Annotated in this window: 57 protein-coding genes and 1 pseudogene; 35 read left to right on the top strand and 23 right to left on the bottom strand. The window is 47.3% G+C overall.

Features of this window, described 5'->3' with window-relative positions:
- The 5 genes from ACO1NT_RS09545 to ACO1NT_RS09525 all read left to right on the top strand — a co-directional run.
- Positions 1–238 (top strand): hypothetical protein (locus ACO1NT_RS09545; protein WP_449048394.1); only part of this gene is annotated, 238 nt, incomplete at its 5' end.
- Positions 239–489: 251 nt separating this feature from the next.
- Complete coding sequence (locus tag ACO1NT_RS09540; protein WP_449048393.1) at positions 490–954, top strand: hypothetical protein; 465 nt, start codon at positions 490–492, stop codon at positions 952–954.
- Positions 951–1,226: a hypothetical protein gene (locus ACO1NT_RS09535; RefSeq protein ID WP_449048392.1), complete on the top strand. Its 276-nt coding sequence runs from the start codon at positions 951–953 to the stop codon at positions 1,224–1,226. The genes ACO1NT_RS09540 and ACO1NT_RS09535 overlap by 4 nt, the downstream gene beginning before the upstream one ends.
- 24 nt (positions 1,227–1,250) lie before the next feature.
- Positions 1,251–1,742: a MauE/DoxX family redox-associated membrane protein gene (locus ACO1NT_RS09530; protein ID WP_449048391.1), complete on the top strand. Its 492-nt coding sequence runs from the start codon at positions 1,251–1,253 to the stop codon at positions 1,740–1,742.
- Positions 1,743–1,871: 129 nt separating this feature from the next.
- On the top strand, positions 1,872–2,135 hold the full coding sequence (locus ACO1NT_RS09525; RefSeq protein ID WP_449048390.1) for a hypothetical protein: 264 nt from the start codon (positions 1,872–1,874) through the stop codon (positions 2,133–2,135).
- A gap of 52 nt (positions 2,136–2,187) precedes the next feature.
- Here the strand turns inward: ACO1NT_RS09525 and ACO1NT_RS09520 are convergent, their stop codons facing one another.
- Genes ACO1NT_RS09520 through ACO1NT_RS09510 form a run of 3 tightly spaced genes read right to left on the bottom strand, consistent with a single transcriptional unit; the run spans position 2,188 to position 8,006 of the window.
- Positions 2,188–3,549: a RagB/SusD family nutrient uptake outer membrane protein gene (locus ACO1NT_RS09520; protein ID WP_449048389.1), complete on the bottom strand. Its 1,362-nt coding sequence runs from the start codon at positions 3,547–3,549 to the stop codon at positions 2,188–2,190.
- A 10-nt stretch (positions 3,550–3,559) separates the two neighbouring features.
- Positions 3,560–6,526, bottom strand: a complete 2,967-nt coding sequence (locus ACO1NT_RS09515) for a SusC/RagA family TonB-linked outer membrane protein (RefSeq protein WP_449048388.1) — start codon at positions 6,524–6,526, stop codon at positions 3,560–3,562.
- Between the two features lie 49 nt (positions 6,527–6,575).
- The gene (locus ACO1NT_RS09510) at positions 6,576–8,006 is read right to left on the bottom strand and encodes a TlpA family protein disulfide reductase (protein WP_449048387.1); all 1,431 of its coding nucleotides are present in this window, start codon (positions 8,004–8,006) and stop codon (positions 6,576–6,578) included.
- 799 nt (positions 8,007–8,805) lie between these two features.
- Here ACO1NT_RS09510 and ACO1NT_RS09505 point away from each other — a divergent pair.
- The 4 genes from ACO1NT_RS09505 to ACO1NT_RS09490 all read left to right on the top strand — a co-directional run bounded on the left by ACO1NT_RS09505 (position 8,806) and on the right by ACO1NT_RS09490 (position 13,197).
- Positions 8,806–9,345, top strand: a complete 540-nt coding sequence (locus ACO1NT_RS09505) for a helix-turn-helix domain-containing protein (RefSeq protein WP_449048386.1) — start codon at positions 8,806–8,808, stop codon at positions 9,343–9,345.
- A 61-nt stretch (positions 9,346–9,406) separates the two neighbouring features.
- Entirely contained in the window at positions 9,407–10,132 is a 726-nt protein-coding gene (locus ACO1NT_RS09500) for an HNH endonuclease (RefSeq protein ID WP_449048385.1), read from the top strand.
- 39 nt (positions 10,133–10,171) lie between these two features.
- On the top strand, positions 10,172–11,341 hold the full coding sequence (locus ACO1NT_RS09495) for a hypothetical protein (RefSeq protein ID WP_449048384.1): 1,170 nt from the start codon (positions 10,172–10,174) through the stop codon (positions 11,339–11,341).
- Positions 11,338–13,197: a DUF262 domain-containing protein gene (locus ACO1NT_RS09490; protein ID WP_449048383.1), complete on the top strand. Its 1,860-nt coding sequence runs from the start codon at positions 11,338–11,340 to the stop codon at positions 13,195–13,197. The genes ACO1NT_RS09495 and ACO1NT_RS09490 overlap by 4 nt, the downstream gene beginning before the upstream one ends.
- A 271-nt stretch (positions 13,198–13,468) precedes the next feature.
- Here ACO1NT_RS09490 and ACO1NT_RS09485 read toward each other — a convergent pair whose 3' ends face one another.
- Positions 13,469–14,320 (bottom strand): IS3 family transposase, encoded by an 852-nt coding sequence (locus ACO1NT_RS09485; RefSeq protein ID WP_449048382.1) that lies wholly within the window; start codon positions 14,318–14,320, stop codon positions 13,469–13,471.
- Positions 14,317–14,598, bottom strand: a complete 282-nt coding sequence (locus tag ACO1NT_RS09480; protein WP_449048381.1) for a transposase — start codon at positions 14,596–14,598, stop codon at positions 14,317–14,319. Before ACO1NT_RS09480 ends, ACO1NT_RS09485 begins: the two co-directional genes overlap by 4 nt.
- A gap of 80 nt (positions 14,599–14,678) precedes the next feature.
- On the opposite strand from ACO1NT_RS09480, the gene ACO1NT_RS09475 reads away from it, so the two are divergent.
- From ACO1NT_RS09475 to ACO1NT_RS09465, 3 genes are read left to right on the top strand one after another with little or no spacing between them, the layout of a single operon-like run.
- On the top strand, positions 14,679–14,948 hold the full coding sequence (locus ACO1NT_RS09475) for a PD-(D/E)XK nuclease family protein (RefSeq protein ID WP_449048380.1): 270 nt from the start codon (positions 14,679–14,681) through the stop codon (positions 14,946–14,948).
- Positions 14,949–14,950: 2 nt separating this feature from the next.
- Positions 14,951–15,286, top strand: coding sequence for a PD-(D/E)XK nuclease family protein (locus ACO1NT_RS09470; RefSeq protein ID WP_449048379.1), 336 nt, complete (start codon positions 14,951–14,953; stop codon positions 15,284–15,286).
- 52 nt (positions 15,287–15,338) lie between these two features.
- Positions 15,339–15,899: a hypothetical protein gene (locus ACO1NT_RS09465; protein WP_449048378.1), complete on the top strand. Its 561-nt coding sequence runs from the start codon at positions 15,339–15,341 to the stop codon at positions 15,897–15,899.
- On the opposite strand, the gene ACO1NT_RS09460 is transcribed toward ACO1NT_RS09465, so the two are convergent.
- Together ACO1NT_RS09460 and ACO1NT_RS09455 are read right to left on the bottom strand one after the other, a co-directional pair.
- Positions 15,896–17,251, bottom strand: coding sequence for a MutH/Sau3AI family endonuclease (locus ACO1NT_RS09460; protein ID WP_449048377.1), 1,356 nt, complete (start codon positions 17,249–17,251; stop codon positions 15,896–15,898). The two genes, ACO1NT_RS09465 and ACO1NT_RS09460, sit on opposite strands and share 4 nt — an antisense overlap.
- A gap of 138 nt (positions 17,252–17,389) precedes the next feature.
- Complete coding sequence (locus tag ACO1NT_RS09455; protein WP_449048376.1) at positions 17,390–18,823, bottom strand: MutH/Sau3AI family endonuclease; 1,434 nt, start codon at positions 18,821–18,823, stop codon at positions 17,390–17,392.
- A 134-nt stretch (positions 18,824–18,957) separates the two neighbouring features.
- Here ACO1NT_RS09455 and ACO1NT_RS09450 point away from each other — a divergent pair, with 134 nt between their 5' ends.
- Positions 18,958–20,136 carry a lipid A-modifier LpxR family protein gene (locus ACO1NT_RS09450; protein ID WP_449048375.1) on the top strand — a complete coding sequence of 393 codons (1,179 nt, stop codon included), beginning with the start codon at positions 18,958–18,960 and terminating at the stop codon, positions 20,134–20,136.
- Here the strand turns inward: ACO1NT_RS09450 and dcm are convergent.
- Positions 20,113–21,345, bottom strand: coding sequence for a DNA (cytosine-5-)-methyltransferase (gene dcm / locus ACO1NT_RS09445; protein ID WP_449048374.1), 1,233 nt, complete (start codon positions 21,343–21,345; stop codon positions 20,113–20,115). The genes ACO1NT_RS09450 and dcm overlap by 24 nt on opposite strands.
- A 142-nt stretch (positions 21,346–21,487) precedes the next feature.
- Between dcm and ACO1NT_RS09440 the strand changes: the two genes are divergently transcribed.
- Entirely contained in the window at positions 21,488–21,748 is a 261-nt protein-coding gene (locus tag ACO1NT_RS09440) for a hypothetical protein (RefSeq protein WP_449048373.1), read from the top strand.
- A gap of 2 nt (positions 21,749–21,750) precedes the next feature.
- On the opposite strand, the gene ACO1NT_RS09435 is transcribed toward ACO1NT_RS09440, so the two are convergent.
- Positions 21,751–22,200 (bottom strand): very short patch repair endonuclease, encoded by a 450-nt coding sequence (locus ACO1NT_RS09435; protein ID WP_449048372.1) that lies wholly within the window; start codon positions 22,198–22,200, stop codon positions 21,751–21,753.
- Positions 22,201–22,249: 49 nt separating this feature from the next.
- Here ACO1NT_RS09435 and ACO1NT_RS09430 point away from each other — a divergent pair, with 49 nt between their 5' ends.
- The 4 genes from ACO1NT_RS09430 (at position 22,250) to ACO1NT_RS09415 (ending at position 24,234) form a co-directional block, all read left to right on the top strand.
- Positions 22,250–22,528: a hypothetical protein gene (locus ACO1NT_RS09430; RefSeq protein WP_449048371.1), complete on the top strand. Its 279-nt coding sequence runs from the start codon at positions 22,250–22,252 to the stop codon at positions 22,526–22,528.
- Between the two features lie 188 nt (positions 22,529–22,716).
- Entirely contained in the window at positions 22,717–23,394 is a 678-nt protein-coding gene (locus tag ACO1NT_RS09425; RefSeq protein ID WP_449048370.1) for a hypothetical protein, read from the top strand.
- Between the two features lie 163 nt (positions 23,395–23,557).
- Positions 23,558–23,788, top strand: a complete 231-nt coding sequence (locus tag ACO1NT_RS09420; protein WP_449048369.1) for a hypothetical protein — start codon at positions 23,558–23,560, stop codon at positions 23,786–23,788.
- Between the two features lie 53 nt (positions 23,789–23,841).
- A complete protein-coding gene (locus tag ACO1NT_RS09415; RefSeq protein WP_449048368.1) occupies positions 23,842–24,234 on the top strand; it encodes a (deoxy)nucleoside triphosphate pyrophosphohydrolase in 393 nt (130 codons plus the stop codon).
- Between the two features lie 14 nt (positions 24,235–24,248).
- On the opposite strand, the gene ACO1NT_RS09410 is transcribed toward ACO1NT_RS09415, so the two are convergent.
- Positions 24,249–24,677: a hypothetical protein gene (locus ACO1NT_RS09410; protein ID WP_449048367.1), complete on the bottom strand. Its 429-nt coding sequence runs from the start codon at positions 24,675–24,677 to the stop codon at positions 24,249–24,251.
- A 344-nt stretch (positions 24,678–25,021) separates the two neighbouring features.
- Here ACO1NT_RS09410 and ACO1NT_RS09405 point away from each other — a divergent pair, with 344 nt between their 5' ends.
- From ACO1NT_RS09405 to ACO1NT_RS09395, 3 genes are all read left to right on the top strand, one after another.
- On the top strand, positions 25,022–26,191 hold the full coding sequence (locus ACO1NT_RS09405) for a PDDEXK nuclease domain-containing protein (RefSeq protein WP_326329610.1): 1,170 nt from the start codon (positions 25,022–25,024) through the stop codon (positions 26,189–26,191).
- 188 nt (positions 26,192–26,379) lie between these two features.
- Complete coding sequence (locus tag ACO1NT_RS09400) at positions 26,380–26,799, top strand: PH domain-containing protein (protein WP_449048366.1); 420 nt, start codon at positions 26,380–26,382, stop codon at positions 26,797–26,799.
- A 205-nt stretch (positions 26,800–27,004) separates the two neighbouring features.
- The gene (locus ACO1NT_RS09395) at positions 27,005–27,481 is read left to right on the top strand and encodes a DUF4943 family protein (RefSeq protein WP_449048365.1); all 477 of its coding nucleotides are present in this window, start codon (positions 27,005–27,007) and stop codon (positions 27,479–27,481) included.
- Positions 27,482–27,555: 74 nt separating this feature from the next.
- Here ACO1NT_RS09395 and ACO1NT_RS09390 read toward each other — a convergent pair whose 3' ends face one another.
- Positions 27,556–27,957 (bottom strand): hypothetical protein, encoded by a 402-nt coding sequence (locus ACO1NT_RS09390; protein ID WP_449048364.1) that lies wholly within the window; start codon positions 27,955–27,957, stop codon positions 27,556–27,558.
- A gap of 84 nt (positions 27,958–28,041) precedes the next feature.
- The gene (locus ACO1NT_RS09385; protein ID WP_449048363.1) at positions 28,042–28,593 is read right to left on the bottom strand and encodes an AAA family ATPase; all 552 of its coding nucleotides are present in this window, start codon (positions 28,591–28,593) and stop codon (positions 28,042–28,044) included.
- A 9-nt stretch (positions 28,594–28,602) separates the two neighbouring features.
- Here ACO1NT_RS09385 and ACO1NT_RS09380 point away from each other — a divergent pair, with 9 nt between their 5' ends.
- The gene (locus ACO1NT_RS09380; protein WP_449048362.1) at positions 28,603–28,947 is read left to right on the top strand and encodes a DUF1016 N-terminal domain-containing protein; all 345 of its coding nucleotides are present in this window, start codon (positions 28,603–28,605) and stop codon (positions 28,945–28,947) included.
- A gap of 156 nt (positions 28,948–29,103) precedes the next feature.
- Here ACO1NT_RS09380 and ACO1NT_RS09375 read toward each other — a convergent pair whose 3' ends face one another.
- The 3 genes from ACO1NT_RS09375 to ACO1NT_RS09365 are packed head-to-tail and all read right to left on the bottom strand — an operon-like array spanning position 29,104 to position 30,136.
- On the bottom strand, positions 29,104–29,301 hold the full coding sequence (locus ACO1NT_RS09375; RefSeq protein ID WP_449048361.1) for a hypothetical protein: 198 nt from the start codon (positions 29,299–29,301) through the stop codon (positions 29,104–29,106).
- A 6-nt stretch (positions 29,302–29,307) separates the two neighbouring features.
- A complete protein-coding gene (locus ACO1NT_RS09370) occupies positions 29,308–29,520 on the bottom strand; it encodes a hypothetical protein (RefSeq protein WP_449048360.1) in 213 nt (70 codons plus the stop codon).
- Positions 29,521–29,557: 37 nt separating this feature from the next.
- Positions 29,558–30,136, bottom strand: a complete 579-nt coding sequence (locus ACO1NT_RS09365; RefSeq protein ID WP_449048395.1) for a PD-(D/E)XK nuclease family transposase — start codon at positions 30,134–30,136, stop codon at positions 29,558–29,560.
- A 199-nt stretch (positions 30,137–30,335) separates the two neighbouring features.
- On the opposite strand from ACO1NT_RS09365, the gene ACO1NT_RS09360 reads away from it, so the two are divergent.
- The 3 genes from ACO1NT_RS09360 (at position 30,336) to ACO1NT_RS09350 (ending at position 32,575) form a co-directional block, all read left to right on the top strand.
- Positions 30,336–30,593 (top strand): hypothetical protein, encoded by a 258-nt coding sequence (locus ACO1NT_RS09360; protein WP_449048359.1) that lies wholly within the window; start codon positions 30,336–30,338, stop codon positions 30,591–30,593.
- A gap of 332 nt (positions 30,594–30,925) precedes the next feature.
- Entirely contained in the window at positions 30,926–31,396 is a 471-nt protein-coding gene (locus tag ACO1NT_RS09355) for a YfiT family bacillithiol transferase (RefSeq protein ID WP_449048358.1), read from the top strand.
- 60 nt (positions 31,397–31,456) lie between these two features.
- On the top strand, positions 31,457–32,575 hold the full coding sequence (locus ACO1NT_RS09350; RefSeq protein ID WP_449048357.1) for a S41 family peptidase: 1,119 nt from the start codon (positions 31,457–31,459) through the stop codon (positions 32,573–32,575).
- 73 nt (positions 32,576–32,648) lie between these two features.
- On the opposite strand, the gene ACO1NT_RS09345 is transcribed toward ACO1NT_RS09350, so the two are convergent.
- On the bottom strand, positions 32,649–33,452 hold the full coding sequence (locus ACO1NT_RS09345; protein WP_449048356.1) for a penicillin-binding transpeptidase domain-containing protein: 804 nt from the start codon (positions 33,450–33,452) through the stop codon (positions 32,649–32,651).
- Between the two features lie 154 nt (positions 33,453–33,606).
- Between ACO1NT_RS09345 and ACO1NT_RS09340 the strand changes: the two are divergent.
- Positions 33,607–33,807 (top strand): annotated as a pseudogene (locus ACO1NT_RS09340) (ExbD/TolR family protein); the annotation flags it as partial.
- Between the two features lie 87 nt (positions 33,808–33,894).
- Here ACO1NT_RS09340 and ACO1NT_RS09335 read toward each other — a convergent pair.
- Both ACO1NT_RS09335 and msrA read right to left on the bottom strand, forming a co-directional pair.
- Complete coding sequence (locus tag ACO1NT_RS09335; protein ID WP_449048355.1) at positions 33,895–34,179, bottom strand: thermonuclease family protein; 285 nt, start codon at positions 34,177–34,179, stop codon at positions 33,895–33,897.
- Positions 34,180–34,214: 35 nt separating this feature from the next.
- Positions 34,215–34,859 (bottom strand): peptide-methionine (S)-S-oxide reductase MsrA, encoded by a 645-nt coding sequence (gene msrA, locus ACO1NT_RS09330; RefSeq protein WP_449048354.1) that lies wholly within the window; start codon positions 34,857–34,859, stop codon positions 34,215–34,217.
- Positions 34,860–35,240: 381 nt separating this feature from the next.
- On the opposite strand from msrA, the gene abc-f reads away from it, so the two are divergent.
- The 3 genes from abc-f to ACO1NT_RS09315 all read left to right on the top strand — a co-directional run bounded on the left by abc-f (position 35,241) and on the right by ACO1NT_RS09315 (position 38,148).
- Entirely contained in the window at positions 35,241–36,839 is a 1,599-nt protein-coding gene (abc-f, locus tag ACO1NT_RS09325) for a ribosomal protection-like ABC-F family protein (RefSeq protein WP_449048353.1), read from the top strand.
- 128 nt (positions 36,840–36,967) lie between these two features.
- A complete protein-coding gene (locus ACO1NT_RS09320; protein ID WP_449048352.1) occupies positions 36,968–37,567 on the top strand; it encodes an O-methyltransferase in 600 nt (199 codons plus the stop codon).
- Positions 37,546–38,148, top strand: coding sequence for a DedA family protein (locus ACO1NT_RS09315; RefSeq protein ID WP_449048351.1), 603 nt, complete (start codon positions 37,546–37,548; stop codon positions 38,146–38,148). The genes ACO1NT_RS09320 and ACO1NT_RS09315 overlap by 22 nt, the downstream gene beginning before the upstream one ends.
- 20 nt (positions 38,149–38,168) lie before the next feature.
- On the opposite strand, the gene ACO1NT_RS09310 is transcribed toward ACO1NT_RS09315, so the two are convergent.
- The 3 genes from ACO1NT_RS09310 to ACO1NT_RS09300 form a co-directional block, all read right to left on the bottom strand.
- Positions 38,169–38,498, bottom strand: coding sequence for a DMT family transporter (locus ACO1NT_RS09310; RefSeq protein ID WP_449048350.1), 330 nt, complete (start codon positions 38,496–38,498; stop codon positions 38,169–38,171).
- A 75-nt stretch (positions 38,499–38,573) separates the two neighbouring features.
- Positions 38,574–39,137 carry a Crp/Fnr family transcriptional regulator gene (locus ACO1NT_RS09305; RefSeq protein WP_449048349.1) on the bottom strand — a complete coding sequence of 188 codons (564 nt, stop codon included), beginning with the start codon at positions 39,135–39,137 and terminating at the stop codon, positions 38,574–38,576.
- Positions 39,138–39,591: 454 nt separating this feature from the next.
- A complete protein-coding gene (locus ACO1NT_RS09300) occupies positions 39,592–39,852 on the bottom strand; it encodes a hypothetical protein (RefSeq protein ID WP_449048348.1) in 261 nt (86 codons plus the stop codon).
- A 179-nt stretch (positions 39,853–40,031) separates the two neighbouring features.
- On the opposite strand from ACO1NT_RS09300, the gene ACO1NT_RS09295 reads away from it, so the two are divergent.
- Entirely contained in the window at positions 40,032–41,237 is a 1,206-nt protein-coding gene (locus ACO1NT_RS09295; protein WP_449048347.1) for an exo-beta-N-acetylmuramidase NamZ family protein, read from the top strand.
- Positions 41,238–41,252: 15 nt separating this feature from the next.
- Here ACO1NT_RS09295 and ACO1NT_RS09290 read toward each other — a convergent pair whose 3' ends face one another.
- Positions 41,253–41,624 carry a YkvA family protein gene (locus tag ACO1NT_RS09290; protein ID WP_449048346.1) on the bottom strand — a complete coding sequence of 124 codons (372 nt, stop codon included), beginning with the start codon at positions 41,622–41,624 and terminating at the stop codon, positions 41,253–41,255.
- Positions 41,625–41,769: 145 nt separating this feature from the next.
- Here ACO1NT_RS09290 and ACO1NT_RS09285 point away from each other — a divergent pair, with 145 nt between their 5' ends.
- The 5 genes from ACO1NT_RS09285 (at position 41,770) to ACO1NT_RS09265 (ending at position 47,574) form a co-directional block, all read left to right on the top strand.
- Positions 41,770–42,495 carry a hypothetical protein gene (locus ACO1NT_RS09285; RefSeq protein WP_449048345.1) on the top strand — a complete coding sequence of 242 codons (726 nt, stop codon included), beginning with the start codon at positions 41,770–41,772 and terminating at the stop codon, positions 42,493–42,495.
- A gap of 13 nt (positions 42,496–42,508) precedes the next feature.
- Entirely contained in the window at positions 42,509–43,243 is a 735-nt protein-coding gene (locus ACO1NT_RS09280) for a hypothetical protein (RefSeq protein WP_449048344.1), read from the top strand.
- A 71-nt stretch (positions 43,244–43,314) separates the two neighbouring features.
- Positions 43,315–44,595 carry a sugar MFS transporter gene (locus tag ACO1NT_RS09275; RefSeq protein ID WP_449048343.1) on the top strand — a complete coding sequence of 427 codons (1,281 nt, stop codon included), beginning with the start codon at positions 43,315–43,317 and terminating at the stop codon, positions 44,593–44,595.
- A 13-nt stretch (positions 44,596–44,608) separates the two neighbouring features.
- The gene (locus ACO1NT_RS09270; protein WP_449048342.1) at positions 44,609–47,023 is read left to right on the top strand and encodes a TonB-dependent receptor plug domain-containing protein; all 2,415 of its coding nucleotides are present in this window, start codon (positions 44,609–44,611) and stop codon (positions 47,021–47,023) included.
- A 140-nt stretch (positions 47,024–47,163) separates the two neighbouring features.
- On the top strand, positions 47,164–47,574 hold the full coding sequence (locus ACO1NT_RS09265; protein WP_449048341.1) for a hypothetical protein: 411 nt from the start codon (positions 47,164–47,166) through the stop codon (positions 47,572–47,574).
- 11 nt (positions 47,575–47,585) lie between these two features.
- On the opposite strand, the gene ACO1NT_RS09260 is transcribed toward ACO1NT_RS09265, so the two are convergent.
- Positions 47,586–48,920: a mechanosensitive ion channel family protein gene (locus ACO1NT_RS09260; RefSeq protein ID WP_449048340.1), complete on the bottom strand. Its 1,335-nt coding sequence runs from the start codon at positions 48,918–48,920 to the stop codon at positions 47,586–47,588.
- Between the last annotated feature and the right edge of the window lie 20 nt (positions 48,921–48,940).

Raw genomic sequence — 48,940 nt, 5'->3', positions numbered from 1 at the left:
CCGCTTCCGCTATTCCTTCCTTGCGGGCGACTTCGACTACCCCACGCAACAGGAAGCCGCAGCGGCTTTTTGCGAGGCATATGAAGGCAAGGGCGGGAAGCGCCTAACGGTACATGGCCTCACCAAGTTTGACAAGGAAGCGCTGTACACGCCGGCACGCAAATTTTACCGCCTGCTGGGCAGGATGCGGAAAATGCTGGAGGAAGATTTCGGTTTCAAACCCACGGATAGCGAATAAAAAAGACAAGAAAATGAAGAAATATTGGGGAAGGGTTGATTCCCCATTTTTTATCGACCGAAAGCACAGCAAAACCCGCCGCAAGCGCTCGACAGCGCCCAATTAGCCAAGAAGCACACTTGGAAACGAAAGCCCGTATTCCCCATAACGTTCCCCACGAATCGCGCGTTAGCGCTATCCTAGGCTAGTTTGCCCTTCCCATCTAAAATTTCATATCCGCCGTATCCTTGTATGTGAAAGGAAAGAATACGATGAAAACAAAGACACATACCCCTACCCCGGCCACCACGCCAGCGATGATCCAGGCCTATTGGCTCAAGCTCTTCCACGGGCAGGCCTGTCACGATGAGATCACTGCATGGCAGGGCTTCGGCGACCGGGTCTATGCCGATACGTATGCCTCGCCCTTCGTCATCCGGCTATACCATAGCGACCCCTGCGACCCGCGGGTGGCCTACCTCAGCGCCGTGCACGGCATTGTAGAGTGGCGCTTTGGAATCAAGACCCTGGTATACGCCAACTGCTCATTGGTTACCGATGCCGAGCAGATCATCTGGCTGGACACCATCTTCTGGCAATATATCCTTACCGAGGATCAAGGAAAGACCATCGGGCGCCCGTCGACTATCCGAAGGGCCGTGGAAAAACATATGCGCACAGGCGTGAAACCGATTGCAAATCGTACCCGTGTGTTCAATGAACCGTTTAGGGGATGAATACACCGAAAAAATATTGGGTATGGATACTATCGACAAGCCTTTTTTCGGCAGTTGTGGCATTGGCCATAGGTGCTCACATCGGCTACCAGGCAGAGCTCCATGCTTACGATGATCTATTCTTTGATGAGGCGCTGACAGACATTTACTACACGGACAATCCGGTAGACTGCCCACCATGCGAATTAGAAGAAACATACGAGTGGTACGATGTAGAACCGCCATTACATAGTCATGAATTGGATGAGCTGGTATCCCCTCCATCAAATTAAAAAGATGTGGTCAAAAAATAAACTATGAAAACATATAACATATTATCTGCTAAAGGAATCATCACTCATTCCCTCGCCATATTGATAGCAACAGTATATTGTTACACTGCGTTAATCAAGTTGCTTGATTTCGGCAAAGCGCTTGAAGAGATGTATAACCAGGTATTTCCGACTATAATTGCCGATGAGTTAGCCTGGATCATTCCTGCATACAAACTGCTGTTAATCCCGTTATTATTTCATGCTCGAACCAGGGAATTTGCATTGTGGGCATCGCTCACCTTTGTCGTTGTACTTAGTATTTATCTTGTTTTGGGTCAGCATGGCGTTTTTAGCAAACACCCCTGTTCTTGCATTGGGTTTCTCACCAAGAAAACCTATGGAGACAACATGCTCTTCAACCTGATTTTCGGCGCTATAATGTTGATTGCCATCTTGGTAGAAAAAGAATGGCTTCCCCCTAAAATTGTTCACTTTTTTGCTAGAAAGGAGGTCGCCGGAGACAATACGCAATAACACGCATTCAGGCGAAGGTCCCGCCTGTTCAGCAGACAATCGGATATACGGACCAACGTTGTATCAACCGGTGGGTCATTTTGCCGTACCCGAAATCGGCCATACGTTAACCACTTTAATGCAATTCAGATGAAAAGTTTATTTGCAAAACTCAATCTGTTCGCAATTGGAGCATTATTGGTCGCCGGAGCTTCCGCATTTAAACATGCCGAGGAAAGCCGGGAATTGACTACCTTCTACATGGTCAACGGCCAATGGCATGAAGGTCCACTCGAAAACTACGAGTGCAAGCCTATCGGAGAAGTTTGCTCGGCGGAATTTGAAGCCGGGTCTAATCCCGCTCCTGACGCGGAGGGCGAAAACCAAACAGAAGGTTCATACTTGCCCATTTAACATAAACGGACGAAGCCATATAAGGGCCGCCGGGTGGCCGGCAGCCCTTATTTCAATCCCTCACATTTTGGCTGATATCGCTGTAATCAACTTCACTGGGTGGAATTGGAAACGTATACCGATTGCTCCCTGGCAGTAAAGTATATCCTCGCCCCTGCACCGTCCGATGGAGGGTAGTTTGCAATTCAGGCTCCATGTTCAACCTCCTCAGGTCACCCCATCTTCTACCCCGCGCCACCAGTTCCCTTCTCCGCTCTTCGAGAATACTTAATAATAGTGTCTGCGCATCACCAATAGCTTCGGCCTCGTAGGTACCACGCACCCACCGGTTTGCCTGTAGCATACCGATGAGCGTATTCGCCTTTTCGACATTGCCGGCTCGCGCATGGCTCTCTGCGGAGATCAGATATAGCTCAGCTGTGGTCAGCCCATTGAACCAATTGGAAGCCCCGGAGTAGGTTCCTTTGAACGACCCGTCATTACGGAAGAAAATATCCTTTCGCAAATCATTTTCGTCATATAGGCCGAAAAGACCTTCGTTAACCGTCAATTGCGAACTCAGCATATAGTAATAATACAGCAAGTCGTCGTAAAAAATAACTTCCGGATTATCGCCAGTGCGCAACGGCCGTATAAAAGGTCTTGCTGCCCCGGTGTCGATCGTGTTGTAATCAAGCAGCACGTTATTGAACGCCAGCGCGCTATCGGCATGGAGGCCAGCGTTTGGATAATCGCCCATTGACAAGTATATGCGTGCGAGCAGGCCATATGCCGCACACTTTGTGGGTCTACTGGTGAAATCACTTCGTTCGGGCAGCAGCCCCGCCGCTATTTTCAAATCCCCTATCATGCGTGCATAAGTCTCTTCTAGGGAACTTCGATCCGCTATCACATTGACGTCCGCATGTTCTCGTAAGGGAAGCCCCAATTCCGTTTCCGCCGTTTCCCGGCGGTAAGGCGGGCAGAACAGTTGGGACAGGTGGAAGTATGCCCAAGTACGGAAGAACAATGCACTGCCTTTCAACTGTGCCCATTCCTCGTCACCTTGAATGTCCGGTGCCAATTTCGCCAAGCCATCCAGCACGACATTGCTATAGAAAATCTGTTGGTAAGGCCGGGTCCAATCATGGTTGGCAGCATTGCTTTCAAAGATTGTTTCGTTCCATATGTATGCATTCCGCTCGTGGGCGGCTCCCAAACCTACAAACCCCGCATCGGTTAATTCAAATTCATCAGACGCGATTTGCCCCAATGTAGGTGAACTATAAAACACCGTATTATTATCCAACAGTGCCCGGAAATCTGCCAGTGACTGCGGCACAACGATTGATTTTACCGGTTTCTCGTCTAGAAATTCTTCGTCGCATGCCGCCAAAATACCGGCTGCAAAAATTAAGATGATTATCTTTTTCATAGTTGTATCATTATAAAGTTAATCTGAAGCCAATCGCATAGGTGGTAGGTGGCGGGCCGGTCTCATAATCCGGATCTATGCCCCACCGGTTCGATACCCAAAGTGTCCCGAGGTTGTTAGCATACCCATAGATCTGCATCGACTGGATTTTCCATAAATTTCGCCCTATGCTACCGAAATTATAGCCCAGCTGTACGTCTTGCAAGCGAATGTGGTCACCCCTACCCACCAATTTATCCGAATACATGTAAAAGTTATTTCTATTGGTGTTATTGACCTCCGGCATAGACGGCACCTGTGTGGCCCGTTCATCGCCCGGCTGTTGCCATCGTTGGGCAAAATCACCGTGAGACACTTTGCCTGCGAGCACCAGGGCATAATCCACCGTGTTTTTCCGGAAGACATAGCCCATTCGGTACGTTATCCCTACCGAGAGAAAGGCATTACGGTAGGAGAAATCGTTGCGCAATACGCCTGAAACAGTCGGCCTGGCTGCGCCATGCCCGACCAGATCACTTAAATCCGGATTTACCAGCCGTGCGTAGTCGTTGCTCAACTCCCCATCGAGATATCCCAAAGGGTCGCCTGTTTGCGGGTCGAGCCCAGCTGAGCGATAACTATAGATTGAATACAAGGGATGCCCGATATACGGGCTCCCTACGAACCTCGCATAGTTAGCGGCCGTTCCCGTTTTTTCGTATGCGGTAACTTCTTCCTTAATCCAGTTTAACAGCACTACACTTTCCCACTGAAAATGAGCGCCTTCAACATTATTCGTGTACAAACTGACATCCATCCCTTTCGTGCGCGTAGCCGCCACATTTCCTTTGAATGCACTTATACCGGTTTGCGCGGCCAGGGTCGATTCACCGATCAGATCCGAGCCCCATTTGGTGAAGTATTCGATACTGCCACTTATTCGGTTTCCCTTTGTACCGAAGTCGACCGCAGCATTGAACGTACGGATTCGTTCCCAACGCAGTTCGGGGTTGGGCGGATTCCGCACTCCGGCATACGAGAGGCCCGTTAGTGTGTTGAGCCCCGATTCGTAACCAGCCGTAATGAAAGCCGACGTGGATTTATCAACATTGCCCGCCACACCATAGGTCATCCGCAAGTTCAGGAAAGGAAGTCCGGAAGATGTATAGAACGCTTCATCGCTCAACTTCCACACTGCTCCCACCGAATAGAGCGGTACCGCTTTCTGGTTGGTATTGACCCCAAAAAGATTACTCTGGTCTATCCGGGCACTGGCCGACATCAGGTATCTGTTTTGGTACGAATAACTCGCGTTCGCATAGAACGACCGGTTACGATCCAGCGAACCTGTCTCGTTTTCCGACCGTGGTATCTTGTTGGCGGTTGAAGCCGGGTTGACAAACGAGGTATAACTTCCGACATAGTCGACCGGCATGTTCGTCCCCGTCAATGGGTCATAGCCATAATAACGGAATGCCCGGTTATCGCTTTTCCATTCCCTTACCTCTGCGCCTGCAATGGCGTCCAGACGATGGTCCGCCGCCAGTTGGCGGCCGAAGGTCAATTGTCCACGCAATGTATATCCGGTGTAAACGCCATGCTCCATATTCAAGATCCCACCCAGCGGAACGGGTCGCTCCAGCGCGCCATCACCCCGCACTACGGTAAATCGATTGATCTGGTCGCGGGTATAATAACTGTCCACTCCATGAAGGTTGCGGGCCTCCAAGAAGCCCTGGCTAAACTGGTATTGCATACTGGCGTTCAATCCAGGCAACAATGTGTACCGCAGGCCCGCATTCAGGCGGTAATCGGTGCGGTTCAATCTCTTGTCGGCCAGCGCCAACTCATCCAATGGCTTGTATTCCCAATTCAACAGCCCTTGCGTACCAGCCCATTGAACGAAATTCCATCGGTAGTCCTGCACAAGAGCCAAGGGGTTTCCGGCTTCATCTGCCAGCCGGGCGTACGGATAAATCGGCAATGAAGGTGACATCCTCAGGCTACCATAACCCGGATTATTATTTCTGCGCCGGTTTCCTGTATAATCGAACCCCGTAGTCAGTTCCAACCGGCCGTTAAACAACTTATAGCTGTGATTACCATGCAGTGTAAGTCGTCGCATACCGTTTCCCACGTCCACACTCCGGTTCTGATCGAGCCCTGCCGAAAGCGCATACCGCTGTCGCTCGGTGCCTCCCTGTAAACCCAATGCATATTGTTGGTTGATGCTTTGGCGCATCATATAACGGGCGACGTCGTTACGTACGTCATATCCAGCCAATTCATTAATCGCCCGTTCGGCCGCAAGGGAATCCATCAATCCATCGCGTTGTGCTATCAGCAACTCTACTACCGGTGTCAGCGGCGTCCGGCTAATGCTCGTTTCGCTGCTACGGTAGTATCCGCGGTTAAAGAGCATCCGCTCCACGCCAATAAAATCCGCAGACGTCATGCGGGGCATGTAAAACAGATCAGGCTTGTTTCCCACAGTGATATTGGAATTAACCTCTATTTTGGTTGCGTTGCCGTAACCACCTTTCTTGGTGGTGATAACGATGACACCATTTCCAGCACGCGCACCCCATATTGAGGCCGCGGCGGCATCTTTCAATACCGAAACCGAAAGCACATCATTGGGATTTATCGATGAGAGATCCCCATCGAACGGAAAGTTGTCTACAACGATCAATGGGTCGGCATTTGCCCGGATGGTACTTTGCCCCCGGATGCTTATTCCTGTTTTCGTCTGGCTGGTACCGACCCGGTTCACCACAAGCCCCGGAACCATATCTTCCAAACGCGAAAGCAAATCCGTGCTGACCCGACGGTTCAGTGCCTGCTGATCAACCTGCACAAATGAGCCGGTCATCCGTTCTCGGGGAATCTGCTGGTATCCTGTTGATACGACCACTTCATCAAGCACATGTAACGTATCGACATCCTGTCGGTTCCCGCTGGTATCAGTCTGTCCGTGCCCAATTGTTGGTATGAACATTACCACAATCCATAAGAGTATGTTACTTTTTAAAATCTTTTTCATTGTTTTATTTGGTTTGGGATTGATCTTCTATCTCTAGCACTTTCAACCGGCGTGTCGTTTTGACGAACTTTAGTCCGTACTTAGCCAGTTCCTTATTCATTTGTTCGATATCGCTTAGGCTGGCATTGATATCAAGGTCTACCGGATATGTAATGCCAGTATCGTCAATTATTGGCCAGGGCGATTTTTGCAGGTAAAACACATTCAATTGATGAATCCATGACGAAAGGTAGGCGTTCCGAATACGACAAGCGAAGCGGTCTGCTTTTATCTCCGGCTTTCCGCCGTTGCTTTCAAAGCTTTCTGTTGGTACGCCCTGCCGCACCAATGCATAACAGGTCACTTCTTTCTCCGGTAAGCTGAATCGGTATTGGGGAAACAACCGCCGCATATCTTCCCGCATATACGAATAGATATTTGCAGCAGCGGCAGGTGGAACGATAAGTTCATAACAATAGCCGTTCCCCTCTCTTTTCCAATCGAGGTAGTCTGTGCACGACTGTTCATCCCAAACGAATTTAGACGTATCACTTACCAGCAGCCTCGTTCGATTTCTACCAAAATGGCCATCCTCTCTACACGCTATGCTGAAAAGAGATAGTAGATCCTTATTTCGCATGAATATCTTTCTGGACTTGGCGGTATCGAGTTTATCTATCGTTAATCCGGCCGATAACCCTTCGGTGTATCCCGTCAATACTGAATGGTAAATCAGGTTGTGCCCATCCCCACCGTTTCCATCCAGTAAAAATGGCTGGTCATCGTCATAAGCAAGGACGTAGTCCTTTTTCTTTTTATTAGGAAAGTCTTCTTTCAGTGCTGCCCTGATGTTGGAAGCATTAACGGCGTCGTTGTCTGTAATAGCACGTACGGTCCCCTCGGGGTCTATCCATACATAATGCGGTAATGTTTTGTGTGGAAAAAAGCGCCGCAACGTGGTGTCATTTCCAACCCACGGCGTTTCGGGCCGAAACCCTTTTCGGTCCTCGTATTTATTTAGGAAATCTTTTATTTCCTTTTCCGATTGGTAGGACACTGACAAAAATTGTATCTGCCCGCCGAATTGCGTTTGAAGGCTATCCATGACGGGCATCATCGCCAAGCAAGGGCCGCACCAAGTCGCCCAGAAATCAAGGATGAGCAATTTACCGTTGAAATCATCTAGTTTGGCTTTGCTTGAATGGAAATTATGGATACGATCGATGGTATAATCTGGCAACTTGCTACCGATGGGCAACCCGGTAGACACCAGATCCGTTGCTGCCTGTGCTTTTGCCGTAGCCGCAGGCTCCGCCACCTGGGCGGAGACCTGCTTCACGGCATACAAACACATGCTCGTTAATACAGCCAACAGGCTGATGTATCGTATTTTGAATTGTTTAAGTTTATGGTTGGAAAGGGCATACCCCTCCCCTGTGTGTAATTTTCGTTTCATTTACCCATTGGTTGTTAGTGGTTTAAGAATTATTTATTCACAAACCGACCACAACACCAATGAAAAATTTCAGCTTAAACTTGCAAAAGTGGGATTGTCCATCTACCTTTAGCGTGACTAATTTTTTGACCAAAGGCAGACAACCGCTCCACACCTAAGCAAACATGACCGTTTTCTTATGGCGCAGGGTCGGTTCTACCGGGCAATAACCAGCGGCTTTTTTTATGCCACTGGCCGACGAGAGTTTTCACTCTGGTTTTTTTAAGCCCGGTATTTCTTTCGGTTATACTTAGTCTGGCGGGCAGGATATGTTTTTAGTGATTGATTTAAATGAGGTACTACGCAGCCGTGAGGCAGTGTAAAATCGTGAACCTTCGACAACAGAGTTGCCGAGATACATGACTAGTGGATTTTTGGTTCTCGTTCTCATAATTTAATGATTTATGAAAACGATGTGCGACTCTAGAAGTTTAAGGTTTCTTTATTATAAACCAAAAGGTGAACCTTAATGCTTCCGACCTGGTATCGCCAAACACCAAACCTAACCGAAGTTAGGGTTCCCCGAAAGACTCACATAAGGTTCACCGTCTGGTAATATGCACAAAGATACAGATTACACAGTTATACGGCGAACCCATGGTCATCTCGTGGGAATTTGGCGATTTCGGTACGAGAGTGACATCGTTATGATAGAGGTCCCCCCCTATCCTAGTTGTCGCTTATGTAACTGAAACAAAGATAAACATCAATATCGAATTATACAAATTTTATAATTCGATATTTTAAAATATTCAAATAAATGGATGAAAATATGGGGATAGAGAGGATATTCAAAGAATATCGATTGCATTTCGGATTGACTCAGAGAGCAGTTGAGCAGCTGGCTAATCTAAAGGAAAATCAATATTCAAGATTTGAGTCCGGCAGGCAAAAGCCCAAGCCACATCATATCAAAGCCATAGCTGGCGTTTATGGTCGTGAAGACTACCAGTTAATGAACCCGAAGCATCGGAAACCATCTCTAAAAAGTTTACCGTTAAAGACCCAACAAGCTATATCGGACATTAAGGATTCCGGAACGCTACCAAAAGAAAAACACGATAAGGTAGATTTGGGAAAAGAGATAGACAAGCTTATTGAGGATGGAAACTTAAATAAACCTATTACTGCTAAGAAGCTATTAGAATTTCTACCTATTGCCGTAAGAAAGGAAATCAATAATGAGTCTAGGCGTATAACTGATTTGTTGAGACGGCCGCCACGCTGCAATAAAGTTAAAATAGTAGAAAAACCTGAGGGTGAGACGGGAGCAGGTAATTGGTATCAGATAACTGAATGAAAATCATTTCAATAATTATAATAATAATCTAAGGTCTATAGTAACCTAGACTACGAACTTAATGAGAAATCCTAAATGGCACCGAGATGAGCTGGTACTGGCGCTTGACTTGTATTTCGAGTTGGAGCCCGGACAGATTCATGCTCGAAATCCCGCCATCATAGAACTTTCTCAAACACTAAATGCTTTGCCCTTTTCCGAAGCAAAAACAGATGCCGAAAGATACCGTAACCCCAATGGTGTGGGGCTTAAGCTCAGCAATTTTCTAGCCCTTGACCCTGACTATAAAGGGAAAGGCATGCAGTCTTATAGTAAGCTGGACGAGCAGGTATTTAATGAGTTTCAAAATAGCCGAGCGTTGCTCCGGAAACTCGCAAATAACATCAAGGCTACCCTTTCACAAGAAAAGCTCGTCGAGGAGTTGAAGCTGCCGATAGTGGAGGACGAAGAAGACGGCTATTGTGCGCCTGAGGGAATGCTGCTCTACAGGCTTCACCGTTATAGGGAGCGCAATCGAAAACTCGTCCATAAAAAGAAAAAAGAACATTTAAAGAAGCATGGTTCACTTGCTTGCGAATTATGCTCTTTTGATTTTGAAAAGACCTATGGCGATGTGGGCAAGGGCTTCATCGAATGCCATCACCGCATACCGCTGTCTGAATTAACACCCGATACCAAAACAACATTAAATGACCTTATGCTTATCTGTTCCAATTGTCATCGGATGGTGCATAGAGGGTGGAATTCTATAACATCGTACCCGACTCAACGATCGCTTACACGTTAAACTTCAGAATCAATCAAAATCTCTTAATAATTGAAAGCAATGGCAGGTTACCTTTTTAGTCTAGATAATGATGAATCTTTAAAAAAATGCATATTGGCAGGTGTATATTCCACGCGACTGTCATCACCAAAGAACGGGGCATGGTCCATATCTCATGAAGGGACTTTTGCAGATTATAGTACGATGGAAGCAGGAGACAATATCTATTTTTTCATAAAGAGGAAGATATATGGAATAGGTACCCTGGTTGACGTTGGCGGCGATTGTAAATTCCTAAATTATCCGCATGCCGATATGCCTATCAATTATGATTATGCCGATATTCAAGAACACATGTTAATTGAGAGTGATAATGACAGTGATAGACAACGATTCATTTGTACCTTCTCGCCATCTCCCCATTTTTTCACTGCAGGGATTGACATGGATGACGTATTGTCATCAGCTCCGGAAAAATTCAAAATCCTGCGTGCTTTTTGGAAACTCAGCTTCATAAAATTCTCTGACGACGAAAACGAAGCATTTAAAAGTATTATTCTCCGAAGAAATATCAATGCAATCTTTGCTCCTTCCGACCAAAACACTTTCTTGACCGGACACGAACAATCACATAACAATATAGCACAAATAGTAGCCGGGAATTCACATTACCGAATGAGAATTGCCCCATTCCTTGAACCGATTACTAATGAGGACGGTTCGTTGAGACACGAAATGGCAATCGAAGCTGCGCTATTGCACCAGCTATCTATTGGGGATGAATCAACTACCCATATGTTTGGCGAATGGGATTACCTTTCTCATCAGGTGATTGCTTCTCCGTTTAAGCCAGTTGATTATATGGACAAAATGGATGTATTTGGATATAAATATATACCAAACGAAAGGCCACTTATTGCTCGTTTTCTTGTCGTGGAAATCAAAAAAGATGTCTTCAAAAGTCAAGACCTATTACAGTTGATGAAATATGTTGACTGGATAAAAGAAGAGTACGCATTTGGAGACTACGGTATCATAGATGCTTTCGCTGTTGCTCATAGCTTCGAGGATGATGTAATTGAAAAACTTAATGAGTTAACCGAGCGGAAATACGTATACGGGGTACGGCCATCGATATCAGCTGAGTGGCGGAATACAAAACTTGTTCGATATTCGTACGACCACGGCGAACTACTGTCCTTCCACAATTTTAAAAATGCAAATTCATGAGAAAAGCTTACTTCGAAGTAGTCAGGACCACAATTGGCGAAGTTTATTATAAACCGCAAAATCGTTTCCGGATTCCGCGCTTCCAAAGGCAGTACACATGGGATGAAAAACAGGTAGAAGAGTTTTGGGAGACAATCACGCTTGGTATCCCAACATTTTTAGGAACGGTAATCTTCAATATTAAAGATAAACATACCGACAATATTATTGAAATTATAGATGGTCAGCAAAGATGCTTCACCATCCAAATATTTGGTGCCGTTGCTAGGGATATAATTCTAGAGGAAGGACTACATAGCGGCGATAAAAAGTATAGGCAGAAGGCAGACGGTGTCCATAAGAGGATATTAGGAAGTCAAGACGATGATGACGATGAGACATTTTATAGCTACTTGATTCCTGGAGATAGTATAAAGGAATTTTTCGAAAAATACATACAGAATAACTCGGCGGACAATTTGGCAAATATTGAGCAGGCTAAAGTTACACGAAACTCGGAGCAGTATAAGGTAAAAAACGCATATTTTAAGTTCAGGCAACTTATACGGGAGTATCTTCAAGAGGAAATCACATTTTCGGCTCGGTATAGCAAATTAATAGATTTAATAGATAAAAAGCTATCCCACCATTTTTTTGTTAAGATTCAAATTGACGATGAAGATTTAGCTTACGAAATTTTTGAAACAGTCAATGCTAAAGGTGTTGATTTGAGTGTCGCAGATTTAATTAAAAATCAAATATTTAGAAATGTAACAGGAGGTGATGGCCATGTCATCGATGTAGCAAAGGAAAAATGGAATGGTTTGCTTGAAACATTAGAAGGACTAGAGTTCTCCCTAAAAGACTTTTTAAGCTACTATTGGACGTCCAAATATAGTTACGTATCAGATAAGAATCTGTACACCGAAATAAGATGGAAATTTCAATCAAATTCTGAAGAATGGGTTTTATTTTTGGATGATTTAGTAAAAAATGCAAATTATCTGGAACTAATCCTTTCTGGATCTGAAGATGACTTTGTCGACTTTTTCAATAATGACCGAGGAGAAGCCGAAAAAGCATATAAGAGTTTAAGAATATTGAGGAGCCTAAAGGCAAAAACTTGGATAATTTTATATCTATGTTTATTTCGTAACCTATCATCCGATAGTCGTAATAAAATGCCCTTACAGATAAAGAAAAGATGGGAGATTTTTGATAAATTCACATTTTTATATTTCCATGTACTTAATTTACCCGGCAACTGGTATTTCAAACTGATTAGTGATACCACTAGACGAATTGAAATTGGCATTGAGCAAGGGAAAGACCAAAAATATTTTGCAGAGGTTTTGCGAAGTCTATTTTCAGGGTTTAAAGAAAAAATGCCGAATTCTGTAGTGGATTTCAAAGAGGGGTTTAGTGCTATTCAGTATAGAGATGACCCAAAATCAAGAGTAGTAATTAGATACGTATTAAATGAACTAGAGGAGCACTCTGCCGGCAGTTTCAGTGAGGGGTATGATGAATCAAAAGTAAGTATTGAGCATATATTGCCGAGGAATCCTAAGCAGTGGAGAGTAACAAAAACTGCTTGTAAGCCCTACGTAAATAGTATAGGAAACCTTGTTTTAATCTCAAAGTACGCCAATGGCACAATGGGAGATAGTCCTCTAAATGAAAAGTTAGAGTATTTGAAAGAGTCTAAACTACATCTCGTAAAGGATTTATTAGAAAAAATAGGGACAAATGAATGGGCCTTCCACGCAATTTCAGAATTCAAAGATTTTGGAGGGATAGAGAGGAGATTGGAAGATTTATCTGATAGTGGTTATGATATTTGGGTGAATAATTTGAGGTCAAAAATGGGTTTTTGAGTCAAGAACATTCAGCCGAGAATATATCAGCGAGAAAAGTAGGCTCTCCCCAGAGTCTGCAAAATGAAGTGTGTCAGTAAGGAATAACTCTTAAATTTATATAGTGATTATGGACAGTATTCTTCACCATTTTTAACTGGCTCGGATGCTTTAAAGTAAATAGTGTCCGAATTTTCGAACAGACTAGGACGGCAGACCAGTTTTTAACTAATATTTGCCTATATGATACTCCCTATTTGCTGGACAACTATTGCACTAAGTTAAGATATAATTACGACACATTTTTGATTGCCTGATAGAACCTCTCATCGGGTGTTATCCGACCGATGGATTTGTGTCTTCTCTCGGTGTTGTAGAAGTGCACATAATCCTTCACCTGTTTGTACAAGTCAACCCCACCATTGGGTGGATTCAAATAGATTTTCTCTCTTTTGAGCGAGCCCCAGAACCTTTCGATATAAATATTGTCCAAAGCCCTGCCTTTGCCATCCATGGATATTTTCACCTCATGACCTTTGAGTGCTTCGATGAATACCGAGGATGTAAACTGCGATCCCTGATCAGTATTGAAGATTTCCGGTTTGCCATGCTTGGCTATGGCGTCCTGCATAACGTCCCGGCACCATTCCGCACTCATCGTATTGGATATTCCCCAGCCCATGATCTTGCGGCTGTAAACATCGATGATGGCAAACATGTACATGAACCCACGGAACATGGGTATGTAGGTAATATCCGCCTGCCAGACCTGGTTTGCGCGGTCGACTTTCAGGTTCCTGAGCAAATAGGGGAATTTATAATCAGCCTTATTGGCTTGGCTGAGATTCTTTTTGGGGTGGATGGCCTTCAGGTTCATGACCTTATATAATCTCCTGATACGCTTCTCCCCAACAAAATACCCCAGGTCCATTTTCAGGTACCAGGTCATCCGCTCCACACCATAGAACGGACAATCCAGAAACTTCCTATCAATGGCCTTCATCACCCGCTGGTTGAATAACGACTCACCTTTGGGTTTGAAATAGTAGCTGCTGCGCGGCAGCTCGATGACCTTACATTGCTGGAAAACACTCAACTTTCTGTACCGTGGGCAAACAAGCCTGCGTTTCTCATCCAAACTCATTTGCCCAATACTTTTTTTAGGAAATCCACCTGTATCTGTAATTCCCCGATTTTCGAATAAAGCTCTTTCTTCTCCTGAGAATCATCCTTGGACCGGTCTTGGTCTTTACTGAAAACCGACTCCGCATTATTCAGGAAGTCCCGCTTCCAGGCGTTGATCTGCGTGGCGTGAACCTCATATTTGGCCGCCAGTTCGTGGACTGTCTGCTGTTCCTTGATTGCTTCGATGGCTACTTTCGCCTTAAAGCCTGCACTGAATTTCCTTCTTTCTTTTTTCATTTTTCAACTGCTAAGTTAAACATTTAAGCAGCTGTCCAATTTTTGGGGAGTATTATACTATAAATATGACACGGCGTAAAATGAATCCATCGACTTATCACAATATTGAACACCTTTCGGAAGGTGTGAAGAAAACACAAGAACACAACGAAGAAATTGAACGCCTAAAAGGAGAGAAATTCAACGTCTTTAGTATCCTAAGACTGGAAACAAGTGAAAACAGGACGCATTCTGTATTCATTGCAGAGTTGCTAAACCCTCAGGGCTCGCATTTGAAAAAGAAGGTTTTCCTGGATAGCTTTTTATCCGTAGCAGGTATTCAAGGTTTCGATACAACTCGGTCTGGGTGACAATGGAGCGGCATATAGGTCGCATAGATTACGAGCAAAAGCTCGGTGGACGTGTGGATATTGAAATACGCAATGACAAGGGTGTGACGATATGCATAGAAAACAAAATCTACGCTGGAGACCAACATGGGCAGATCATGAGATACTGTGCATACAATGCCGGCAAGAACACCGTGTTATACCTGACGTTGGATGGGAGTGAACCGTGTGAAGGAAGCAAAGGAGAATTGGAAGCTGGAAAAGATTTCTTTTGTATATCCTACAAGAATCATATGTTAAAGTGGTTGCAGGAATGCCTGGCATACTCAGCGGAGGAGCCATACTACGAGAGTCGATAAAACAGTACATTATACTAACCAAAAAACTAACCGGACAATTGACCTATAAAAAATGGAAAAAGACCTTGAAAATCTTATATGGAAAAACCCGAAGGCCGCCGAATTGATTTCTCAGAATTTTCCCAGAATGGTAGATAAAATAAAGGATGATTTCAGGGAACTAGTGAAGGAAGGGGTAACCCGAATATTACCAAGCGACTTCGTAGTCGAAACGGGAAGCCCGGTCTCAAAATTCAATTCTCAGATTTGGATTAGACACAACAGTGATTACCCAGAATGGAAAACATGCTATGGAATAGAAACATTCAGTGGGTTTGGATATTTTGGTGGACAGCTGATTTGTGGAATTATGCAAATTAATGAGAATTCTGTCTTACTGCCTAAATCACTTCAAAAGTATGATGGCCGTGGCGGATGGATTCAGTATATGGCAATTAAGGATGTGGATGAAAGGGACTTGGATTTTGCTGATATGGAATTCCTCTCAAAACTTGGTCTAGATGCTACTTTCAGAGACAGTTTGGTCGATAAAGTGGTGGACGAATTTCGTAGATTCTTCGGAGAAACGAAAGAGGACTTTTTGAGGGTGTTTAAAACAATAATCAATGATTAACCCTGCGCAACGATTTGCCGAACGAACTTTTTGTTGAACCAAAAGCTCTGCCAAGGAATGCTCACTGCACCATCCGTATAAGCTTGATACCCGGCATCGATTTTTGAAGAGTCGCGGGTATGCGCCCGCAAATAGATGTACTGAGATTCGCTCTGTTTGAGCAGATTATTTTTTTGGATGGATTTATCGCCTCGCGCGACATTCCAAACCTGAACGTTTTTAGTTTCTACCATCGCTTTAACTTGTTGCCATTCGTTAGATATGGCTTCAAGTTCGCCATCGGAGGGTCGCCAGTAGATAATGTTACCCGCCACCCAATCCTGCCAAACATTGTAGCGGTACTTTCTTTTGCCACCCGAGATATATGGTTGCCGAGTCTTAATTACGGGGATTAACAGAAACCCTTCTTTAATTTGATTTTTGAACAATGCCTCATGGGGTTTGTCAACTTTGGGGTCGCCTTCTCCTTCCCACGTCTCATCGATTAAATCGACCAAACTGAATTTGGGAAAGGACATTGCCTCATATGGAACGTAATCGGAATTAACAGGTACCGTTTTAATGGTGATGCCACGTTCTTCCAATTCTTTGAGTTCTGTTTTACTAGTCAGGTCGATGCCCCGTTCCACGGCTAATACGGCCTTTATGAGCTCGGGAAATGCCGATTTCGATTGTGGGGAAAATTGAACACCATACTTTTCCGCAAGGTGACCGACGGTATCGCCTGCCAAGAGGCCATTCAGGTAACCCGTGATCCGCAACACGGGGTCCTCGCCAGGCAGGTCCAAGGCGACCATCTCCTTATGCTGTACCTTCTCAGCATAGAAATATTTTAGATAATTGTGTTTGAAACTGTAGCTACGTTGCTTTGCTTCGTTGTCGCCGAGATAAGCAACCATTTTTCCCGTGCCGGATGTGCTCGGTCCCACTATCTTAGCGTCTCGCTCGGACAGTTGGTTGGCCAATAGGGCGGCTACTCTCTCTTTAATATTAGTCCAGTCCGTCGCTATTTGCGGTTCGTCTTCTTCTGCTAGGTGGAATAATAACGGGCCGAGGAACACAAACTCCTGCCAGTCCCCGTACGTTTTGCCCATGGGATGTTCGTACATCAGAAATAAGACATGCTCGATTTTACCTCGTAGTTCGGAGTTGCCCCATTCTTCGGCAACAATGGCGTTGTAGTAGATCGATTTAATTTTAGAACGTTCCTTGGGTTTTAATACCCCTCCGATTTTCCTCAACGGAAGGACTTTTAGCTCCAATCCAAGATGGGGGATGTCTGGCAAAGGGTTGTTGTTTGGCTGTTGGCCTACCAATGCTTCCAAAACTTGGCCAACGATGCCTTTATTCACAAGTAGAAGGATGTGTGGGAACTTTTGCACTACATGGTCGGCCAACTCCCGGAGTGTTCTTTTCCTGAAAGACTTGTAGTATTTGAATAAGTCACCGATTGTCGCAAATTCTGGCATGGCAATAATAGGGTGGGTTATCTACTCTTTTATGATTTCTTTGATGTAAGATGCATTCAACCAATAGCACTTTTTCTTTTCCATACGCCCGTTGGGGGTTTCCATCAAATCGCGTGAATCAGTTCCCTTGGGCCGTACGTGGCAAATCATATCATCGCTGATGCGGATGAAATGCGCATAATCGTCAGCCATTATTTTGGCTTTGGTATCTTCCCAAAACCATCTCGCCATTTCAAGATCGGCTGGCGGCATGGTCCAGAACCTGACGCCGTGGAGCCGCAGGGTATTGGTGGCATCTCGCTTGAACACCACGAAGAAGAAACGCTTGGTGAGCGTTTGGTACCAATAGGATTCTTCCCACGTTTCGTGGATAATTTCCTTGTATTGGATCTGCGCGAAAGACATGCTTTCCTTTAAACTGCCGCTGTGTTCCAAGCGGATGGTCTTCATCGCCACATCGCCCTTTTCGAACTCCTCGATCTTTTTATTGGAAACGCCCATAATGGCTTTGGCGATGAGATAGTAACGGCTCTTTGCCTTGCTTGCTTCCAAGCCGAGCGTTTGGATGATTTCTGCCTCGGACATACCAATGTAAGGCTGGAAGCGTGCGATAACCAGCTCTTCGAAGGTTTGGCCCGGCGCATAGTCGTCGATGGATTTGACCACCGGCTCTACTTCATCGAGCCGAATCCGCCGGTAGCTTCCGGCCGGATCGGCGAAACTGTCGCCTTGGGCAAGTATGCGCGCATATTCCTTTTCGTCGATTACGTGCTCGATGCCCTTACGGGTTTGCTCGATGATGAAGTTGAGGTATTTGGACTTGAGCGAAAAAGCCCGCTGCATGGCCAGCTCGCCAGAGAAGGGCTGCTTGCGGAGGCTTTGCTTATTGGCCCCTTTGGTGCACGCGCCAAGGTAAATCGTATCGCCCTCGGAAAGCTCGTGCGCGCGGCCCTCGCGTATTTTGGTGACAATGGTTTCCCAATCGTCCATGATGATTTTGAGGTCTGTGGCGGGGAAGCGCCAGAGCCGGATGATTTCAAACACGTAATCCACGTTGACCATACCGGCGTCATGCAGGTAAAAAAGCAGCAAAAGGTGCCGGTTCTTGCGCCAAAAACTACTCGTGCTGAATACATACTTATGCTCTTCCTCGTAGTTGATGATGTTGAAGACCAGACGTTCCTTGGAGACCCATCCCCTGCCGATCTTTTTGAGCGGTGTGGTTTTCAGTTCCACGCCAGCTTTTGGGAAGTCGGGCTCGGCATTGGAATTGGGTTCGTAGAGGAAGTATAACTTCTCTACCAGCTGGCCGAAGTCGCCCTTGCCGCGCATCGCGGCAGCGGCTTCTTCCACACCGTCTCCCACGACCTGGCGGAGGCTCTTCTTGAGCAAGCCACGGGCATATTGGAGAATGGACTGCGGATCTGCGGGGTCGTATGGCAATGTGGTGGGCATGCAACTGGGTTTCGAGTAGATGCAATAATACGCATTTTTAACGAAATACCCACTAGTGGGTATTTTCTGGAATAATCTAGTTACTACCTTTACGTAAACTTACTTTATGAAACTTACCAACACCTAGCTTACAAATGAAGAAAAACATACTTCCGCTCGCCCTATTGTTATGGTGCTCTTTTTCGGTGGCCCAGCAGCAGTCGGGCCATAAGCACCTATTCGTCGGGGGGCAGCTGGATTTCGAACAGGATTTCCTGTTGGAATGGATGGGGCTCCAGAACGAGGACCGCAATTATACCCAGGGCCTGAACCTATCGCTGTATTTCGATGGCAGGTCCAATAACTGGTTGTTCCATCCGAAAAAGGAGAAGCCCATCAACCAATATGCCTATTCACCCACCGTATTCTCGGCGCAATTGGCGGCTTTTACGCCGGATGACCTGCAGCAGACCGAGCCGGTGGTCGGTGATAGGCCCTACTCTACGGTTTTCATGCTGGCGATGAAAAACGGCAAGATGGATGTAATCAACAGCATATATACCCAGAAAGGTGTCTACATCGGCGCGATAGGGATCGATGGGCCGGCGAGACACTTACAGACCAAGGTGCACAAAGGCATGAACGATGGCAACACCAAGCCGCCCTATAACCCCATGGGCTGGCATAACCAGATTTCGAATGGAGGGGAGCCGACGGGGATGTATTCTTTCAACAAGTCGACATTGATTACAAAAAAACGGCTAGAGGCCGAGAGGGAGATGGACGTACACCGTAACCCGCCCGCCTGGAACAAGGTGGTCGTATCGTACGACTGGGGATATAGCTTGGGTTACTTGACACAGGCGAGCGCCGGGATGAATTTCAAATACGGCAAACTGGAATTGAGCAACTGGGCAACGGGCCTCTTCAACAACCTGAAAGAAATCGCTAATCTTACAGGAACCATGAATATGGTCGATCCCGATTCGAGAGCATACAATTACTACCGGCGCGAAAAAAGGCCCGAGCTGTATTTCTTTGCCAGTTTAGCGCCATCCCTCACCCTATACAACGGTTCGTTGCATGGCGGATTCAGGAAGTCTGCATACCGATTGGACTATGACGAAACGGCCTTCTTGACGGGCCAGTTGAGGTTTGGCCTTGCATGGACCAGTCGATGGCACACGCTGAGCGTCTACCAAGCGATGAAAGCCCCGGAGATGTGGAATGCCTATTCCCGGCTCCACCATTGGGGCGGTGTGTCTTTGGGATTCTTCTGTGGAGGCGGTGGAGGTGAACGCCCGGAGAAATTAACGGGCAGTGCGCCGCGATAACTCTTGACCGATTTTCTCGATGACGCCGACCACGAGGGCGTTGCCCATAAAGAAGGCCCGCTGGGCGTCCGATGCGCCGGCAGTGTGGTTGTCCGGAAACATATTGAGCCGTTCCAGTTCGACGGGCGTAAGCCGCCTTAGCCGCCCATCGGCCGTTTGGATGACGTGTTTGAACCGCGATGGCGAGGGGCCTCCTTCACCGGTGATGATGGTGCGCGAGGGCTTATCCAATGGATCGGGGAATACCATGCCCCCTTCATTATAATGATACTCGAAACCGGTGGCTTTATTGATCCGCTTCTCTTTTTTCGCCCCTTTGAGGTAATACCATTTATCCAAGTCCGCTTCGGGAATATAATAGTTGGCAGGCACGGCTCCGTTAAGCAAGATCTTGCTACCCAAGGTCTGTACGGGGCCATCGTATTGCGGGGTGGTATCTACCGTATGGACCTGGCGGCCGATGATGATGCCGCTATTGTGGAACGGGGCCCAATTGGGGCGATCGGCATTGAATCCTTGGGTGATGGCTTGCAGGGTACCCTCTATCGGGAAGGAGCGCACCGGGTGGGTGCCCCCTTCTATCGGGAAGGCGCTGGCGATGATACCCCGCTCTGCCACCCAGTCTGCCGGGTTCTCCAAAGCGGCGGCTTCTTGGTGGAGCGCGGTGCCTTGGTGATAGGCCAGGATGAAGGTGCGGCGGCGGCGCTGGGGCATGCCGTAATCGGCTGCGTTGATGATACGCCACTCCACGATATAACCCAAATCGGAAAGCGACGCCAGCATGATGGCGAAATCGCGCCCCCGCTGTTTGGCCGGTGATTTGAGCAGTCGGTCCACATTCTCCAGGAATACGTAGCGGGGCTTGTTTTCCTTTTCGGCGAGGATCCTGTGGATTTCCCACCACAGCACCCCTTTTTTGCCCTGTATACCGCCGGACCGGTTGAGCGTGCTTGCCACGGAATAGTCCTGGCAGGGGAAGCCCCCGCACAGCAGGTCGTGGTCGGGGATTTCTTCGGTGGGTACCTTGGCGATATCGACATTGCTATGGTTGCCTGCACCGAAACGCAGTGTGTAGATATGTGAGGCGGGCTGGGATTTGGTGGCCGGCTCCCATTGGTTGCTCCACACCACCCGGTACCGCTCCGCGTCAGCACGCTCCAGACCGATACGGAATCCACCTACTCCTGCAAAAAGTTCAACTACGTCCATCGATATTTAATCACAGTCTTTGCAAAGTTAACATTTGGGAAGCATTTAACAACGCCTATTTGATGCAGCGACAAAGATGCAAAATATTTTTAATTACTATTATTTTTAGTATATTTATATCGTTAAACAAAACTTACTAACCATGGAAAATCAACTGAAACGTGGAGACATTGTACAGTACCACACACCATTTCCCGACGAAATCGGATCACTGTACATTATACAGGAAGCACATTATGACATGGAGCGACCACGGGTGAAAATGGCAATGCTAGACTCCGGATTGCGCTGGACGCCCATTAAATACGTCTTCGCAGAAGACCTCGAAGTGGTCCGTGATGGCGATGAGGTTACCGAACTGGTGGAAAAATACAGGGCTACTAAAAATCTCCCCGACGCGTGATATTAATAGTCGGCCGGGTACGGCACCCGGCCCTCCCCTGCCGTTTCGATGTACAGCTGTATTTGGTTGATGCACTTGTGCAGGTTCTTCCGCACATCTTCCCCCCAGAAACGAAACACGGTATAACCTATAGTTATGAGAGCAGCGTTATTTTCCTTGTCGCGTTGAATATTACGTTCGATCTTGGAAACCCAGAAGTGGCGGTTGCTCTTGATACGACCCTTGGTCTTTTCCCACTGGTGGCCATGCCAGAACTCGCCATCCACGAAGATGGCCAATCGGTACTTGCGGATAACGATATCCGGCCGGCCGGGCAGGTCTTTGGCATGGGTGCGGTAGCGGATGCCCTTTGCCCAGAGTGCCTTGCGCAGCAGCAGCTCGGGCTTGGTGTTTTTGGCCCGGATGCGGCTCATGATATAGGAGCGCTGCGGCGTGGTGGGGAGATGGGGCATAGGTGTAAAGATACGGAAAAGCTAAAAATTCACTTAAATAATTACTGATATGATATTGACCAACGCTGAAAAACGACAAGATGTTCGATATACCGTGATGGACCTGCCTGAAAACGAACTATTGGCGACCGTCCGCGCCATGACCCGCGAGGAACTGATTGAATGGTTGTGCTGGAACGACCGGAACGGCGTGTATTGCGATAACGACTCCCTAGCCGAGTTCGGCAATGTGATGACAAAAGCGGAAGGTGAAGAGATCATGTTCCGGCAGATCATGTCTGAACGCGATGATTGGGACGGCAAGATGGATGGCAGGCAGATATATTGATCGTCAGGTTATCGCTTTCTTTTCACTTCCGGAATCAAAAGGGATAACACATAAATTAACACCTACTGACCTCTTGCCGTTTCTCTCCGCTGGCAAGCGACCATACCGCGATTCCGATGGACGAACGGCCCAGATGATGGAGAAGTCGAAGAAAATCCTATATTTGGTACCGCAAAACGGTAAGTAAAATGAAGTCGAACCTTATCCTGCTGATAGCAGCTGCAATGGCGACGACTGCCTGTAGCAGAGATGGCAACATGGTGCCCGAGAATGCTTTCGCAATTGAGCTGACAGCGGTAGCCTTGGAACATCAGGGCAGCGTTAAATTGTTCACCAAATCCGGTGAAGTAACGGATGAGGCGGTCATCGCGAACTTCATCGCTAGCGAGCGTGGGTTCAATGCGCCGTTTGCACCAGAGCCCAGCAACGCGATCACCTTTACGACGGACAGCACGGCACAGCTTGGCACTTCGGACGTTCTTTATGGGGTATCCCGTGAAGACAATGATGTTGTGGTTTTCCGCTCGCCTTTTATACTTGGACCCTACGCCACGGGCGCGGCACGATGGACGGCACTGGACACCTATCGACTGGGCAAACACAACGATCCGCTGGAAACGTTCCATTCGGTGGGCCAGTTGCTGTATAAAGGGGAAGCAGTGATTTATTGCCAGGGAAACTACCAATCCCTGTTGTTTCCCATGATGATCTATAAGCTTTACCGCCAGTCTGGAACCGAAGGACAGTCAAGCGAAAGCATGATTTCCGGTAAGTTATTCAACGAATTTGATGAGGATTTCTTGGAGACGCTGGGCGATAAAGATACGCTTGCCTACCAGCAAAGCTATGTGAGGTTTAGCAAATAGCATAGCACTTACTCCCAATTTTGCAGGGGTGGCGTAGAGACAGAATACATTCCTTCCTATCGGTTAAATGCCTTTCAACATATTGGTCCAGACTCTGCAACAGTTGCTTTGAACCAATTTCGAAATGGGCTAACACTGGAAGGGGAATTCCAAGGATTTACAAATGGGTGCCCTTACTGTCAGTTTTGAAACGGCGTATAGTACCTTCAGTAAAGCTCGTTATAGCAATATATTCGACACCGAGCGTTCTGGCATTTGGACAGCAGAAGCAACTGTTATACTTCCTATTTCTAAAAATTTAGGCATGCTCAGCAATGTCACCTTTGCACAAGGGATGAATCCCGCGTATCAGTTCGGTGTATTTATAAAGCCGCCGCGCCCCTTGCCAGATTAACGGATTGTGATGATAACGGAAAGATTGTACCTTAGCCAAACAAAACACTTCCCATGCTCATCGTTACCTGCGCCATCATCATCCGTGAAAGCAACGTATTAATTTGCCAACGCAGCAGTACGATGAACTTGCCGCTGAAGTGGGAGTTTCCGGGCGGTAAGGTGGAACCGGGCGAAGACGACGCGGCAACCATTGTGCGTGAAATCAAAGAAGAGCTGCACTTGGATATCGAGGTGGTAAGACGACTCAAACCGATGGAACACGACTATCCCACTTTCCGGATTCGACTAATTCCCTTTATCGCTAATATGGTAGGCGACGCGTTGCTACTCGAAGAACACGCGGATGCCAAATGGGTAACCGTCGGCGAACTTGACCAATACGACTGGGCACCTGCCGATGTGCCCATTGTTGAACAACTGAAAGCCATGGATATGTGGAATTAAGGGTAGCGAGCCTATTAGTTACCTTTGGAACGCCTCGGCGAAGATGGCCGTGGGGTAAGGTTACCATCGCGCACGGCAGGCGTCCAAAATGCTACTTTATGGAGATATGGCTCGGTTTGCCGATAATCGACATGCCATAGCAGATAGCGCTTTCGGTGCTTGGGGTACTGCGGTTCGTGCATGCATACCATGCGTATGTGCACATCGCCCTTCTCGAATTCTTCGATTTTCTTATGCAACGGTATGCCTAACATGGCTTTCGTGAGCTTTGGGTAAATGCCGGGCTGATCTTCTTTATAGTTCACCAAAAACGCTGTGCAGAGCTCGTGGATGGAACGGCCAAAAAAAGGCTGAAGCCTACTGACGACAAGCTGTTCGAAGGTTTGCCCCGGAACATATTCATCAATGGATTTGACTAGGGGTACGGTATGGAACGTGGACATAATTGGCGGTGTTTTGGTGACAAAGGTAATCGATCGATTTAGGGAAAGTCGAATCAAAAGCGGAAAACCCCGATTGGGCAAATCAGAAACCTTTATTTAACCATTGCATTGAATAACTGAAAGTTTTACTATATTTGTTAGCAGACAATTATATGCTATGGAAACTAATATTGCGGATGTCATTGCTATTATTGAGGATGGTCGCAGGAAAGCCTACTAGGCAATTAACACCTCTATGGTGGAAGCGTACTGGATGGCTGGAAAGCGGATACTGAGAAAGCTGATACTAATAAGGAAACTTGAAGCCGCAAATTGCGACATCAAATGATAACACAAGTGTTCGGATGAAATTCGACAAACTAGTAACGAGTATACAAGACACGCACGACGGGTTACAGCGTGCGGCGATCAAAGCGGTGAACAAATCGCTTACCGTACGCAATTGGCTGATTGGTTTAAATATTGTTGAGTTTGAACAGGACGGGCAAGATCGAGCGAAGTATGGTGAGCGATTACTTTCCGAACTGGCGGCGTCCATTAAAATTAAAGGGCTTTCGAAAACGAATCTAAAGCTATGCAGACAATTTTATATTGCATATCCCCACTTGCTTTCGGCAATAAAGGCCATGCTAGCTCATCTTGGCCTTCAAGTTCACACAATTGGTCAGACAGTGTCTGACCAATTGGAAAATACTGATTTTAAAAATGATACAATTCATCAGACAGTGTCTGACGAATTCAAAAAGGCCTTGATTCAGCCAGAAAAATTATTGGCTAATTTGTCATACTCCCATTTCTCGGAATTAATGACCATCACGGACATCCATAAAAGGACATTCTTCGAAATGGAAACGATAAAAGGCGGGTGGAATGTGCGAGAGCTGAGACGACAGATAAATACATTATACTATGAAAGAAGCGGAATAAGTAAAAAACCAGAGCAACTGTCTAAAGTTGTTAAGCAAAAAGCCGAACGCCTAGCTCCTGAGGATATTATCAAGTCTCCATTTACTTTCGAGTTTCTTGGGTTAAGCGCAAAAGATGTGGTTTACGAAAACGACCTTGAAAAAGCATTGTTGGAGCACTTGGAGAATTTCCTGCTCGAAATGGGCCATGGCTTCTGCTTCGAGGCCAAACAAAAACGAATCCTCATCGGCGATGAGTGGTTTTTCATCGACCTGGTCTTCTATCATCGTGTATTGAAATGCCATGTGCTGGTTGAACTCAAGGTCGATGAGGCCAAGCATGAGCATATCGGCCAGTTGAAAACCTATGTGAATTATTACAAAAAGGAGGTGATGCAGGCGGATGACAATCCGCCGGTAGGTATATTGTTGGTCACTAACCAAAACAAGGCATTAGTGGAATACGCTATTGCCGACAGTGACCAACAGCTATTCGTAAGCAAATACTTGCTTGAACTCCCTTCGAAGAAGGAACTGATTGCGGCAATCGAGCGGGAGAAAAATGTGCTGCGGGAGCAGGGTATTGTATATGGCGTAGAAGAGGAGTGAAAAAAACCGGTTTCGCCGCCAATAGCTTGATATTCCAAAATGGAACATCAAGCTCCTGACACGAATAATATCGATTTGGAAAAACTTTTAAACGCATTGAGTGAAGAAGAGCGAAGAGAGGTTTAAGGCGCGAGTAAAATGAGTAAGACCACATGAGGGTATTCAAAAGCAGAAAGGACACTTTTTTTATGGCTGTGATAATAGGCACGGTCGTATTCCTCGTTGGCCTGCCGGTGTACCATTACCTCGATTCGGGTGTACAACCTGGCTTGGCTGTACATCTCGTCAACTTATTGGTGATTGGTCTTTTTCTGTGGTTTTGGTTTGGCACGTACTACCGGTTAGATACAACGCACATCCATTACCGCTGCGGTCCTTTCCGTGGAAAGATTGCAATTGACGCGATACGCGAATTGCAACGGGATACCACAATGTGGTCGGGCTTCCGCCCGGCATTGGCACGGAAAGGGGTTATTGTGAAGTACAATAAATACGACGAAATTTATTTCTCGCCGGACTCCAACGAATCGTTTATCCAAGCGCTGCTGGGTGTGCGGGGGGATATAGCTGTTAAAGGTGATTTAAAACGTCAAAACCAATCAAATTGAAAATTATGGAATTACTCTTTTTGAATCTCGGAACCCAAGAGCTGATCCTATTAGGACCGGTTCTTCTCACGGTCATACTGTATATATATTGCTTGATTCACTGCATCAGGAACAACCTCATAGCTCCTTTTATTGGGAGTCTAGTTTATTTGGTGGTTGGCCGAAAAGGTAACGGGGTAGCGACATCATAAATCTAAATACAGAAATGAAATACATTTACATAATCTTACTGACGGCAACGGTGGCTGCCTGCAAGAAAAGCGAGGTCGACCTCGTCGAGAAATTCGTGCAGGAAGTGAAGGCGGAGCGATATGAGGAAATTAAGCTACCTGCTTTCAACGTGTCACATATTGATGCGTTAATGCAGCATGCTTCGGATAAACAGATGGTATCCAATTACCCACGGCCTATGTATTCGTCATATTATGGTGGACCTATTGAGGTGGGATTAGTGATGCTCTACACCGTTGAGGCAATAAGAGTACAGGTCGACTGGCCGTCTTCTACCGTCCGGGTTTTTGACGAGCAGGACCTTAGTCGGGAGGTGCCCCTCAGCGAAGTGCTGCCGTATTATAAAAAATGGTGGACCGAGAACAAAGGTAAAAGTGCCGCGGAACTTATGGAGACCGACCCGCTGGACGGCAGTGGGCTGACTTGGCATATTTATACTACTGGCGAATAGGGTTGATATTGTTCAAAATATTGATATGAATTTAGAAAAGTTTGACTGTAGTGAGCGTTTTTTTTTGCCACAAGTTAACTTTCAAGCCGTTTCGCTACCACAGACTCACGCTTGCGCCAGTTCTGCAATTGCGGCTCTTCGTAGACCGGGCGACCGTCTTCGTCCAACAAACCCAGAGATTCGGCAAGTTGGCGGCTCAAGGCAGCCGATTCGGGGTTCCGATCGTTGATGGCCTGTTGGCTGGCAGCGATGGACTTTTCCATAGCGGCGATGGCGCGTTGGACAACCTCCAGTTCGGCCTTGTATTTCTTTTGCTTACGGAGGATAATCATCATCCGGTTATAGGCTTCGGCATTCAGGTGCTTACGACGGGTCAATGCACGGTATATTTTCAGTGCGTCCGCATGCTGCCCCTCCTTTTCCAGTTGACGTGCTTCGTCCATGAGCGTCTGCGTAGCGATTTTCTTTTTGGCCATGGTATGTATATGGTGGTTAATTGGTAACAAGTGGGTGGTGGTTTGGTTTAAATGCAGATATGAAATTTCCAGGGAAGGGAGCATTCAAACGTTCAGGGATTTCATCCACGAACGAATAAATCGTTTCCGTTTTTCAATACTGCCGATGGGTACATCGGTGGTCTCATACCCGTAACGCGCATAAACTAATTTCAGTTGCTGGTACGTATATACGGCCTCTTCCCAGGTTTGTTTCCGTTCCGTATCGGTTTCATAGATTTCCTGCCAGGGAGGAAGAATGAAAACGGTTGGATGGTATTGGCAAGTTGATACCGCTCGCATAACGGATGGTGAAATGGAATAGCCGATCATCCCGGCGTAGCATACGGCATCGATGACGCTACGGTCGAAAAGGTGTGTTCTTTGCGTCTGCTCTTCCACTACGCGCCGATAATCCTGTATGGAGGCTGCTAACATGAGATCGGTGTATCGTTCTTTATTCTTCCAAGGCAATGCATCGCCACCGGTGGCCAATTGCTGCTTAATGATGGCCCTGGCTACTTCGGGCACGGTTGCTATTCCGTCTGTGGACAACGCGTTCAGCAGGGTTGTTTTCCCTACACCGGGCCCTCCTGTTATGACATATAACTTGTTCATTCGTGTAAAATGACCCCAACTCTTACTGCGAGCTTCGGACGGGGGGTTTCGGAAGCTAACATCCGAAGTTTCCGTTTATTTCACTTAACTTTTCCAAATCAGAACCAAATTCAGCAGACACTGTCTGCTAAATTGAGTTGGTCTCCTTTTCAACTAATTATGGGGGTTCCAGATGCTAACGCCAGATTATGTTATCTTAAGGAAGCTGCCAAGCAGAATTGGGGAGTATATTATCAACGCCTGCTATCATCACAGGATAAAAAGCCCGTAGAAGAAGAGCTGGTTGCGGAAATCGAGCGGGAGAAAAATGTGCTTCGGGAACGTAGATGGGGCATTACTCGCGGTCGGTTGTAGCGGCTAACCAAACCTGGCATCGAATTCATCCGGACACCCAAACCTGCTCTTATTGAGAGGGCGGCAGATAAGGAAACAGGTGAACTTTTTAAAAGCTTTTTAAAGGGGTCAACTTGAAGTAACTGACAGTAGTCGTGGCCCTATTAATATTCGATGTTACTTAACTTTCAATTCCGCTTTAACTTTCTGCACAAAACTCAAAGAAACAGACGCCAACTCCACAATTTTAGCATCCTCGAAATCGGTATTGAACAGTAAGTTTTTTACAAACTGGAAACCAGCTTTTTCCTTCGCTTCTCTTCGCACCGAATTGAATGCATTCTGCGTATCCCATTTGGCAAAATGGGGTATCATGCCGTGTTATTTCAGTTTTGCTTTGACTTTCAGAACAAAATCGACAGGTACAGATGCGAGAAAGGCAATTTTGTCTAAACCAAAATCTGTATTCATTAAGAGATTTTTTACCACTTCTGACTTGCCTTCATTAACACCTTCATTAAGGGCCTCTCTCCTCACCGAATCAAACGCATTCTGCGTATCCCATTTGGCTTTTAAACTTGACTCGTATGCCATACGTTCCTCCTTTCTTAGTTTCGCTACTTCCGATATGTTAAAGATAAGCTGAAACCTGTATAAATTGCCACTGGGCAAAAGAATATGGATAATTTATGCAAGCTTCATTGCCTTTAAAAAACAAATAATTCGAATGAAAAACCCGCTTATCCAAAAATGTCGGAACCTTATCCAGCGTGCTCATGTGCTTCAACAGGTACATCCATTTGTCCATATCTGTAAGCAACCCGTTATCCGGCTTTACAAAACTAACGATTTCCAAGAACTTAAAACCCAGTTTATTGTAAAAAACTTCTCCCGACGTCTTCTCCATCAAAGCGATATCGTGGAAGTAACGGTGCTGTTCGTTGGTATCCATACTGAACTCCAGAATGCCAATCAAGTAAACTTCTGGCAGCTGGTAATCATTGGATGCCCTACCCTTTTTCAGCAATCGCTGGATGAGCCGCGATACGTAAAACAACGCCCGGTCCTTGAAAAAATCCTGCCGGATGCGTTGCATCTCAACGATGAAATACTCGCCGTTATCGCCACGGCAATGCAGGTCGAAAACAACACGTTTGTCCTCACCTTCATCGCCATCGTGTTCGTTGGGTGCATATTCGAGTTCTGCAATATGCTTCTCCCCCTGGAAAAGGTCGTTTAGGAATTCAATTAAATCTCCTTGTTGGGCTCCTGTCCGAAAAGATGGCGGAACCCCCAGTCAGTTAGAGGGTCTATGAATCTTCCTACTTTAGGCTCTTTTGAATTGGTCATATGCAAAGATAAAAAATTTAGCTTAATCATGCCGCCATTTATAAACCATAAAGGACTATATGAGAACCACCACACTAATTGCTGTGGGTCCGATAACGAGCGGGATAGTCAATTTCGGTGATTTAACCATACTTGTAGGCGGCCATGCAAGTGGTAAGGGCGTTCTTATGCAATTCGTTAAGCTCCTAATCGACAAAGGCCAAATACGACGTACGTTTGAGCAATATGGCTACGTGTGGGGAAACGACACAGCCTCGGTGCGTATTGAGGCACTTCAGCGAAACACTACGGCAATATTTAGAGAGCAATACCAGTAACCAGCGGTCTGATACCATATTTCCTCGCAGCAGTTGGTCTTCACAACAACAAATATAAACTATTTATGAGTTAACAGTTGCTTCAACGCAATCTTAGTCATTGGGGTTTACTACGAGTTTGAGGTGTCTAAATAATGTGCACAAAAATACCGCTCAGCAACGCTCAGCAAATTGATGGCTATTATAAAGGACCTCAGCTCTTTTTGAATTAATTAGAAAATAACGGAGATTTGTGACAGGTGATACGCCATGTGGCAACAGTTATCAAACTAACTAAATAAATGGAAGAACATGATTTAAGGTATCCGATCGGGAAATTTGATAAGCCCCCTATGATAACAACCCACGTACTCGAAAACTGGATGGAAACCATCGGGTCCTTCCCCGAGCTGCTGAGCCTTGAAGTGGCGCTATTGACCGACGAACAGCTTGATACCCCGTACCGGGAAGGGGGTTGGACCATTAGGCAGGTGGTTCATCATTGTGCCGATAGCCATATGAACGCATTCGTTCGGTTCAAGCTTGCGCTAACGGAAGACAATCCGGTAATCAAACCGTACCATGAAGCCTTATGGGCCGAACTGCATGATACGAAATCGCTCCCGGTAGCATCATCTTTATTCATTTTGAAAGGGCTCCACCATCGGTGGTACCAACTTTTGAAAAGCCTTGACGACGCATCGCTTAAAAGGAAATACACCCACCCCGAGCGCGGGCAGGAATTTGCCCTCGATGAAACCATCGGCATGTATGCCTGGCATTGCAACCATCATTTAGCGCATATAAAATCTGTAAAGCGATAAAACATTGCGGATCGTTTAGGGCTTGTTTGCACGCTGCGGCAAGCAAGGGAAACTGCCAGGATGTTTGAACCGAAGGAACTGATCGATACCGTTATTACCGTATTACAGCAATACAATTATAAATTATCTTTTAGACAAAACACTATGGGGCATCAAAATAGAACGCAAATATTGAGTAAGTATCTTTTGTTAACCATCTCAATCCTATTGGTGCTTTCATGCCAAAACAAAAAGCAATGGACTCACAATGATTTCTTTGAACAGGCTTTTAACATCATGAAAGAGCGCTCTATCAAAAAAAATGAAATAGATTGGGAAGTCTTAAAGCGTACGGTCAAGGATTCAATTAGCCATTTTCAAAATAACGGAGATGTTTACCGCGCCATTGGTTACGCCGTCAGCTTAATTGATGATGGACATAGTGTTTTTCTAGCCCCCCAAACCCCGAATGTTTTTACGGCTGACACATTGCCAATCCCTAATGTCGTCACAAAAATCATTGATGAAGGTATTGGTTATATAAAACTTACAGGGTTTATTGCAAATGCTGACAACTCAAAAATATATTCGGAGCGAATTAGGGAATCATTATATGAGCTGGACAGATCATCAAATATTACGGGCTGGATTATTGACGTGAGGGAAAATATGGGAGGGATGGCTTCCATGATGCAATTAGGCCTGGCCCCTATGTTTCAAGACTCGTTAATCGGATACTGGATAAATAACAAAGGAGAATATTTTGCTGAGTATTGCACCAATGAATACTACCGCCTGGAAGATATGATGGTGGAAAAAAACTCGGCTTTAAATTTCAATCTTTTAAATAAAGATAAACCAATTGCCGTGTTGATCAGTGATAGGACCGCAAGTGCCGGGGAAGCTTTAGCTTCCTCTTTCAAATTTCAAAAGAACACGATGACTTTCGGTACCCACACTAGAGGGCTTACTTCGGCATTAGAATTGATAGAATTCAATAGCAACGCCAAATTATTCTTGGCCACCATGTATCTATGTAGTCGTGATAAAAAGATAGTTGATCGCGGTTTGGATCCAGATGTAGCGTGTAGTTCGGAAAGAGCCTATGAGTTAGCGTTAAAATGGTTAAAAACGCGCTATGTCCATCACCGTACCGACGACGCTATCGATAGCAATCAGATTTACGTTGGAATCTTTTAGCTACATATGCTTTCTTTATTTCCGCTAAGGTGTTTACTTATTACTTTTCTTTTTCAGAACCTTGGCGGTACGACTATAATGCGCCCAGCGCCTGCAATACCGTTTTGGTGATGTCGACGCGGCATTTCATGAAATTGCCGTTCCGCGTATGGCGGTCTTTCGTGATCCGCGTAGCAAAGAAATACACATTATCCGTGCGCTCCACGTAACCTACCCACCAGCCGATATCTTTACCGTCCTGGTTGCCCCACCCTGTCTTGGAATGGATGGTATAGTCATCGGTCTGTTCGGTTACCATCACCCGCTTGAGGATACCGAGGTTGCGCCCTGAAAAAGGCAGCTTACCTTCGTAGGCCTTGACCAGCAGTTCTACCTGGTTGCGCGGCGAAATCTTCAGCGGACCGAAATTCCAGAAATCGGCTTCATCGGAAACTTCGGCATTGCCATAACCGACGCTACGGAGGCAATGCAGGTACCGCTCCTTCCCCACTTTCTTGGCCAGCTCCATGAATACCCATCCCGCCGAAACCTCGAATGCTTCCTTGACCGTCATGTCCTTGTAGGTAGACGGGCGGTAGCCGTACAGCGTGGTGTCGATGGTGCCAATCCAACGCACAGTATCCAGTTCACTGGCAATAACGCCCGTCTCGAGCGCGATGAGCAGGTTGATGACTTTGAAGGTTGAGGCGGGCACGGCCTGTACCGCTGAATCGGCTCGGTCGCTCGTGATCCATTCGCCCTGCTTGTAGTCGAAGATGGTGATACTGCCCTCGAAACCGCAATCGCGGAATGGCTGCTGCAGGTTGGCTTGCCCGAAGGCAGGCGCCGCTCCCAAAACCATTAACAGGAAAAGGGCAGAAATTCGGGGTGTTGCCATAACTTTAAACAATGGGTTACAAAGATAATGACTTGTACGAACCACTATAACAAGCTTTACGCCAAAAGCGGAGTCCAGCAAGGATAGTACGGGGTATCTATGGAAATCCGTGGGTTCGCGCATCCTATGAATAAGCAAATATAAACTTTTCATCATGGCTGAACTTAACACCGGACGTAGGCTGCAACCGAGGGTTGATCTTACGGCAATGGTAGATCTGGCTTTCCTGCTGATTACCTTTTTTATGCTTACCACCACGCTCAACAAAGAGCAAGCGCTGGATGTGGCGATGCCAGACATCACGGATTCGACGGATCTCACTCCATTGGCCGATAATCGCACGGTAACCTTATTGCTAGGCGAAGGCGGCGGCGTGGATTGGTACTGGGGGTTGTTGGAGAAACCACTAGCAGGGCCATATTCAACGCGGATACAGGACATTTTATTCGCTGCGTCCGGTTTGTTTGCGTTTGCGCCAATCCCAGGGAGCTACAGCATCTTTTTCTGCCCAAAGCCCGTACTGCGCCTTTTTCGCTGTATTTTCCGTCATTGCCCATTCAGGATTGCGGTCATACGACTTGTAATGCCAGGCTAGCCCCGCTTCAAGGAGGCGTTCATTGAGGTTGATGGTATCATTGACCACCATGGCGCTGCCATTTTTATGAGCAAACAGTTTGAGGTGGAAGACCCGGATGTGGCCAGCGGCATCATACTGATCGCAAAGCATTTCGATTAGCTGAATACGCCTGAAAAACCTGTTCCCTATTCGTTATCTAAAAATGTTCCGAACCGCTCGAAGTGGCAGGTATAACCGTTGGGGTTTTTAACCAGGTAATCCTGATGATAGTCTTCCGCGGGCCAAAATTTAGTGTACGGCTCCAATGTGGTAACGACCTTCCCGTCCCATCGGTTCGATTGGTTTACGATGTCTATCATTTCTTGGGCCGTTTGCTTTTCTTCTTCATTTTGGTAGAAAATGGCGGATCGGTAGCTCGATCCGATGTCATTACCCTGTTGATTAACGGTAGTGGGATTATGGATACGGAAAAAATAATCCAAAATTTCCTTGAAATCGGTCTCGGTAGTATCGTACGTGATCTCAATCCCTTCGGCGTGGCCGGGGTGGTTATTATAAGTAGGGTTCTCATTTTCTCCCCCGATATAGCCTACTTCGGTATCTAAAACACCTTTTTGTTTTCTGAACAGATCTTCCATCCCCCAGAAACATCCGCCTGCGATATATACTTTTTTACCGTTTGCCATATGCTTGTTATTTACCTGTTTGTGCAACTTATCTTCTTCCCTTGATTGCTCGTTGTGTTGTGTACTTTTTATCATCCTGCTGGCCATAAATGCAAAAGACAAAGCCAAAAGAATGACGGCGCCGATGATCACTTTGGTGTTCATATGTTTGTTTTTATGGTATACATAGCAGGAATCCCTGCCAAATCTAACATTCAAACTTAGATAAAGTTGCTTCGAAATACAAGCGGTTGCCTCCTTTTCTTTCTCCCATTGTTTTTCGGCTTACCGGAATACGAACCTTAAATCGCTATTTTGGGTATGTGCATATCGATCAATGGATAAATACATCGGCATCGCGAGAAAATTAATTTTACAGCTTCGGAATACAGCCAATGAACGGGCACTTAGTTATCTCAGGGATAATTCGTATGTTTGCAGCCTCAAAAACAATAGGCGACATATGTAAAAATCATTTCTTTCAGGCGGATAAAGACAGTGGGTTGATACGCAACCCGACTTATTCATTAACCTCAACAGAAAGAAATGATGCTTATTATACAAGACCTTTCATATACACATCCCAACAAAGATCTGCTGTTTAAAGACATCAGCTTTACAGCGAATAATCATGAAAAAATCGCCTTAATCGGAAATAATGGCATAGGTAAGTCGACCCTGCTGAAGATCGTTGCGGGGGAATTGGAACCGACGGGCGGACAGATAAACCTGGCATCCGAACCGTATTATATTCCGCAGATTTCCGGGCAGTTTAATCAATTGACGATTGCACAGGCGCTCGGGGTTGAAGATAAATTGAACGCCCTGAATGAAATCCTGGCCGGCAACGCAAGTGACGAGAATTTCAGCATACTGAATGACGATTGGACGATAGAAGACCGGTGCAGGGAAGCGCTGAATAACTGGCAACTGGGCGATGTGGACTTATCCCGGGCCATGGAAACGTTGAGTGGCGGCCAAAAAACAAAGGTTTTCCTTGCAGGCATTTCCATTCATCATCCCGACTTGATTTTGTTGGACGAGCCGAACAATCACCTGGATATGGAGGGCAGGCAACTTTTGTATGGTTTCCTCCAATCGACGAAAAGCACGTTGGTGGTGGTAAGCCACGACAGGAAGTTGCTGAACTTATTGGACATCGTTTGCGAATTGAGCAAACACGGGATGAAGACCTATGGTGGCAACTACGATTTTTACAAAGAACAGAAACAAATTGAAAACGACGCGCTGAACCAAGAGATCCAAAGCAACGAAAAGGCCCTGCGAAAAGCCAAGGAAAAAGAACGGGAAACCGCGGAACGGCAGCAAAAGCTGGATAGCCGGGGCAAAGGCAAACAGGAAAAAGCCGGCGTTGCCCGGATCATGATGAATACCATGCGGAACAAAGCCGAGAACAGCACATCGAAACTCAAAAGCGTGCATGCGGACAAAATCGGCGGGATTTCACAAAAGTTACAGGCGTTGCGTTCATCGTTGCCCGGCGCCGATAAAATGAAATTCGGGCTGGACAACGCCGCGTTGCATACAGGGAAAAACCTATTCACAGCGACCGGTATCAATTTTGCGTACAAGGCGAAACCGCTTTGGAAAGACAACCTGGACCTCCAGATTACAAGTGGAGAGCGCATTGCATTGAAAGGCGCTAATGGTTCGGGAAAAACGACCTTAATCAACTTGATTTTAGGAAATTTGGCACCGCAGGCGGGAACCATCTACAGGGCAGACAACCAAGCCGTGTACATTGACCAGGATTATTCCCTGCTCGACAATGATCGGAACGTTTATGAACAAGCCCAGCATTTCAATACTTCTGCCTTACAGGAACATGAAATCAAAATAAGGTTAGACCACTTCCTGTTCGGAAAAGACGATTGGGGCAAACCTTGCGGCGCACTGAGTGGTGGCGAACGGATGCGTTTGCTGCTCTGCTGCCTGACAATCGGCAACCAATCGCCCGATATTATCATGCTGGATGAGCCAACCAATAACTTGGACGTGCAGAATATCGAAATATTGACGGCGGCGATCAATTCGTATAAAGGCACCTTGGTAGCCGTCTCGCACGACGATTATTTTTTGAAAGAAATAAACATCAATCGGACCGTACTACTCCACGCGGGCTGATGCGGATGCCCCATACCATAAGTGTAGCAAGCAGTGGCAATGTATTGAACCCCGCCGTGCAAAATATAGAAAGCAGGAGCACAAACGTAGAAGATAACGCTTGGTAAGGAAACCGTATATTTGGCGCCATGATGGACAAAGCGATAAACCAACCCCTCCCACCGGCGTACCACGCGATCGCCGAAGAGACACGGCGGCTCGGCTTCACGATGCCTTCAGACGTGCAGACAGGTGCACTGCTGCGCACCCTTGCAACCAGCAAACCGGGTGGTAGGTTACTCGAGTTGGGAACCGGTAGCGGGCTTGCCACGGCTTGGATACTGGACGGAATGGACGCTGCGGCTACGTTGGTGTCGTTTGATCATGACGATGCATTGTTGGCAATCGCCCGGAAACACCTGGGCAATGACAAGCGGCTATCGTTGGTATGTGCGGATGGCGGCGACTGGGTGCGCGAAAACGAAGGCCAATTGTTCGATTTCATCTTTGCCGATACATGGCATGGCAAATATCTTCTCCTTGAAGAGGTGTTGGACATGCTGCGACCCGGCGGCCTTTACATCGTAGATGACATGCTGCCCCAGCCGAACTGGCCCGAAGGGCATCAGGAGAAAGCGCTGGCATTCATCCGGCATCTGGAAGGCCGTGATGACCTTTGGATGGTTAAACAGCATTGGGCCACGGGAATTATAATTGGAGTGAAAAGATGTTTGATGCGGAATCGATAATCCAATTTGGCGGATTACTCATTATTCTCTTGGCGATCTATGCGCAGACCGGCCTTTTTGTCTGCTTTTTTCTCCCGAGTGGGGCGCTCCTTTTTATGGCGGGCGTATTGATAGCCAGCGGCTCGTTTGAGCATAGTTTTTTCATGTTGTGCGCCATGGGCATCATGGCTTGCCTGCTGGGCAATATTACGGGATACGTTATCGGCTATAAAGCGGGTCCGCTGTTATACCGCAGGCCGGATTCGGGTTTTTTCAAAAAACAGCATCTAACGGCTGCCGAAAGCTTCTATAATAAATACGGGGCATGGGCCTTATCCATGGGGGTGTTTTTCCCGCTGACCCGTACATTTGCCCCATTGGTTGCCGGTATTATCCAACTGAGATTCGGCCGGGTGGTACTATTTGTATTCTTGGGCTCCGTAGGTTGGATCCTTTCGTTTGCCACGGCCGGCTACCTGATAGGAAACATGCCGTTTTTACGGCCCTACCTCGGTTACGTGGTGGGCGGTATCATCATACTCGTCACCGTGCCTGTGGTCATCAACATCATACGCGGGTTTAAAAAACGGGGCAACGGTTAATCGGGTAAATTTTAATTTCGCTAATGGGCGGACACTGCTTTAAGCCCGATAATGGAACCGATCAAAGTGGTAAGAAACAGTATGCGTAGAAAGGTTGCAGGCTCTTTAAATACAGCAATTCCAATGATCACCGTTCCCACTGCTCCGATGCCCGTCCATACAGCATAAGCTGTTCCGATGGGTAAGTTTTGGGTCGCCTTGATCAATAGCCCCATACTGATAGCGAGGGCCACAAGAAAACCGATATACCATACATACATTTCATTGCCCGTTGTTTGCTTCGCTTTACCTAAACAGAATGCGAAAGCCACTTCAAATAAACCAGCGGTAACCAAAATAATCCAATTCATTTCCTTCATTTTTTACTTGCAAAGGTCTGCAATGAACATGGGTAAAAATTTTACAAATGATAAAAAATGAGCTGCTTACTTTATTTCTGCCCTGATCCTGCTCAAACTAACCTGTGTAATGCCCAAATAGGAAGCAATGTGTTTTAACTGCACGCGCCGGATGATATCGGGGCTATCTTCCATAAGCCCTTTATACCGCTCGGTGGCGGTTCTGAACTGTTGGGAAATCAGTCTCTCTTCGGTTTTCAGCAGCTCCTTTTCAGCCAGTTTCCTTCCCCAATTTGCCATATGGATATCTTGGTCAAAAAGCCGTTGCAGGCGCTGTGCATCCAGTTTATAGAGTAGGCCGTTTTCCAACAGTTCGATATCTTCATACCCCTTTTGGTTGGCGACGTAGCTTTTCATCGAAATAACCGTGTCGCCCTCTTTGCCGAGCCAAAAAGTGGTTTCATTATGGGCTGTCCTTGCATAAGCCCGGACAATCCCTTGTTTGATGAAGTAAATATCCCGCTCTACCCGGTCTGCCCGAAGCAACCTATCCCCTTTCCGGAAATGGACTTCGTTAATGTACGCCTTTAAGGCTTGTTTTGATACTTCGGGAAGGGGATATATATTGTCGAGTATTTGATCAAGGTCCATTTCTTTTCAGCTTTTGATTCATTGGAATTACCGCCCATCTGCCTGACTGTTCAAATTTAGCATTTTAGTTATTAACCAACTTTGCTGTCGGACGAGATAATTGCTTAGTCGCTTCCGCTGCTCGACCGTGCCGATAGGCAGGTCTGTGATTTCGTAACCGGAATGTTTGTACGTTGATTTCAGTTGCCGGTAGGTATAGGTCGCTTCTTCCCAGGTCCAAAGGGCAATGCCTCCATGGCTGCCAATTTAAAAACGGAGCCGCCAATCTAGAAATTTCTGGGGACGTATTCGCCTAACGTTTTTTGGCAGCGGAAAGCCTTTGCGATAAAGACACACCTGTTTTCAGGGGAGTGGAACGGTTCGACGAAGGGGGAATAATATCAGCGGATACAATAAGGGGCTGGCACGGTGGTCGTCCCACCGTGCCAGCCCCCTTACCAACAGGGGATTTCCATTAGCCAAAAACCATGGGGTTTCGGCTGGTTTGTATGCCAGGGTGTTTTCTAAGTCCTTTGACTGAGAAACGCGATGGACTAAAAGCACGTCTTTTTGCAGTAGATGAGGTCGTCTTCACCACAATCGGCTGCTTTTCCTGGGTCTTTTGTTCTAAAATCTCTTCCATCATATCGATATTAAAATTATGTAAATGTATAGTATCTAATAACTGAGGCAAAGATACGTTATAAAGCGATGGGATTTGTATACTTAGTGTCATAATTACACACTTAAAAATGAATTTATATATACCTTAATTACAGATGGTTTTACTCTTTATTTTGAGAATGTATGGAGAAGTTTAAAATCAGCCTCAATTGGAGAGATTTGATAAAGCCATGTAAACATCAACCGATTCGCGAAATTTTCAATATCTTTCGCCGAACAATCCAATACGTGATGACAAAAATACACGCCATGGCCGTGGGCCTATTGTTGATCCCTACCCTCACCTACGCCCAATTGCAGTATGCCAATGGCATCATCAAGACCGGTGCGGAACAGACGGCGCTGTATATGGATGCGTTGAAGGGCAAACGGGTGGCGTTGGTTGCGAACCAAACGAGTATCATTGGCGACACCCATTTGCTGGATAGCTTGTTAAAGCGGGGCGTAGCGGTCGTAAAGGTTTTCGGGCCAGAGCACGGTTTTCGGGGGAATGCCAGCAATGGGACCGAAGTTTCGGACGAAGTGGATGCGCGTACGGGGGTAAAGATTATATCGCTTTACGGAAAGAAAAGGAAGCCAAGTGCAACGGATTTGGCCGACGTGGATATCGTTATCTATGATATACAGGATGTGGGGTGCAGGTTTTATACCAACATCAACACGTTGAGGGACGTCATGGAATCCTGTGCGAGGTATGGAAAAGAATTAATGATCCTGGACCGGCCGAACCCCAATGCCTATTTGATCGACGGCCCCATTTTGGACATGGAACTGAGGTCGGGAATCGGGCAATTTCCCATTCCGATAAGCCATGGCCTGACCGTGGCGGAGTTTGCACAGATGGCCAATGGCGAAGGATGGCTCGAAGACCACTTGAAATGCAGGCTGCACATCGTTAAAGTTGCCAATTACCGCCATGATATGCTGTATAGGTTGCCGGTAAGCCCATCCCCTAACCTGAACACGGAGGCGGGCATCCTGCTTTATCCTTCCACCTGCCTTTTCGAAGGCGTAGCGCTAAACCACGGGCGTGGCACGGAGTTCCCCTTCACCGTAATCGGCGGGCCGATGCTGAAGGGGATTTACGGCTTTTCTTTTACGCCGGTCTCCATGCCCGGCCGGGCCGAAGACCCCATCTACCAAGACCAAACGTGCTATGGGTTGGACCTACGGAATTATGACTTGGAAAAACTGGTGAAAGCGAAAAAACTGAACCTGGATTGGATGATCGAACTGTACGCCAAATTCCCAGACAAGGCGAAGTTCTTTGACCGGAGCATCCACCGGCAAATAGGCAATATCGACTACCTCGCCGGCGTCGCCGAATTCAAGGAACAGATCGCATCTGGCAAATCTGAAACCGAAATCCGGAAAACATGGGAACCCGGCTTGGCCGCCTATAAGAAGATGAGGGAAAAGTATTTGCTGTATGAATAGCGATATAAAAACGAACTATTCATGATGTAATCCGCCCTGGGTAAAAGCCTTGTAATTCTTTATTTCATCTGCGAGTTTGGAAACGGCGTATGTAATGATGGTTACATCGTCGACCCACCCCATCAACGGAATCATATCGGGTATCCCATCAAACGGCGAGATAACATAGGCAATCGTTGCGGCAATGATAGAAAGGTTCCATTTGTTCATTTGGTAACGGCCCGCAAACACATCCTTGGTCATGGCTATCAAAAGCCGGAATTCATCGACTTTCCCTTCCAGGTATTCCGATTTGCTTTCGGCATTGGCCAGGTCGTCGCCATTGAGCGGGCGCTTGCGGAACTGCTCGAATAAACGGAATGCTTTATTGAAATAGCGCTTCTTCATCTCATGATCAATTAAAGATAACGGCAAAGTTAATAAATTGGGGGTATACAACACCATTCCGCCTATTGTATGTTATTTAAGATAAAGGGGAGTAAAAGATGTGGGCGCTGTAGCGTTTACCGGCCCTTGCACGTCAATACAGGATATGATGAAGAAATTGAATTTGATAGTTGCCCTCGTAGCCAGTGTGGTACTATTTGGGAGTTGTTTAAAAGACAGTGATCCACAACCCCAGTTGATCGGCGGAACCACGTTTGTCAATGCGTTTATCGAAGCCAATGCCGTGTTTTGCTACATCGACCGCAACACGGTAGAGAGCTTGAACCCGCTCCCCTATCGGAGTTACGGCCCCCTTATCCCCGTATATGCTTACCCGGGCGAAAACCGCCGGCTGGAAATCTACTCGACGTATGAAGACAATAGGCTCGTAGACACCGCCATCACGATACAGGATAGCGTATATTATTCGTCTATCGTTTACGGCACGCACGACGCCCCACGGCACTTCATTACCGAAGACCGGATACCCGAGGGCGTGGATGACCCCGCGGCCATCGCGGCGGTGCGGTTCTACAACCTGGCGAACACGGACCGCCGCATGACCCTGCGTATCGGTGATTTGGAACCCCTGGCAGCTTTTACCAACCGGCCCACGGAGACACCGCAGAGCGGTAAGGACGGCGAGGTTTTTATTCCAGTAACCACGGGAACCTATACGGTAAGCGTGGTGGATGAAGATGGCGAGGTAGTGGCTACCAGAGAAGAGACGCTCGATTTGTCTGCGGGCAGCTATGTCAGCGTTTTCCTCACGGGTGATGAACGGGATGCCACGACCTTCTACGTGGGCAGGGTGCGGCATTGGGTAAACTAACACATAACAAGCGATGAAGACCAATTATACGATTTGCGTAATGCTCTTGACGGGGCTTGCCTTTTTTGCCGGCTGTATAAAAGATGAGGAACCGACGCCAGACGTACGGTCGGGCTTATCCGTAGTCAACTCGTTCCTGGAGGCAGAGGCCGTACTGCACCGGTTGGATGTAGGCCGTGGTCTCCAGCAATTGGGCCAGGGGCAGGGCTATCGGGGCATCGACTACTTTAGTGTGCCGAGCCGCGAGGACTGTAGGATGGAAATCCTCTCGTCCAACGAATTGGCCCAGTTGGTGGATACTACATTTGCGTTGGTGGAGGACAGGTACTACACATCGTTCCTCTTTGGGACGGAGGCGGCACCGCTGCATTTTCTCACCGACGACCGGCTGCCCGACGATGTCGAGGATCCCAAGGCCGTGGCCGGTGTACGCTTCTTTAACCTGGCCGAAACAACACGCCGCGCCACGCTGCACATCGGCGCGGCAGAGCCGATCGCAGCCTTCCGTAACCGCCCTACCGAAACACCACAAACCGGCAAGGATGCCGAAGCATTCGTTATAACCACGAATACGGGCACCCATGTGCTTACCATTGTCGATGAAACCGGCGCACAACTGGCCCGGCGAACAGGGGTGGCGCTAGATCCGGCCGACTACCTGACCGTTTTTCTAACGGGCAACGGCAGTGAGTCGGCTCCCTACTATATCGGTATCGTGCGCCACCGGGGCGTTAATTATATCCCATGATTTTGTGCTCATAATCCAACGGATTTCTCTATTTTAGGCCAATTTTATTTCAAAAGAAGGCCAATCGAGTTATGAGTAAAAAATCAATCTTCATGAAGGACGGCGTGAATTACGCTGCACCGTTCATGGCAATCAGTGTGCTGTTCCTTACCTGGGGTATTGCCCATGGTTTGCTGGATACACTTGACAAGAATTTCCAGGAATTGCTGCACTTGAAAAAGTGGCAATCGAGCTTCATACAGGTTTCCCTGTATGGCGCCTATTTCTGTATGGCCATACCGGCTGGCTTGTTTACCAAGAAATACGGCTATAAAAAGGGGATCATATTCGGGTTGTGCCTATTCGGCGCGGGGGCACTGCTCGCAGCCGGTACGGCGCCATTTCAATCGTTTGTACTTTTTCTCATTTGCCTGTTGGTTATCGGTGCCGGCCTGGCCACGCTGGAAACGGGGGCCAACCCTTACACCACCAAACTGGGCCCCCCGGAATCCGCCGAGAGGCGTATCAATATCGCCCAATCGTTCAACGGCTTTGCTTGGGTGGTCGGCCCGCTGATAGCGTTGTCGATCTACGGGAACCGCAGCCACGTGGAGGGCGAGAAAATGATATCCATTATCATGCCCTTCGCGCTTATCGGACTGGCCGTGCTGGCCATTGCCTTTGTTTTCTCGCGGCTGAAACTACCCAAGATCGATGAAGAGGATTTGATGCATGCACACGGCGGCAGCGCCGTGCCGGGTGGCGACGCCGAAATTTCGGACCCCACGCATCCGGCCTTTGTTTCAAAGAAACCGTTATGGAAAAACAGGCATTTCAAACTGGGGGTCGCTTCGCAGGCTTGTTATGTGGCGGCGCAAACGGGGGTATTCAGCTACCTCATCAATTTTGTAACGGACCACGACATGCACCCCAGTTTCGATGTGCAATATGGCCCCTATTTCCTATCGCTAGGCTTCTTTCTATTCATGATGGGCCGCTTTTCCGGCAGTGCGTTGATGAGGTACTTCAAGCCCGCAAAGATGTTGGCGGTGTATGCGTTACTGGTATGCTTCTTATTGCCTATCGTGTCGTTAAAATTGGGTTGGGCATCCTTCCTTGCCCTATACGGAGTTTTCTTTTTCATGTCCATCATGTTCCCCACCATATTTGCCTTGGCCATTCGGAGCTTGGGCACCAACACCAAGCAGGGAGCCTCCTTTCTTGTGATGTCTGTGGGCGGTGGGGCGGTGTTTCCACCAATAATGGGCTATGTTGCGGATGTGTACGGCATGGCCGCAGGCTTTTTTGTCCCTATCCCCTTGTTTGCATTCATTGCCTATTACGCTATTAAAGGGCATAAGATCGAGGCATAACGGCAGGTCGACCATGTGGTACGTTCTGATTTTGATAGCCCTATTTGGCACCTCGTTACCCTCAACCAGTGTAGCGCTGGGGTCGGCAGCTAGCGATTCGGTATTGACCAAAGCTTCCGTACAACGTTTGATCGCCGAGCAGGTGATTCGATTCCCACAGGAAAAATTATACCTCCAAACCGACAGAAGCCGTTATATGGCGGGCGAACAATTGTGGTTTCGCGCTTACCTGGTCGATGCCGTTCTCCACACCCCCTCAACCGGAAGTTCGTACGTGTATGTGGAACTGATCGATGCCAGCGATTCGGTGGTATGCCGCATCCGCGTGAAGCCACATGACGATGCCTTCGGTGGCACGTTGGCACTGCCCCGAACGCTCACGGAAGGAACTTATGTATTGCGGGCCTATACGGATAACCTCCGCAACCTGGATGATGTATTCTTCTTCCATCGGACGGTGCAGGTGGTGAGCTCCTATCCCGGGGTGGCTTCCGCGAATCGTCGTAGCCAAGGTATCCAAGCGTCGCAGGAAGGGGCGCACGACGTCGCTTTCTATCCGGAAGGAGGTCACTTACTTTCTGGCCTGCCGTGCAAGGTGGCGTTTACGGTGAAGCGCGCCGATGGCTCGCCCGCCAACGTAAATGGACGCCTAGTGGACGGTGAAGGAAACGATTACGGGCCCGCGAAAACGATCTACGGCGGAATGGGGGTGCTCGAACTGGCCGCAACTCCCGATAAGCATTATTTTATAGCATATGAAGACGGAAGCGGCAACCGGCACTCCTTCGGGCTCCCCCCTGCCGAGGGAAACCGCTATGCACTCCGAATAACCGCTTCTGCGGGTAAACTAGTTGTTGCGGTACGGCACCCCCCAGCCATGCAACCGGCACACCCACTGTACCTATTGCTCCATACCCGCGGGATGGTACATTATCTAGCCCCATTCGAGCCTTCAACCGGCGGTGTTTCATTTGACACATCCAACTTCCCAGCAGGCGTGATGCAGGTTCTCCTCCTTGATGGGCAGGCCAATATACTCAGCGAACGGCTGCATTTTTGCCCTAACGACGACATCGCAAACCTAACCTTTGCCATCGATAAAAAACAATTCGGCACCGGAAACAAGGCTAAAGCCACACTTACCCTTACCGATGGAAAGGGGCTTCCGCTGGCGGGCACATTTTCGGTTTCAATAACCGACGACCGTACCGTAGCTCCAGATTCGTCGATGCAGGCATCGTCCGAGCTGTTATTGGGTTCGGATCTAGACAGCTACCTGCCCCACCCTTCTTATTATCTACACAGGGAAAACCAGCAAGCATTGGACTTATTGATGATGACCCATAGGTGGCGGCGCTACAACATTCCAGAAGTAATCAAGCGGCATTACAGCTACCCCTCCTTTCCAAATCGGGCAGGAATGGAGATAAGCGGTACGGTAAAAATGGGTGCTTCTGGGAAGCCAGCTGCGAACCAAAAGGTAACCTTGTTTTCGTGGCAAGCCGACTATTGGCGCGAAACCACGACCGATCACGCCGGGCGTTTCTTTTTCGACGGGTTCGAAACACCAGACAGCCTGGTCTTTGTGGTTCAGGCAGTGCCACGGGAAAAGCAAAACAACCTGGTCATCGATGTGGATGAAGAACAGTTCCCTCCCGCGTCGGTATCCGCTTTTATGGCTAAGCCCGGGCCGATTGTGGCCACGCAAACAGACCGTCGCCCCGCCGCACGCCCGGGCATGCGTGCAATTTTATTGGAGGAAGCTGAAGTGAATGCAAATCGCGCAGCGATTAACGCGCAAACTTTTTCGTTTTACATGCCCAAAGACGACATCAATGTGTTGAGCGCGGAAGAGCTGGAAGAATACCGGCCGATGAGTCTGTCGGACGCCGTCAAACTCCTGCCTTTTTTACAGGTAATGGAAGATCCGGAAACCCAAATGAAAAAAGTGGTCATCGATCGCTCGAACTATAGCATAACGGGGGGCAGACGCTTCGCCAAACTGATTGTAGATGATCTCATCCTCAATGATTATGACCTCGACAACGTCACCGACCCAACTAACATTGAACGAATCGGGGTATTGAAAGGAACCGCCGCCGCTATATTGGGAGGTGACGGCGCAGGGGGGGCAATTGTGATTACGACCAAACGGGGAACAACCGGCCATCCCAAAAAGGATCGCCGGGAACACATCGAGTGGCTATCCCCATTGGGTGTGCAAATACCCATTGAATTTGAACCAAGTGGGCAAGTTGGTGCGGTTACCACCGTCTACTGGAACCCAAATATTCAGTTCCCGGCTTCTGGAAAGGCCGCGTTCGAATGCGATATTACAGATCCAAACACGACCTATACCGTGGTGATAGAAGGTATTGCTGCCAACGGACAATTGATACAATACAGGCAAAAAATAACGGCTCGGTAGGGTAAATGGACGGCTAATTTTTTTTACGTACTTTTGCCGCCAATTGAATAGAGATCATGAGCGACCGTACCAAAAAAATCTTTCTTGCTATTTGCATTATCTTCCCGTTTTTGCTGTATTGTTTTTATTACTACAGCCAGATGTTCAAAAATGCACCATTCCGCTTCGCAGATTTCGAATCGATTGTTTTGAAATACGGTGAAGGCGACGACCTTATCAACCAGTTTGACTCGGAGACGGGGCTTTATCGGTTTATAAACAAGCAAGATTCGATGGTGGTGGATACCGTGAGGCTGCGCAAAGATGATATGCAATACCTACATGGAAAAGCAACCCAACTGGGTTTTTGGAACCTACCGGACGACATGACCAGCGGTGAACCGGACAGCACGAAACCGGTAGCGCGTTTCTACCTGCAATTCAACTACAAGGAAAAGAGCAAGGAGATAACACTCGATGCTGATTTCAACGGAAACGCGAAGATGCGCGATGCGGCGAAAACCATGGTAGACGAAGCCATGCGGGTCGTCAACGACGCCCGGATTCGCTGATACCGCCATGTTTATCCAAAACGCTGCCTTATGGGCACCGCGGCTTCGCCCACACCCTTAGACGATGATAGCCCGAGGCTGCGCACATCGTCGGAAGCCGGTGCCTCGAAAACCTCCAGTCCGAAAAACTTGACGGACGCCAGCAAGTGGTCGAAAATATCGGCCATCGCGTTTTCATAGATCCCCCATTTCGTATTGGAGGTGTACATGTAAAGCTCTATCGGCAATCCTGTTTCCGTGGGCTGCAACTGGCGCACAACCATCGTATAACCTTTGTGGATTAACGGATGCTGGGCGGTGTACAGCGTAACATATTGCCGGTACAGCCCCGCATTGGTCATTTTCCGGCCGTTTACGGGCATGGCAGGGTCCGCCCCGCTTTCTTTGTTGTATTGCTCGATCTCTTGTTGACGCTCCTCGATAAACGGGCGCAACAGTTGTATCTTCTTGAGGTGCTCGATTTCTTCGTTTTCCAGGTAACGTATGGTGGATATCTTGATACTCACCGATCGCTTGATGCGGCGCCCACCACTTTCGTGCATGCCGCGCCAGTTTTTGAACGAATCCGTAACCAGGTAATGGGTAGGTACCGTCGTGATGGTCTTATCCCAGTTTCTGACCTTAACAGTGTTAAGATTAATTTCGAGCACATCGCCATCCGCACCGTACTTCGGCATCTCGATCCAGTCGCCCACACGTACCATATCGTTGGTAGACACCTGTATGCTGGCGACGAAGCCCATGATGGTGTCTTTGAATACCAGTAGCAGGATGGCCGATGCCGCACCCAAGGCGCCCAAAAATGCCCATGGCGACTGGCCGGTTAACATGGAAAAGATAATGATCCCGGCCACGAAGAACAGGAAGATATTAATTACCTGGAGGTAACTATCGAGCGGTTTGTCTTCAAACCCTTTCTGGGTACGCAGGTGATCCCGGATGGACCGGAAAACAGCCCTGAAGAGCAGCACCCACACAATGACCAGCACCATATCGAAAAACTTCCGCACGGGACCTATCCAGTCGGGGAAAGCAGAAAAAATAACCGGGATGAATTGGATGGAGATAAGGAGCGGCACCAATCGGGCCAACTGTGCCATTGCGCGGTTGCGCACGAGGTGATCGTCGAATTTCGTCTTCGAGCGCCTAGCCAACATAGCCAACGCATTCACAAGGAATTTACGGAGCACGTAGTAAACAATGCTCAACGCAATGAAAAGTAAGCCCAATAATACAAAAAGGTTAATAATATCCGCCTGGTCGGCCGGTACACCCAAGCCGATTAGCCTGTTGTAGGTCCACTGATAAATGATATTTGACGAGTTTGCAATCGTAGGTATTTCCATAAATTAACGGATTGGACGGT

This window comes from Parapedobacter sp., from assembly GCF_053550995.1.
This window is presented reverse-complemented; position numbering and strand designations above follow the sequence as displayed.

What these genes read in the sequence shown, in the direction of transcription:
- ACO1NT_RS09540 (WP_449048393.1), top strand. Translation starts at nt 490, where the DNA reads ATGAAAACAAAGACACATACCCCTACCCCGGCCACCACGCCAGCGATG.
- ACO1NT_RS09535 (WP_449048392.1), top strand. Translation starts at nt 951, where the DNA reads ATGAATACACCGAAAAAATATTGGGTATGGATACTATCGACAAGCCTT.
- ACO1NT_RS09530 (WP_449048391.1), top strand. Translation starts at nt 1,251, where the DNA reads ATGAAAACATATAACATATTATCTGCTAAAGGAATCATCACTCATTCC.
- ACO1NT_RS09525 (WP_449048390.1), top strand. Translation starts at nt 1,872, where the DNA reads ATGAAAAGTTTATTTGCAAAACTCAATCTGTTCGCAATTGGAGCATTA.
- ACO1NT_RS09520 (WP_449048389.1), bottom strand. Translation starts at nt 3,549, where the DNA reads ATGAAAAAGATAATCATCTTAATTTTTGCAGCCGGTATTTTGGCGGCA.
- ACO1NT_RS09515 (WP_449048388.1), bottom strand. Translation starts at nt 6,526, where the DNA reads ATGTTCATACCAACAATTGGGCACGGACAGACTGATACCAGCGGGAAC.
- ACO1NT_RS09510 (WP_449048387.1), bottom strand. Translation starts at nt 8,006, where the DNA reads ATGAAACGAAAATTACACACAGGGGAGGGGTATGCCCTTTCCAACCAT.
- ACO1NT_RS09505 (WP_449048386.1), top strand. Translation starts at nt 8,806, where the DNA reads ATGGATGAAAATATGGGGATAGAGAGGATATTCAAAGAATATCGATTG.
- ACO1NT_RS09500 (WP_449048385.1), top strand. Translation starts at nt 9,407, where the DNA reads ATGAGAAATCCTAAATGGCACCGAGATGAGCTGGTACTGGCGCTTGAC.
- ACO1NT_RS09495 (WP_449048384.1), top strand. Translation starts at nt 10,172, where the DNA reads ATGGCAGGTTACCTTTTTAGTCTAGATAATGATGAATCTTTAAAAAAA.
- ACO1NT_RS09490 (WP_449048383.1), top strand. Translation starts at nt 11,338, where the DNA reads ATGAGAAAAGCTTACTTCGAAGTAGTCAGGACCACAATTGGCGAAGTT.
- ACO1NT_RS09485 (WP_449048382.1), bottom strand. Translation starts at nt 14,320, where the DNA reads ATGAGTTTGGATGAGAAACGCAGGCTTGTTTGCCCACGGTACAGAAAG.
- ACO1NT_RS09480 (WP_449048381.1), bottom strand. Translation starts at nt 14,598, where the DNA reads ATGAAAAAAGAAAGAAGGAAATTCAGTGCAGGCTTTAAGGCGAAAGTA.
- ACO1NT_RS09475 (WP_449048380.1), top strand. Translation starts at nt 14,679, where the DNA reads ATGAATCCATCGACTTATCACAATATTGAACACCTTTCGGAAGGTGTG.
- ACO1NT_RS09470 (WP_449048379.1), top strand. Translation starts at nt 14,951, where the DNA reads ATGGAGCGGCATATAGGTCGCATAGATTACGAGCAAAAGCTCGGTGGA.
- ACO1NT_RS09465 (WP_449048378.1), top strand. Translation starts at nt 15,339, where the DNA reads ATGGAAAAAGACCTTGAAAATCTTATATGGAAAAACCCGAAGGCCGCC.
- ACO1NT_RS09455 (WP_449048376.1), bottom strand. Translation starts at nt 18,823, where the DNA reads ATGCCCACCACATTGCCATACGACCCCGCAGATCCGCAGTCCATTCTC.
- ACO1NT_RS09450 (WP_449048375.1), top strand. Translation starts at nt 18,958, where the DNA reads ATGAAGAAAAACATACTTCCGCTCGCCCTATTGTTATGGTGCTCTTTT.
- dcm (WP_449048374.1), bottom strand. Translation starts at nt 21,345, where the DNA reads ATGGACGTAGTTGAACTTTTTGCAGGAGTAGGTGGATTCCGTATCGGT.
- ACO1NT_RS09440 (WP_449048373.1), top strand. Translation starts at nt 21,488, where the DNA reads ATGGAAAATCAACTGAAACGTGGAGACATTGTACAGTACCACACACCA.
- ACO1NT_RS09435 (WP_449048372.1), bottom strand. Translation starts at nt 22,200, where the DNA reads ATGCCCCATCTCCCCACCACGCCGCAGCGCTCCTATATCATGAGCCGC.
- ACO1NT_RS09430 (WP_449048371.1), top strand. Translation starts at nt 22,250, where the DNA reads ATGATATTGACCAACGCTGAAAAACGACAAGATGTTCGATATACCGTG.
- ACO1NT_RS09425 (WP_449048370.1), top strand. Translation starts at nt 22,717, where the DNA reads ATGAAGTCGAACCTTATCCTGCTGATAGCAGCTGCAATGGCGACGACT.
- ACO1NT_RS09420 (WP_449048369.1), top strand. Translation starts at nt 23,558, where the DNA reads ATGGGTGCCCTTACTGTCAGTTTTGAAACGGCGTATAGTACCTTCAGT.
- ACO1NT_RS09415 (WP_449048368.1), top strand. Translation starts at nt 23,842, where the DNA reads ATGCTCATCGTTACCTGCGCCATCATCATCCGTGAAAGCAACGTATTA.
- ACO1NT_RS09410 (WP_449048367.1), bottom strand. Translation starts at nt 24,677, where the DNA reads ATGTCCACGTTCCATACCGTACCCCTAGTCAAATCCATTGATGAATAT.
- ACO1NT_RS09405 (WP_326329610.1), top strand. Translation starts at nt 25,022, where the DNA reads ATGAAATTCGACAAACTAGTAACGAGTATACAAGACACGCACGACGGG.
- ACO1NT_RS09400 (WP_449048366.1), top strand. Translation starts at nt 26,380, where the DNA reads ATGGCTGTGATAATAGGCACGGTCGTATTCCTCGTTGGCCTGCCGGTG.
- ACO1NT_RS09395 (WP_449048365.1), top strand. Translation starts at nt 27,005, where the DNA reads ATGAAATACATTTACATAATCTTACTGACGGCAACGGTGGCTGCCTGC.
- ACO1NT_RS09390 (WP_449048364.1), bottom strand. Translation starts at nt 27,957, where the DNA reads ATGGCCAAAAAGAAAATCGCTACGCAGACGCTCATGGACGAAGCACGT.
- ACO1NT_RS09385 (WP_449048363.1), bottom strand. Translation starts at nt 28,593, where the DNA reads ATGAACAAGTTATATGTCATAACAGGAGGGCCCGGTGTAGGGAAAACA.
- ACO1NT_RS09380 (WP_449048362.1), top strand. Translation starts at nt 28,603, where the DNA reads ATGACCCCAACTCTTACTGCGAGCTTCGGACGGGGGGTTTCGGAAGCT.
- ACO1NT_RS09375 (WP_449048361.1), bottom strand. Translation starts at nt 29,301, where the DNA reads ATGATACCCCATTTTGCCAAATGGGATACGCAGAATGCATTCAATTCG.
- ACO1NT_RS09370 (WP_449048360.1), bottom strand. Translation starts at nt 29,520, where the DNA reads ATGGCATACGAGTCAAGTTTAAAAGCCAAATGGGATACGCAGAATGCG.
- ACO1NT_RS09360 (WP_449048359.1), top strand. Translation starts at nt 30,336, where the DNA reads ATGAGAACCACCACACTAATTGCTGTGGGTCCGATAACGAGCGGGATA.
- ACO1NT_RS09355 (WP_449048358.1), top strand. Translation starts at nt 30,926, where the DNA reads ATGATAACAACCCACGTACTCGAAAACTGGATGGAAACCATCGGGTCC.
- ACO1NT_RS09350 (WP_449048357.1), top strand. Translation starts at nt 31,457, where the DNA reads ATGTTTGAACCGAAGGAACTGATCGATACCGTTATTACCGTATTACAG.
- ACO1NT_RS09345 (WP_449048356.1), bottom strand. Translation starts at nt 33,452, where the DNA reads ATGGCAACACCCCGAATTTCTGCCCTTTTCCTGTTAATGGTTTTGGGA.
- ACO1NT_RS09335 (WP_449048355.1), bottom strand. Translation starts at nt 34,179, where the DNA reads ATGCTTTGCGATCAGTATGATGCCGCTGGCCACATCCGGGTCTTCCAC.
- msrA (WP_449048354.1), bottom strand. Translation starts at nt 34,859, where the DNA reads ATGAACACCAAAGTGATCATCGGCGCCGTCATTCTTTTGGCTTTGTCT.
- abc-f (WP_449048353.1), top strand. Translation starts at nt 35,241, where the DNA reads ATGATGCTTATTATACAAGACCTTTCATATACACATCCCAACAAAGAT.
- ACO1NT_RS09320 (WP_449048352.1), top strand. Translation starts at nt 36,968, where the DNA reads ATGATGGACAAAGCGATAAACCAACCCCTCCCACCGGCGTACCACGCG.
- ACO1NT_RS09315 (WP_449048351.1), top strand. Translation starts at nt 37,546, where the DNA reads ATGTTTGATGCGGAATCGATAATCCAATTTGGCGGATTACTCATTATT.
- ACO1NT_RS09310 (WP_449048350.1), bottom strand. Translation starts at nt 38,498, where the DNA reads ATGAATTGGATTATTTTGGTTACCGCTGGTTTATTTGAAGTGGCTTTC.
- ACO1NT_RS09305 (WP_449048349.1), bottom strand. Translation starts at nt 39,137, where the DNA reads ATGGACCTTGATCAAATACTCGACAATATATATCCCCTTCCCGAAGTA.
- ACO1NT_RS09300 (WP_449048348.1), bottom strand. Translation starts at nt 39,852, where the DNA reads ATGACACTAAGTATACAAATCCCATCGCTTTATAACGTATCTTTGCCT.
- ACO1NT_RS09295 (WP_449048347.1), top strand. Translation starts at nt 40,032, where the DNA reads ATGACAAAAATACACGCCATGGCCGTGGGCCTATTGTTGATCCCTACC.
- ACO1NT_RS09290 (WP_449048346.1), bottom strand. Translation starts at nt 41,624, where the DNA reads ATGAAGAAGCGCTATTTCAATAAAGCATTCCGTTTATTCGAGCAGTTC.
- ACO1NT_RS09285 (WP_449048345.1), top strand. Translation starts at nt 41,770, where the DNA reads ATGATGAAGAAATTGAATTTGATAGTTGCCCTCGTAGCCAGTGTGGTA.
- ACO1NT_RS09280 (WP_449048344.1), top strand. Translation starts at nt 42,509, where the DNA reads ATGAAGACCAATTATACGATTTGCGTAATGCTCTTGACGGGGCTTGCC.
- ACO1NT_RS09275 (WP_449048343.1), top strand. Translation starts at nt 43,315, where the DNA reads ATGAGTAAAAAATCAATCTTCATGAAGGACGGCGTGAATTACGCTGCA.
- ACO1NT_RS09270 (WP_449048342.1), top strand. Translation starts at nt 44,609, where the DNA reads ATGTGGTACGTTCTGATTTTGATAGCCCTATTTGGCACCTCGTTACCC.
- ACO1NT_RS09265 (WP_449048341.1), top strand. Translation starts at nt 47,164, where the DNA reads ATGTTCAAAAATGCACCATTCCGCTTCGCAGATTTCGAATCGATTGTT.
- ACO1NT_RS09260 (WP_449048340.1), bottom strand. Translation starts at nt 48,920, where the DNA reads ATGGAAATACCTACGATTGCAAACTCGTCAAATATCATTTATCAGTGG.